We start from the raw sequence: 56254 nt of genomic DNA on the forward strand, positions 1-56254 counted from the left end.
CCGTCAGCGTCGTCTTGCCGTGGTCAACGTGACCAATCGTGCCAATGTTGACGTGCGGTTTCGTCCGTTCAAACTTTGCCTTTGCCATAAGCAGGGCTCCTTAATTCATCGTTGTCGTGGAACGGGCGGGACTTTCGCCCCGCCCCGCCGATCAGGCGTATTTCTTCTGGATCTCGTCCGAGATGTTCTGCGGCACGGCCTCGTAATGGTCGAACTGCATCGTGAACACCGCGCGGCCCGAAGACATCGAGCGCAGGTTGTTGATGTAGCCGAACATGTTGGCCAGCGGCACGAAGGCGTCGATGACATTGGCGTTGCCGCGCGAGTCCTGCCCGCGGACCATGCCGCGACGGCTGGTCAGGTCGCCGATGATCGAGCCGGTGTATTCTTCCGGCGTCACCACCTCGACCTTCATGATCGGTTCCAGCAGCTTCGCACCGGCCTTGCGCAGGCCTTCACGCATGGCAGCGCGCGAGGCGATCTCGAAAGCCAGGACCGAGGAGTCGACGTCGTGGAAGGCGCCGTCGATCAGCGCGACCTTGAAGTCGATCACCGGGAAGCCCGCCAGCGGACCCGAGTCCATGACCGACTTGATGCCCTTCTCGACGCCCGGGATGTATTCCTTCGGAACCGCACCGCCGACGATCTTGGATTCGAACGAGTAGCCCTCGCCCGGCTGGGTCGGATCGATCTGCAGCTTCACGCGCGCGAACTGGCCGGTACCGCCGGTCTGCTTCTTGTGCGTGTAGTCGATCTCGGCCGGCTGGCTGATCGTCTCGCGATAGGCCACCTGCGGGGCGCCGATGTTCGCCTCGACCTTGAACTCGCGCTTCATGCGGTCAACCAGGATGTCGAGGTGAAGTTCGCCCATGCCCTTCATGATGGTCTGGCCCGATTCCAGATCGGTTTCGACGCGGAAGGAGGGGTCTTCGGCGGACAGGCGCTGAAGGGCGAGGCCCATCTTCTCCTGGTCTGCCTTGGACTTCGGCTCCACGGCGATCTCGATCACGGGTTCGGGGAAGGTCATGGTTTCCAGAACCACCGGCTTGGCGGGATCGCACAGCGTGTCGCCCGTGGTGGTGTCCTTCAGACCCGCCAGCGCGATGATGTCGCCTGCAAAGGCCTCCTCGATCTCCTCGCGGTTGATCGAGTGCATCATCATCATCCGGCCGACGCGCTCGCGCTTGCCCTTGGTCGCGTTCAGCATCTGGTCGCCCTTCTTGAGCGCGCCGGAATAGATCCGCGTGAAGGTCAGCGAGCCCACGAAGGGATCGTTCATGATCTTGAACGCGAGGCCCGAGAAGGGCTGCGCGTCATCGGCGGTCCGCTCGATGTTGCGGGTCTCGCTCTCGTCGCCCGGCGCGAAGCCCATGTAGGCGGGCACGTCCAGCGGCGACGGCAGATAGTCGATGACGGCGTTCAGAAGCGGCTGCACGCCCTTGTTCTTGAACGAGGAGCCTGCGGTGACCGGGAAGAACGACAGCGACAGGGTGCCCTGGCGGATCAGCTTGCGCAGGGTCGCCTCGTCGGGCTCGTTGCCCTCCAGATAGGCTTCCATGGCAGCGTCGTCCTGCTCGACGGCCAGTTCGATCAGGTTCGAACGCCACTCGTCGGCCAGGTCCTTCAGCTCGTCGCGGATCGGCTGACGGACCCAGCTCGCGCCGAGGTCTTCGCCCTTGTAGACCCACTCTTCCATCTTCACGAGGTCGACGATGCCCTCCAGCTTGTCCTCGGCGCCGATCGGCAGGGCGATCGGGCACGGGGTGCCGCCGGTGCGGTCCTTGATCATCTTCACGCAGTTGAAGAAGTCCGCGCCGATCTTGTCCATCTTGTTGACGAACACGATCCGCGGAACCTTGTAGCGGTCGGCCTGGCGCCAGACGGTCTCGGTCTGCGGCTCGACGCCGGCATTGGCGTCCAGCAGGCAGATCGCGCCGTCCAGAACGGCCAGCGAGCGCTCCACCTCGATGGTGAAGTCCACGTGGCCCGGCGTGTCGATGATGTTGAAGCGGTACTTCGTGTCCGAAGTCCCTTCGGTGGTCGGGTCTTCCTGGCGCTGCCAGAACGTGGTGGTCGCGGCAGACGTGATCGTGATGCCGCGCTCCTGTTCCTGCTCCATCCAGTCCATGGTCGCGGCGCCGTCATGCACTTCGCCGATCTTGTGCGACTTGCCGGTGTAGTAAAGGATGCGCTCGGTCGTCGTCGTCTTGCCGGCATCGATGTGGGCCATGATGCCGAAGTTACGGTAACGCTGCAGCGGATATTCGCGTGCCATGGTCTGAATCCTTTTGCCTTACCAGCGGTAGTGACTGAACGCCTTGTTGGCGTCGGCCATCTTGTGCGTGTCTTCGCGCTTCTTGACAGCGGTGCCGCGGCCGTTCACGGCATCGGCCAGTTCGCCCGCAAGACGCTCTTCCATCGTATGTTCGTTGCGCTTGGCGGCGGCGGTGATCAGCCAGCGGATCGCCAGGGCCTCGCGGCGGGTCGGACGGACCTCGACCGGAACCTGGTAGGTGGCACCGCCGACGCGGCGCGAGCGCACTTCGACGGACGGCTTCACGTTATCCAGGGCTTCGTGGAAGACCTCGATCGGTTCGCGCTTCAGGCGGGACTGGACGCGGTCCAGGGCCGAATAGACGATGCGCTCGGCAACCGATTTCTTGCCGTCAACCATCAGGTTGTTCATGAATTTGGTCAGCACGCGATCGCCATACTTGGCGTCGGGCAGGACTTCGCGCTTTTCAGCGGCGTGACGACGGGACATTGATGCCTCTCCTTACTTCGGACGCTTCGCGCCGTATTTCGAACGACGCTGGCGACGATCCTTGACGCCCTGGGTATCCAGCACACCGCGCAGGATGTGGTAACGGACACCCGGAAGGTCTTTCACGCGGCCGCCGCGGATCAGCACGACGCTGTGTTCCTGCAGGTTGTGCTTTTCGCCCGGAATGTAGGAGATGACCTCGAAGCCGTTCGTCAGGCGGACCTTTGCCACCTTACGCATAGCGGAGTTCGGTTTCTTCGGCGTCGTGGTGTAGACGCGCGTGCAGACGCCGCGCTTCTGCGGACAGCCCTGAAGGTGCTGCGACTTCGAGCGCTGCACCTTGGGCTGCCGCGGTTTGCGGATCAGCTGTTGGATCGTAGGCATTCGGTTCCCCGTCTTGCTCTGTCAATACTCGCAACCGACCGGTTGCGCCGCTTCTCGACGGCATTTCACGCGAATCGCGAAATGCCAAACCCATCCGGCCCCGGTTTCCCAGGGTGGACGGGAAAATTCCAGAGGATCGGGGCGGTTAGAGGCCCGGATCATGACCACAGAAGGTTCTGGCCCCAAGCGGTTTCCCGCCGGGTGTGGGGCGTATATGGGGAATCGACTGGGGTGTCAACAAGACCGGCCCCCCGCCGCCCCGGACAGCCGGCCTGCCAGACCCTCCAGGATGTCGCGGCGCAGCGCGAAGCGACGGGCCAGTTGGCGGTCCAGGTCGCCTTCGCCGATCTCCCATGGGATACCCGGCCCCATGTCGCCCGAGTCGCTGTCGGCATGGATCGAGCGGATGAACATCAGCGGCCGCGTGACCGCCACGCCGGGCATCCACAGCGGCAGCCTGGTATGGTTGAAGTGAAGCGCCGTCTGCGGCTGGTCCGGGGGCAGGAAGATCGTCAGGGCCACGCCCATGTTGTGCGCGATCCGTGGGGTGAACTGAAGCCCCCCTGCCCCGGCGCGCAGCATCAGCCCCCGGGAATGGTCCAGCGACAGCCGGCGCTCGGGTTGCCACAGGCCCCGCACCGCCGCGAAGTCCCTGCGCGCCGAGGCGACATAGTCCACCGCCACGGCATCGTCGTCGTCATGGCGGAAATGGCCCACCACATCCGCCGCTGGTTCGACATGGGGTGCGATGGCCGTCCGGCAGGCTTCCAGGTGCCGATCCATCGGCGCGACCAGTTCCAGCCGCAGTTGCGGCGTCGCCGCCCCCAGATCCCGCAGGTGCGACAGATAGGGCTCGGGCAGGTCGGGGCCGGTCATGATCACCAGCGTGAAGTCGGGATCGGTCTGGGCCAGCCAGCCCGGCAGCGCCAGCGTGGTGAACCACAGCCATCGCCGGGCCAGCCGCTCGGGGTCGTAGAGAAAGGCGCGGCGTTCCTCGATGCTGGCGTGGTCCCTCTGGTAGCCACGCAGGCCGACGTAGGAGAACCGGCACAGGCCCAGCATCTGCACCCGCATCAGCGAACCTTGCCCAGTTTGGCCTCGCGCAGGATCGTGTAGATGCCCGCGGCGACCACCAGGGCCGATCCGGCCCAGGTCCACAGATCCGGCCATTCGCCAAACACGATCAGCCCCATGACGATCGCCACCAGCAGCGAGGTATAGCGGAACGGCGCCACGTAAGAAATCTCTCCCACCCGCATGGAAGCCACCGCGGTGACATAGCCGACCGTGAGGAAGGCCCCGCCCAGGACCAGCAGCAGCGCCTGCGACAGGCTGGGCATGACCCATCCCTGCCCCAGGCTGACGACAAGGCCGACCAGCGTGACCCCGGCGGCGGCGTAAAAGGCGATCGTCGCCGAACTGATGTCGCGGCCGAAGCCGCGTGTCGCAAGATCGCGCAGCGCGACCATGGCCATCGCGCCCATGGCGACCACCGCCCAAGGGCCGAACACGCTGCCGCCCGGCCGCAGGATCAGCAGAACGCCCAGGAAGCCCAGGATCACGGCGCTGATGCGGCGCCAGCCCAGCGTCTCGCCAAAGAACAATGCGGCGGCAACCATGACCACCAGCGGCAGGGCCTGCATGATCGCGGACAGATCGCCCATCGCCATGTTCTGCAAGGCATTGAGGAACAGGATGGTCGAGGCGACCTCGCCCACCATGCGCCAGGCCATCGGCCGCCGCGCGGCAGCGGGAATGCGCAGGCTCAGGCCGCCCAGCCTCGGCGCCACGGCGACGATGAAGGCCATGACGACCAGGCCACGCAGGGTGATCGCCTGGTAAAGCGGCAGGTCCTGGGCGACGAACTTCATCACCGTGTCGTTCAGCCCGAAGGCCACCATGCACAACGCCATGAGGCTTGCGCCCCGCAGGTTGTCGCCGGGCAGAGGCACCGCCGGACGGATGGACGCCGGTTTCATCCGGCGGATCGGCGACATGATGGGGGTACGCATGAAAACCTCGTCCTCTCTGCGGACAGAGGGTCATTCCGCCGGCGCTGTCAAGCTGGCCGGACATGAAAAGGCCCGGCGCAGGGCCGGGCCTTTCCGTGGTTCATGGTGCGGACGATCACTCGTCGCCGCGGCCTTCGGGCAGGTCGGCGACACGGTCGGATGCAACCTCTTCCATGGCCGGCGCGATCAGGGCCGCGGCGGCCTCGGCCTCGGCGCGGCGCGCCTCGATCACCTCGGCATCACGCTCGGTCGCGATGCGGCGGACGCGGGCGGTGGCGCCGCCGGTGCCGGCCGGGATCAGGCGGCCGACGATGACGTTCTCCTTCAGGCCAAGCAGCTTGTCGCGCTTGCCCTGGACGGCCGCCTCGGTCAGCACGCGGGTCGTTTCCTGGAACGATGCGGCCGAGATGAAGCTGCGGGTCTGCAGCGATGCCTTGGTGATGCCCAGCAGCACCGGCTCGCCCTGGGCCGGACGGCCCCCCTTGGCTTCGATCTTGGCGTTCTCTTCCTCGAACTCGTCGCGCTCGACATGCTCGCCCTTCAGCAGGGTGGTGTCCCCGCTGTCGGTGATCTCGATCTTCTGCAGCATCTGGCGGACGATCACCTCGATGTGCTTGTCGTTGATCTTCACGCCCTGCAGACGATAGACGTCCTGCACCTCGTCGATCAGGTAGTCCGCAAGCGCCTCGATCCCCATGATCCGCAGGATGTCGTGCGGGGCCGGGTTGCCGTCCATGATGTAGTCACCCTTCTGCACGAAGTCGCCTTCCTGCACCGGGATGTGCTTGCCTTTCGGCACCATGTACTCGACGGGCGCGGCACCGTCTTCCGACGGCTCGATGGTGATGCGGCGCTTGTTCTTGTAGTCCTTGCCGAAGCGGACATAGCCGTCGATCTCGGCAATGATCGCGTGGTCCTTGGGACGACGGGCCTCGAACAGTTCGGCCACGCGGGGCAGACCCCCGGTGATGTCCTTGGTCCGTGCGCCTTCCCGCGGAATACGCGCCACCACGTCGCCCGCGCGGATTTCCTGGCCGTCCTCGACCGACAGGATCGCGTCCACCGACATCGGATAGCTGATCGGGTTGCCCTGTTCGTTGCGGACCGGATCGCCGTTCTCATCCATGATGATGATCTCGGGCTTCAGGTCGTTGCCTTTCGGCGCGGAACGCCAATCGGTCACGATCTTCTGCGTCATGCCGGTCGCATCGTCCGTCTCGTCGCGGACCGAAATCCCCGAGAGAAGGTCGACGAACTTCGTGACGCCCGCCTTTTCGGCGATGATCGGCAGGGTATAGGGGTCCCATTCGAACAGCTTGGCGCCACGGATGACCCGTTCGCCTTCCTTCACGAACAGCTTCGAGCCGTAGAACAGCTTGTGGCTGGCGCGTTCCTGCCCCTGGTCGTCCAGGATCAGCAACTGCATGTTGCGCGACATCACGACCTGTTCGCCATTGGCGTTGGTCAGGATGTTCTCGTTGCGGAACTGGACCGTGCCCTCGTGGGACGCCGCCTGGAACGACTGCTGGCCGCCCTGCGCGATGCCGCCGATGTGGAAGGTCCGCATCGTCAGCTGCGTGCCGGGTTCGCCGATCGACTGGGCAGCGATGATGCCCACCGCCTCGCCGATGTTGACCAGCGTGCCGCGGGCCAGGTCGCGGCCATAGCACAGCGCGCAGATCCCGTCCTCGGATTCGCAGGTCAGGGCCGAGCGGATGCGCACGGTCTGCACGCCCGCCGCCTCGATGGCGTCGGCCTTGCGTTCGTCGATCACCTCGTTCGCGCGGACGATGATCTCGTCCTCGCCCGGAACCAGCACGTCTTCGGCAGCAGTCCGGCCCAGCACGCGTTCGGACAACGGGCTGATGACCTCGCCGTCGTTGACCGCCGCCGAAGCGGTGATCGCCTGCTCGGTTCCGCAATCATGCTCGCGGATGATGCAGTCCTGCGCCACGTCCACCAGACGACGGGTCAGATAGCCCGAGTTCGCCGTCTTCAGTGCCGTGTCCGACAGACCCTTCCGGGCGCCGTGGGTCGAGTTGAAGTATTCAAGAACGGTCAGGCCTTCCTTGAAGTTCGAGATGATCGGCGTCTCGATGATCTCGCCCGAGGGCTTGGCCATCAACCCGCGCATCCCGCCCAGCTGCTTCATCTGGTTGGTCGAACCCCGCGCACCGGAATGCGCCATCATGTAGACCGAGTTCGGCTCCATCTCGGCGCCGTTCGCGTCCTTCTTGGTGGCCGAGATGGTGGACATCATGGCCTCGGTCACGCGGTCGTTGCACTTCGACCAGGCGTCCACGACCTTGTTGTACTTCTCGCCCTGGGTGATCAGGCCGTCGAGATACTGCTGCTCGAACTCCTTCACCTGCTCCTGGACTTCCTCGACGATGGTCCACTTGTTGTCGGGCACCACCATGTCGTCCTTGCCGAAGCTGATGCCGGCGCGGAACGCCTCGCGGAAGCCGAGGCCCATGATCTGGTCGCAGAAGATCACCGATTCCTTCTGCCCGCAGTAGCGGTAGACGGTGTCGATGACGTGCTGCACGTCCTTCTTGCGCAGCAGGCGGTTGACCAGCTCGAACGGCGCCTTGGCGTTCATCGGCAGCAGCGCGCCCAGCCGGACGCGGCCCGGCGTGGTCTCGAACCGCTTGACGACCTCGTTGCCGTTCTCGTCGATCTGCTTGATGCGCGCGGTGATACGCGCGTGCAGATGCACCTCGCCTGCGGCAAGGGCGTGCTCGACCTCGTTCACGGTGGCGAAGGCCATGCCCTCGCCCTTCATGCCGTCGCGCTGCATCGACGTGTAATACAGGCCCAGAACCATGTCCTGCGACGGCACGATGATCGGCGCGCCGTTGGCGGGCGACAGCACGTTGTTCGTGGACATCATCAGGACGCGCGCTTCCAACTGAGCTTCCAGCGACAGCGGGACGTGCACGGCCATCTGGTCGCCGTCGAAGTCGGCGTTGAAGGCCGAGCAGACCAGCGGGTGCAGCTGGATCGCCTTGCCCTCGATCAGGATCGGCTCGAACGCCTGGATGCCCAGGCGGTGCAGCGTCGGCGCGCGGTTCAGCAGGACCGGATGCTCGCGGATCACCTCGTCCAGGATGTCCCAGACCTCGGGGCGTTCCTTCTCGACCAGCTTCTTGGCCTGCTTGACGGTGGACGACAGGCCCTTCGCCTCGAGCCGCGAATAGATGAACGGCTTGAACAGCTCCAGCGCCATCTTCTTGGGCAGGCCGCACTGGTGCAGCTTCAGTTCCGGTCCGGTCACGATGACCGACCGGCCCGAGAAGTCCACGCGCTTGCCCAGCAGGTTCTGGCGGAAGCGGCCCTGCTTGCCCTTCAGCATGTCGGACAGCGACTTCAGCGGGCGACGGTTGTTCCCGGTGATGACGCGGCCCCGACGGCCGTTGTCGAACAGCGCATCGACGGATTCCTGCAGCATCCGCTTTTCGTTGCGCACGATGATGTCGGGCGCGCGAAGCTCGATCAGGCGCTTCAGGCGGTTGTTGCGGTTGATGACGCGGCGGTACAGGTCGTTCAGATCCGACGTCGCGAACCGGCCGCCGTCCAGAGGAACCAGCGGACGCAGTTCCGGCGGGATGACCGGGATCACGGTCAGCACCATCCACTCGGGACGGTTGCCCGATTCCAGGAAGGACTCGACGATCTTCAGGCGCTTGATGATCTTCTTGGGCTTCAGCTCGCCCGTGGCTTCCTTCAGATCCTCGCGCAGCTGCTCGGCGGTGGCGGCCAGGTCGATGTTGGCCAGCATCGCGCGGATCGCCTCGGCCCCGATGTCCGCCTGGAAGGCGTCGGCGCCGAAGTTGTCCTGCGCGTCGAGGAATTCCTCCTCGGTCAGCAACTGGCCATAGGTCAGGTCGGTCAGGCCCGGCTCGATGACGACGTAGTTCTCGAAATAGAGAATCCGCTCAAGATCGCGCAGCGTCATGTCCAGCATCAGGCCGATGCGCGACGGCAGCGACTTCAGGAACCAGATATGCGCGACCGGCGCGGCCAGCTCGATATGGCCCATCCGCTCGCGGCGGACCTTCTGCAGGGTCACTTCCACGCCGCATTTCTCGCAGACCAGGCCGCGATACTTCATGCGCTTGTACTTGCCGCACAGGCATTCGTAGTCCTTGATCGGACCGAAGATGCGCGCGCAGAACAGACCGTCACGCTCGGGCTTGAACGTGCGGTAGTTGATCGTTTCCGGCTTCTTCACCTCGCCATAGGACCAGGCGAGGATTTCCTCGGGCGAGGCCAGCGAGATCTTGATTTCGTCGAACTGCCGCGGCGGGGCCAGCGGGTTCAGGGGATTGGTGGCGAGTTCCTGGTTCATTCTTTTTTCCTAATGAAAGGGCGCGGGGGAGAGACGGTGCGTGAAGATCACGCACCCTACGGCATGGTAGGGTGCGTGCTTGCACGCACCGTTACTCGTCCTCCTCCGCATCCAGGAGTTCCATGTTGAGGCCCAGACCCCGGACCTCCTTGACCAGCACGTTGAACGATTCCGGCACGCCGGCCTCGAAGTTGTCGTCGCCCTTGACGATGGACTCGTAGACCTTGGTCCGGCCCGCGACGTCGTCCGACTTGACCGTCAGCATCTCCTGCAAGGTATAGGCGGCGCCATAGGCTTCCAGCGCCCAGACCTCCATCTCACCCAGACGCTGGCCGCCGAACTGCGCCTTGCCGCCCAGCGGCTGCTGCGTGACAAGCGAGTACGGCCCGGTCGAACGTGCGTGCATCTTGTCATCGACAAGGTGGTGCAGTTTCAGGACATACTTCATGCCCACCGTCACCTTGCGCGAGAACTGCTCGCCCGTGCGGCCGTCGAAGACCACGGACTGACCCGAGGTGTCGAAGCCCGCCCGCCGCAACGCGTCGTTCACGTCCGCCTCTTTCGCGCCGTCGAAGACGGGCGTGGCAATCGGAACGCCGGTGCGCACCGTGTTGGCGTGTTCCACCAGCAGGTCGTCATCCATGCCGTCGAAGGTCTCGGCATACATGTCGTCGCCATAGCCGATGCGCATCGCCTCGCGGACCGGAGCCATGTCGCCGTTGCGGCGATAGTCCTCCAGCGCCTCGTCGATCTTGATGCCAAGACCGCGCGATGCCCAACCCATGTGGGTCTCCAGGATCTGGCCGACGTTCATGCGCGACGGCACGCCCAGCGGGTTCAGCACCAGGTCGACCGGGGTGCCGTCCGCCAGGAACGGCATGTCCTCGATCGGGACGACCTTGGACACGACGCCCTTGTTGCCGTGACGGCCGGCCATCTTGTCGCCCGCCTGAAGCTTGCGCTTCACGGCGACAAAGACCTTGACCATCTTCATCACGCCCGGCGGCAGGTCGTCGCCCTGACGGACCTTCTCGACCTTGTCCTCGAAGCGGGCCTCGAGGGCCTTCTTCTGGGCGTCATACTGATGGTTCAGCGCCTCGACTTCCTTGGCGGTGTCTTCCTCGCTGACGGCAAGCTGCCACCACTGGCCGCGCGACAGCGTGCCCAGCAGATCCTCGGTGATCTCGCTGTTGGCCTTGATCCCCTTCGGACCCTTCACGGCGGTCTTGCCCAGGATCAGCGACTTCAAGCGCGCATAGATGTTGCGGTCCAGGATCGCCTGTTCGTCGTCGCGGTCACGCGCCAGACGCTCGACTTCCTCGCGCTCGATCTGCAGGGCGCGTTCATCCTTGTCCACACCATGGCGGTTGAAGACGCGGACTTCCACGATGGTCCCGTAAGCCCCCGGCGGCAGGCGCAAGGACGTGTCGCGCACGTCGGACGCCTTTTCGCCGAAGATGGCGCGCAGCAGCTTTTCTTCCGGCGTCATCGGGCTTTCGCCCTTGGGGGTGATCTTGCCCACAAGGATGTCGCCCGGCCCGACCTCGGCGCCGATATAGACGATGCCGGCCTCGTCGAGGTTGCGCAGGGCTTCCTCGCCGACGTTCGGGATGTCGCGGGTGATCTCCTCAGGCCCCAGCTTCGTATCGCGGGCCGCGACCTCGTATTCATCGATATGGATCGAGGTGAACACGTCGTCGCGGTGGATCCGCTCGGAAATCAGGATCGAGTCCTCGTAGTTGTACCCGTTCCAGGGCATGAAGGCCACGACCACGTTGCGGCCGATGGCCAGTTCGCCCTGGTCGGTCGAGGGACCGTCCGCGATCACCTGACCGCCCACGACTTTCTCGCCCACCTTGACCAGCGGACGCTGGTTGATGGTCGAGGACTGGTTCGAGCGCTTGAACTTGCGCAGACGATAGATGTCCACGCCCGCATCGCCGGCACCCAGACCTTCGGTCGCGCGCACGACGATACGCTGCGCATCGACCTGGTCGATCACCCCGCCCCGGCGCGCCATGATGGCAGCCCCCGAGTCGCGCGCAACAGTCGCTTCCATGCCGGTGCCGACGAACGGCGCCTCGGCCCGCAGAAGCGGAACCGCCTGGCGCTGCATGTTCGAGCCCATCAGCGCGCGGTTGGCGTCGTCGTTTTCCAAGAACGGGATCAAGGCTGCTGCGACCGAAACCAGCTGCTTGGGCGACACGTCGATCAGGTCGATAGCATCGACTGGGTTCAGGGTGAAGTCGCCCGCCTGGCGGGTCGAGATCAGCTCGTCCACGAAGCGACCTTCGGCGTCCAGCGTCGCGTTGGCCTGAGCAACGGTGTGTCGCATTTCCTCGGTCGCGGACATGTAGACCACGTCGTCGGTCACGCGACCCTCCACAACCTTGCGGTAGGGGGTTTCGATGAAGCCGTACTTGTTCACGCGGGCGAAGGTCGCCAGCGAGTTGATCAGGCCGATGTTCTGGCCTTCCGGCGTCTCGATCGGGCACATCCGGCCGTAATGGGTCGGGTGAACGTCGCGCACCTCGAAGCCCGCACGCTCGCGCGTCAGACCGCCCGGCCCGAGGGCCGACAGGCGACGCTTGTGCGTCACTTCGGACAGCGGGTTGGTCTGGTCCATGAACTGCGACAGTTGGCTGCTGCCGAAGAATTCACGAACGGCAGCCGCCGCCGGCTTGGCGTTGATCAGGTCCTGCGGCATGACGGTGTCGATCTCGACGCCCGACATGCGTTCGCGGATGGCGCGTTCCATGCGCAGCAGGCCGACGCGATACTGGTTTTCCATCAACTCGCCGACCGAACGCACCCGGCGGTTGCCCAAGTGGTCGATGTCGTCGATCTCGCCCTTGCCGTCGCGCAGTTCCACCAGGCCGCGAACGCAGGCCACGATGTCTTCGGGGCGCAGCGTCCGCTGGGTGTCCGGCGCGTCCAGATCCAGGCGCATATTCATCTTGACCCGGCCCACGGCGGACAGGTCATAGCGTTCGCTGTCGAAGAACAGGCTGTTGAACAGCGTCTGCGCGGCTTCCACGGTGGGGGGCTCGCCCGGGCGCATGACGCGATAGATGTCCATCAGGGCACCCTCGCGGCTCATGTTCTTGTCGGCGGCCATCGTGTTGCGGATGTAGGGGCCGACGTTGACATGGTCGATGTCCAGCACCGGGATCTCGGTGATGTCGTTGTCCAGCAGGACCTTGAGCAGGCCGCCGTTCAATTCGCCATCGCGGTCGTATTCCGCCGTGATCTCGTCGCCCGCCTCGGCATAGATGAAGCCGGTGGTATCGTTGACGATGTCCTTGGCGACGAAGCGGCCGATGATGCGCTCGAACGGAACCAGCAGGTTCAGGGCCTCGCCCGATTCCTGAAGCTTCTTCACCAGGCGCGGCGTGACCTTGTCGCCGGCCTTGGTGATGACCTCGCCGGTGTCGGCATTGACCAGGTCATAGGACGGACGGGTGCCGCGCACGCGTTCGGGGAAGAAGCGCGTGACCCAGCCCTGCGACCGGCCCTCGCGGCGCAGGCTATAGTCCACGGTCTCGTAGAAGGCATCCACGATGCCTTCCTGGTCCATGCCCAGCGCATAAAGCAGCGTCGTCACCGGCAGCTTGCGGCGGCGGTCGATGCGCGCGAAGACCAGATCCTTGGCGTCGAACTCGAAGTCCAGCCACGATCCGCGATAGGGAATGATGCGGCAGGCGAACAGCAGCTTGCCCGAGGAATGGGTCTTGCCCCGGTCATGGTCGAAGAACACGCCGGGCGAGCGGTGCATCTGCGACACGACGACGCGCTCGGTCCCGTTCACGATGAACGTGCCGTTCTGGGTCATCAGGGGCATGTCGCCCATGAAGACGTCCTGTTCCTTGATGTCCTTGACCGACTTGGCGCCGGTGTTTTCATCGACATCGAACACGATCAGGCGCAGCGTGACCTTCAGCGGCGCGGCATAGGTCATGTCGCGCTGCTGGCACTCGTCCACGTCGTATTTCGGGCGTTCCAGCTCGTACTTGACGAATTCCAGCGTCGCGGTCTCGTTGAAGTCCTTGATCGGGAAGACCGACTGGAACACGCCCTGGATGCCTTCGCCGTCGTGATGGCCGGTGCCCTCACCCGAGTTCAGGAACAGGTCGTACGAGGATTTCTGAACCTCGATGAGGTTCGGCATCTCCAGCACTTCGCGGATGTTGCCGTAGTAGCGCCGGATACGCTTCTGGCCGACATAGGATTGCGCCATGAGGTCTTGTCACCTTTCGTCTTCGCGCGCGGTCCTGGTCGGGGCACCCAGGACACGGGCCTACGAATGCAGGGGTAAGGTCCCATTCATGCCGCCCGTCCCACCGCGCGGCTCCCGAACCTTGAACATGCCCTGAAGGATTGTCTGACCCAGACCGCCCTTCAAGACAGGTTCGGCAGGGACCGGAAAATCCGGACCCTGCCCCTTTTTCAACCAGCCTGGCGGCCGATTACTTCAGCTCGACCTTGGCGCCAGCCGCTTCGAGCTTCTTCTTCATTTCCTCGGCGTCGGCTTTGGAAGCGCCTTCCTTCACCTTGCCGCCGGCTTCGACCAGGTCCTTGGCTTCTTTCAGGCCCAGGCCGGTGATGCCGCGAACTTCCTTGATCACGTTGATCTTGTTGGCGCCGGCTTCGACCAGGACGACGTCGAATTCGGTCTTTTCCTCGGCGGCTTCAGCCGGGCCAGCGGCCGGGCCAGCCATCATGACGGCGCCGCCGGCGGCGGGCTCGATGCCGTACTTGTCCTTCAGGATCGTCTTCAGTTCCTGGGCTTCCAGCAGGGTCAGGCCCACGATTTGTTCGGCGAGTTGGTTCAGATCAGCCATTTTTCCGTTCTTTCAGTTAGGGTTCCAACGTCGGGTTTTCAACCACACGCGGGGATTGGTTGCTTACGCAGCCTCACGTTCCTCAAGGGTCGTGAGGATGCTCGCGATGTTCGAGGCAGGCGCGCCAATGGCACCGGCGATGCTGGAAGCAGGCGCACCGAGGCAGGACACGATCTGAGCGATAAGCTCTTCACGCGACGGCATCGAGGCGACGGCTTTCACACCGGCCGGGTCCAGGGCCGAGTCACCCATTGCACCGCCCAGGATCACGAAGCGTTCGTTGTCCTTGGCGTACTTGTCGGCGATCCGGGCAGCAGCCGTCGGATCTTCCGAATAGGTGATCACGGTCATGCCCGTCAGGTAGTCGGCGATGCTTGCGCAAGGCTTACCTTCCAGGGCGATCTTGGCGAGCTTGTTCTTGGCCACGCGAACCGAACCGCCGGCTTCGCGCATGCGCGAGCGGAGGTCCTGCATATGTGCAACCGTCATCCCCTCGTAGTGGGCAACCACCACGACGCCAGAGCTTTCAAAGATCTGGCCGAGTTCTTCGACCACCTGTTCTTTTTGTGCTCTATCCACGGTTTCACTCCAAGTTGGGGGTTTCCCCCCGGCTCTCACTTTCCCGCCCCGAAGGGCAGGTCGGGTCCGTCTAGGGCAAGATCACCCGAAGGAGTCCTTCGGAAAAATGCTTCCCCATCTCAGGAAGGACATTAAGCCGGTTTCCCGGCACCCTCCGTCTCGGACAGGACGGGGCGGCATTTCGCCCCGCCATTCCCGGCTTTCACCGGAAAATTCTCAGTTGGCCGTTGCCGAGGCCACGTCCACCGACACGCCCGGCCCCATGGTCGAGCTGATCGAGACCTTCTTCATGTAGGTCCCTTTCGCGCCCGAGGGCTTGGCACGGCTGACCGCGTCCACGAATGCGCGCAGGTTCAGGGCCAGCTTGTCGGCATCGAACGACACCTTGCCGATGCCGGCATGGACGACGCCCGCCTTCTCGGCCTTGAACTGGACCTCGCCGCCCTTGGCGGCTTCCACGGCGCCCTTCACGTCAACCGTCACGGTGCCGACCTTGGGGTTCGGCATCAGGTTGCGCGGGCCGAGGATCTTGCCCAGGCGGCCGACCAGCGGCATCATGTCCGGCGTCGCGATGCAACGGTCGAACTCGATCTTGCCGGACTGGATGGTCTCCATCAGGTCCTCGGCGCCGACGATATCCGCACCGGCGGCCTTGGCTTCGTCAGCCTTGGGACCGCGGGCGAAGACGGCGACGCGGACGTCCTTGCCGGTGCCGGCGGGCAGCGTCACGACGCCACGGACCATCTGGTCGGCGTGGCGCGGATCGACGCCCAGGTTCAGCGCGATCTCGACCGTCTCGTCGAACTTGGCGGACGCCGCGCCCTTCAGCAGGGTGATCGCGTCCTCGACGGTCAGGTTGGCCTTGCCTTCGAACTGCGCGCGGGCGGCGGCTTTTTTCTTGGAAATCTTCGCCATGGCTTAGCCTTTCACCTCGATACCGATCGACCGGGCAGAGCCGAGGATGATCTTCATGGCCTGATCGACGTCATTGGCCGACAGGTCCTTCATCTTGGCTTCCGCGATCTCGCGCACCTGCCTGACGGTCACGGAACCGGCGACCGTGCGGCCCGGCTTGTCCGAACCCTTGGCGCGGTTGCGCTTGCCGACCGGCTTCAGGCCTGCGGCCTTCTTCAGCAGGAAGGACGCGGGCGCGGTCTTCGTCTCGAAGCTGAACGACTTGTCGGCGTAATAGGTGATCACGACGGGAACGGGCGAACCCTGTTCCATTTCCTGCGTGCGAGCGTTGAACTCCTTGCAGAATGCCATGATGTTGATGCCGCGCTGACCCAGAGCCGGGCCGACGGGGGGCGACGGGTTGGCTTGACCCGCCTTGATTTGCAGCTTGAGGCTGCCGACAACTTTCTTGGCCATAGGGCCTTCTCCTTATCATCACGCCTGCGATGCAGGCCGACTTAGCGGTGCGGCTTCCAGCCTCCCGCAGACGATCACGAGGCCTTGGAAACCTGCGTGAATTCCAGTTCGACCGGCGTGGGCCGGCCGAAGATCGACACCGTGACCTTCAGGCGGGACGAGATCTCGTCCACCTCCTCGACCATGCCCGAGAAGCCGTCGAACGGCCCGTCGGTCACGTTGACCTTCTCGCCGATCTCGAAGCGGATCAGGTTGCGCGGGGCCACGGCCTCGCCCGTTCCGCTGCGGTTCAGCATCGCGTTCACTTCGTCGTCGCGCATGGGCATCGGCTTGCCATGCGCGCCGAGGAACCCGGTGACCCGGTTGATCGAGTTCACCAAGTGGTAGGTCCGGTCCGACATGTCCATGTGGACCAGCACATAGCCCGGCATGAAGCGGCGCTCTGACGTCACCTTCTTGCCGCGACGGATCTCGATCACTTCCTCGGTCGGGACCAGCACCTCGTCGATCTGTTCTTCCAGGCCCTTCTCGGCGACGGCCTGCCGGATCGCCTCGGCGACCTTCTTCTCGAAGTTCGACAGGACGCTGACCGAATACCAACGCTTTGCCATGTTCCGATCGACCCCTGTTCCGTCAAAAGGGAATCACCCCAGATGCCGGGCAATCCCATGAATTCCAATGCGTCCGCCAAAATTGAAATCGGCGCGCATGCGGATTCGATGCACGCCGCCTGTCGGACAGTCGGGGGCAAATACCCCCCTTTGACCCAAAATGCAAGCCCCGATCAGTTGCTGATCAGGCTCAGCCCCTCGGTGATGCCGAAGCGGATGGCAAGGTCCACCAGCGAAAAGAACACGCTGAACAGCGCGGCCAGGATCAGCACCATGATGGTGGTCGTGATCACCTCGCGGCGCGTCGGCCAGGAGATCTTGGCAGCCTCGGCGCGGACCTGGTTGATGAACTGGACGGGATTGGCCACGGCAGGCTCCTTGAACTTTGCAGCGCGGGATGTAGCGCGCCCGGCCTTGCAGTTCAAGCTTTACGCGCCAAAGGTCCCGGACCGGCATCCGACGTCTTGCGCGCCTGCCGGCATATTCCTAGGGATCGCCTCGCAACCGAAAGGGGAACTTGCCGTGCGACGCCTTGTCGAAATGGCCGGCCATCCGCGTCTCCGCGCGCTTGGCCCGTCCACAGCCGCCATTCCTGCGACCGAGGCGCTGCGGGCGGGCGCCGGCGCGATCATCGGCCTTGCCGCGGCGGCGGGCCTTGCCATCGTCATCGCGCCGGAATTTTGGTTGGGGATCTATCTGATCGCGCCCTTCGGGGCGACATCGGTGCTGATCTTCGCCGCCCCGAACAGCCCCCTGGCACAGCCCTGGCCCGCCATCGTCGGCAACACGATGTCGGCCCTGGTGGCGCTGCTGATCTGCCGTCTGACGACCAACCCGCTGATCGCGGTGCCGGCCTCGGTCGGGGTGGCGATCATGGCCATGGCGCTTTGCCGGGCGACGCATCCGCCGGGCGGGGCCGTGGCGATGACGGTGGCCATCGGCGCCGACAAGATCGCCCCGCTGGGCCTGGGCTTCGCCTTCCTGCCCGTCATGGTCGGGACCACCCTTCTGGTGGGGATCGCCGTGCTTTACGCCCATGCGACCGGGCGGCGCTATCCGTTCCGCCAGTTCGGCGAGCCGAACCCCAACGGCACCGCCGATCCCGCCCCGCCCGAGCGCCTCGGCCTGACCGAGGACGAGCTGTCGCGGATTCTCGTGCGCTACAACCAGTCCCTGAACCTCGGGGTCGAGGATCTGGCCCGCCTGCTTGCCGCGGCCGAGATGCAGGCCGCAAGCCACCGCACCAAGGCACAGACCACCCGCGACATCATGTCCCGCGACCTGGTGACGGTGGCGCCGGACACCCCCCTGCTGGAGGTCGCCGCGCTTTTCTCGCGCCACGGCTTCACTTCGCTGCCGGTCGTAGGGCCGGACGGCCGCTATCTGGGCGTGATCTTCCAGTTGCACCTGATCGCACGGACCCATGCCCAGTTTCGCCCCGACGGCAGGCTGTCGCGCGCGGGCGGCGACCTGCGCGCCGCCGATGTCATGGGAACCCGCCTGCCCACGGCCCGGCCCGATACGCCGATCGCCGCCCTGCTGCCGCAGCTTGCCTCAAGCGACACGGACGCGGTGCCCGTGCTGGAGGACGGTCGCATCGTCGGCATCGTCACGCGGACGGATCTGGTTGCGGCCCTGGCTCGCGAAAGCCTGCGACGTGACGACGATTGATGTGCGGAAGACTGGCAGGGGTTGGGGGACTCGAACCCACGACCCTCGGTTTTGGAGACCGATGCTCTACCAACTGAGCTAAACCCCTGCAGTGCGGCCCTGATAGGATTTGCGAAAGGTCGCGTCAAGCGGGGAAACGCAGGATCAGGCCTGCCTGATCGGCCGCGCCGCCCCGTCTTCGTCCAGGGCGACGAAGGTGAAGGTCGCCTCGGTCACCTGCTCGCCGCTGTCGCGGTCGCGCTCGCGGCGCCATGCCTCGACATGGATGCGCATGGAGGTGCGCCCGACATGGACCAGCTCGGCGTAAAGCGACACCTCGTCGCCGACCTTGACGGGACGGTGGAACTTCATTCCCTCGACCGCGATGGTGGCGCTGCGGCCCCGCGCGGTCAGGGCCGCGACCGATCCGGCGGCAAGGTCCATCTGGCTCATCAGCCAGCCGCCGAAGATGTCGCCCGCCGGGTTGGTGTCGGCCGGCATGGCGATGGTGCGGATCGTGGGGCTGGGGGGCGGCTGCGTGGCCGGCTGTGTCTGGCTCATGGCGTTCCCTTGCTGGACTGGTGCCGCCAATAGGTCACGCCCGCCGCCCTGCGGCAAGCCGTCAGAATCGCCAGGACGCCCGCGCGTTGACAAGCTCAAGTTCCAGATCGTAGCCGCTGAAGCCGGTCTCGTCCTCCAGCACGTCCTCGAACTCGTGGTAGGTGTATTCGATGCCGACGGTGAAGCGGTCCGTCACCTTCCAGTCGCCCCCGACGCCGAACATGGGGGCCGCTTCGGTCACGCCGTCGCCCGACAGGCGCGCGGCGCCGATCACCAGATAGGGCTGGTATCGCCCCAGATCGACACCCGCCTTGCCCTTGATGCGGATCAGGTCGGCATTGCCGCCCCGGAAGCGGTTGACGTCGGCCTCGGCACCCAGGACATGCGGGCCGAAATCATGGGTATAGCCCGCGTGAAGACCCCAGGTCTCGGTGCTGCCCGACTGGAACGTGCGGCCCCGGTAATCGAGGGCGTTCGTCATATGGCCCACCTGGACCCCCGCATGAAAACCGCCCCAGTCGGACCCGCCGGCCGCAAGGGATGGGACCGTGTCGCCTGCAAGGGCGGGTTGCGCCGCAAGGGCGCCAAGCAGAACAAGAAGGTGTTTCATAATGCATTCCAGAAGACTGGTCCGCCCTTAGCACGCCAGCGACAGCCGCCGACACGGCTTCGCACGCATCGGATGCGGCTGTGGCAGCCGCGCCACGGTCCCCGTCACGGGGTCGCGTCGTCGTCCACCAGAAACCCGCCCGACTGCCGCGCCCAGAGCCGCGCGTAAAGGCCGCCCTTGGCCAGCAGCTCGGCATGGCTGCCTTGCTCGATGATGCGGCCCGCATCCATCACGATCAGGCGGTCCATGGCGGCAATGGTGGACAGCCGGTGGGCGATGGCGATCACCGTCTTGCCCGCCATCAGCGCGTCAAGGCGCGACTGGATCGCGGCCTCGGCCTCGCTGTCCAGGGCACTCGTCGCCTCGTCCAGGATCAGGATCGGCGCGTCCTTCAGCGCCACCCGTGCGATGGCGATGCGCTGGCGCTGCCCGCCCGACAGCTTGACCCCGCGTTCGCCAACATGCGCATCCAGCCCCCGCCGCCCGCTGCTGTCGGAGAGATTCGGCACGAAGTCCTGCGCCTCGGCCATGCGCAGGGCGGCGGCGATCTGCTCCTCGGTCGCGTCGGGGCGGCCATAGGCGATGTTGTCGCGCACCGAGCGGTGCAGAAGCGAGCTGTCCTGCGTGACCACGCCGATGGCCGCGCGCAGGCTGTCCTGCGTGACGCGCGACACGTCCTGCCCGTCGATGGTGATGCGGCCCCCTTCGATATCGTGGAAGCGCAAGAGCAGGTTGATCAGCGTCGATTTGCCCGCGCCCGACCGGCCCACCAACCCGACCCGTTCGCCCGACGCGACATGCAGCGTCAGGTCGTCCAGGACGGCCATCGGACGCGCGCCCTCGACCCCGCGATAGCGGAAGGTGACGTTGTCGAAGCTGACCGCGCCCGGCCCCCGGACCAGCGGCCTGGCATCGGGGGCGTCGCGCACCTCTCGGGGCAGGGCAAGGCTGGCGATGCCGTCGCGAACCGTGCCGATATTCTCGAACAAGGCCGCGAATTCCCACATGATCCAATGGGCCATGTTGTTCAGCCGCAACGCCAGCGGCACGGCAACGGCAACCGCGCCCACCTCGATCAGGCCGCCCGACCACAGCCACAGCCCCGTCCCCGCGACCGAGGCGACCAAGGCCACGTTGATCGTGTTCAGGGCGATGTCCTGGATCGAGGACAGGCGCATCTGCGTATGGACCGTGCGCAGGAAGGCATCCATCCCCTCGCGCATCCAGCTTTCCTCGCGCGAGGAATGCGAGAACAGCTTGACGGTGGCGATGTTGGTATAGCTGTCAACGACCCGGCCGGTCATCTGCGCCCGCGCGTCCGCCTGCGCCTCGGCGACGCGGCCCAGGCGCGGGACGATCTGCCACAGCATCACGCCATAGGCCGCGGCCCAGGCCACGAAGGGCAAGGCCAGCCGCCAGTCCTGGCTGGCCGCCAGGATCAGCGCGCCCATGAAGTAGATCACCACGTAGCTGCCGACATCCATGGCCTTCATCGCGACCTCGCGCACGGCAAGCGCCGTCTGCATCAGCCGCTGGGCGATCCGGCCCGCGAACTCGTCCTGGAAATAGCCGACCGACTGGCGCAGCAGGTAACGATGCGCCCGCCACCGGATGCGCTGCGGGAAATTGCCCATCAGTCCCTGGTAAAGGACCAGCGACGCCACCAGGTGCAGCACGGGCAGCAGCACCAGCAGCACGGCGGCCATGAAGGCCAGCCGCCCGCCCTGGGCAGCCCAGAACTGGTCGCGCGGAACCTGCGACAACTGGTCGATCAGTTCCCCGAGCCAGCCGAACAGCACGACCTCGACGATCGCGATCAGCGCCGAGGTGACGGCCACCAGCACAAGCCAGGGGATCGCGCCCTGGCTGTAATACAGGACAAAGCGGACCAGCGACCGGGGCGGCATGTCCGGCGTCTCGGTCGGGTAAGGGTCGATGCGTCGTTCGAACCACGAGAACATGGTGTCACCGGAATGTCGTGAACGGGATCAGGCAGGGGTGCGCTTGCTGGACCTTCGGGCGGCGCCTGTCAAGGCCGCCCGCATCGTGCAGCGGCGCGGGAACGATGCGACAGGCCGCACGTTCAGCCGATGACGCAGCCTGCCAGCGAAAGGATACGCATCATGGCGATCAAGAACCTGAACGATCTCTACCTCGACCAGCTCAAGGACCTGTATTCGGCCTGCAAGCAATCCATGCCCATCGTGACCGAGATGGGCCGCGTCGCCAAGTCGCGCGAACTGTCCGAAGCGCTGATCGCCGGCAACCAGGGCATCGCCCGCGGCATGGAAACGCTGGCGCAGATCTGCAGCAGGCACGACACCGACCCCACGGGCGAACATTGCCGGGGCATGGAAGGCCTGGTCGCCGAGGCCCGCAAGCACGCCATCGAGACCGATTTCGGCGACGAGGACACCCAGGACGCGGCGATCATCACCCAGTACCAGCGCCTCACCCACTATGCGATCGCAGGCTATGGCTGCGTGCGGACCTTCGCCAACCGCCTGGGCCATGACGACGACGGCGCGGCGCTGCAGGAATGCCTCGACAGCACGCGCGAGGGAGACGAACACATGACCCGCATCGCCGAGGGCGGGGTGAACCAGGCGGCCGCGGACGGGCAGTGACATCGGGCGCGCCGCGGCAGGGGGCTGCGGCGCAAGCCTACAGGTGCCGCGTCTCGGGTGCCTCGTCCCACCAGGCGTCATGCGCCCCATCGGCATGAAACACCGGCGCGGCGATCAGTTCCGCCTCGGGCACATCATCAAGGGCCGGGATGAAGACCATCGTGAAGCGGCCTCCCATCTCCTCGATATTGCCGGTTGTCCAAAGCCGCGTCCCGCAGCGGCCGCAGAACTTGTGGTGCATGTCCACTCCGTCTGCCTCGGCCCTCGGCGTTTCGCCCAAGGCGTCCGCGCCCCGCAGGACGCGCAACCCGTCCGCATCGGGCAGGCGCATCTCCCAATAGCGCATCTTGCGGCAGAACCGGCAGTTGCAGCGCATGGTGCCGTCCGCCAGGTCGCCATCGGCCTCGAAGGCGACGGCGCCGCAGAAGCAGCTTCCACGATAGGTCTTCATGCCGCGTCCTCCGGCTTGTGGCACACGGCCTCGATGTTGTTGCCGTCGGGGTCGATGACAAAGGCGCCGTAGTAGTCCGGGTGGTACTGCGCCCGCAGCCCCGGCGCGCCGTTGTCCCGCCCCCCGGCTGCAAGCGCGGCCTTGTGGAAGGCGCGGACCGCCGCGCGATCCGGGGCGGCAAAGGCGACGTGGATCGGCTGCGCGCGCCCTGCGGCCGTCAGAGAGAAGACGGGGTGGACGGTGCCGAAGTGCAGCACCTGCCCGCCGCCCTGTTCCTTCAGCACACGGATGCCCAGCGGGGCCAGGGCGGCCTCGTAGAAACGTCGGGCCGCGCCGATGTCAGCGGCCGGGATGCCGATATGGTCGATCATGGCGGAAACCTCCTTGGATCGGCAGCATAGGCCGCCAACCCTGACAGATCATGTCAGCAAAGGTTTCCAGCCAAGGTCAGACGTTGCCGGCCGCCATCTCCCTCGCGATGTGATCCGCCTGCCGAATTGCTAGGGCCACGATGGTCAGCGTCGGGTTTTCCGCCGCCCCCGTGGTGAACTGGCTGCCGTCCGAGACGAACAGGTTGGCGATGTCGTGGCTTTGGCCGTGCTTGTTGACCACCCCGTCCTCGGGCCTGTCCGACATGCGGTTGGTTCCCAGGTTGTGCGTCGAGGGATAGGGCGGCGTCGGCAGGGTGCGCGTCGCGCCCACGGCCTTGTAGATCGCCTGCCCCCGTGCATAGGCGTGGTCGCGCATCGCGATGTCGTTCGGATGGTCGCTGAAGTTGACGTTGGCGACCTTCAGGCCGAACTTGTCGGCGGTGTCCGACAGGGTCACACGGTTGTCGGCCTGGGGCATGTCCTCGCCCACGATCCACATGCCCGCCATGTTCTCGTAGCTGTCGAGCGCTGTCGTGAACTCTCGCCCCCAGGCCCCGGGGTCCAGGAAGGCCGCCATGAAGGGCAGGCCCAGGGATAGCGTTTCCAGCTCGTAGCCGCCGACAAAGCCGCGCGACGGGTCGTGGCGGGCCTCGTCGCGGATGATGCCCGCCATGGTCGTGCCGCGCCACATCTTCACCGGCTGCTCGAAGGTCGCATAGACCGACCCGGTCGTGTGGCGCATGTAGTTGCGCCCCACCTGCCCCGAGCGGTTGGCAAGCCCGTCGGGGAACATGCTGCTGTGCGAGTTCAGCAGCAGGCGCGGGCTTTCAAAGCTGTTGCCCGCAACCGCGACGATGCGCGCCTTCTGCATCTGCAGGTTGCCGTCCTTGTCGAAATACTCGACGCCCGTGACCTTGCCGCTGTCGTCATGCAGGATGCGGGCGACATGGGCGTGGTCGCGGACTTCCAGGTTGCCGGTCGCCTCGCCGCGCGGGATGTCGGTATAGGCGCTGGACCATTTCGCGCCCCACTTGCAGCCCTGGAAGCAGAAGCCGGTCTGCTGGCAGGCCATGCGGTCGTCGTAGTCGGCGCTGTTGATCGCCATGTTGCCGGTGTGGACCTCCTTGTAGCCCACCGCCAGGGCGCCCTTCTCGAACACCTTGAAGTTGTTGTTGCCGGGCAGGCGTGCGCGGCCGCCGACGCCGGTGACGCCCAGCTTGGCCTCGGCCTTGTCGTACCAGGGCGCCATCTCGGCCCCGTCGATGGGCCAGTCCAGCAGGGATGCGCCTTCGACCGCGCCATAGTTCGTCAGCGCCTTCCATTCGTGGTCCTGGAAGCGCAGGGACGCGCCCGCCCAGTGGATGCTGGTGCCGCCCACGGCCTTGACGATCCAGGCGGGAAGGCCGGAAAAGTCCTTGGCCACCCGCCAGTCGCCGCTGGTGGTGCGCGGATCGACCCAGGCCAGCTGGCCGAAGCTGTCCCATTCGTCGTTGACGTAATCCTCGGGCATGTAGCGCCCGCCTGCCTCCAGCGCCACGACCTTAACGCCCTTCTGCGCCAGTTCGTTGGCCAGGACCCCGCCGCCCGCGCCAGTGCCCACGATGACGACCACGCTGTCGTCGGTCAGTTCGAATTTGGCTGCCTTTGCCATGATGGATGTCCTCCCCTACAGCCAGTCGATGTCGTCGAAGCCCCGGGCGATGTAGCCGCCCTGCGAGAAGGACTCGCCCTCGTATCCGAAGATCGGCCAGACCTCCTTCTGGTTATAAAGGCCCGTCACCAGCCCGCCGCGCACTGTCTGGAAGAACGGCGTGTCCTCGATGCCGCGCAGGATGGCGACGCGGTCGGCCTCCCACCCGGCGGCAAGGTAATTGTCGAAGCCCGCCTCTTTCGCGGCGGCATCCAGGGCGGCGATGCCCTCGGCCACCATCTGCTTCTGATCGTCCATGTCGTAGGACTTGACCGCCACCGCATAATGGCGGTCCCCCACGCGGTCGTGCGGATAGATGTCGCGCGCCATCTGCAGCAGCGTCGCCATCTCGTGTTCGCTGATCGCCGTGACCTCGACCGCCCAGGCGGCATCGGGCGCCGCGATGAAGCCCGGCCCGGCGACCGCCAGGGCGCCTGCCGCCACCGCGCGCGACAGCAGCGCGCGCCGGGTCAGCCCCTGCTTGCGTAGTTGGGACATTCTCTCCTCCCCTGTTGTCGTTGCGGCGCGGGGCCCTCCAACCCCGGCGCGGCACCGTTACTTGTAGCGGCCGCCCCGCTGGATCACCTCGATCTGGTATCCGTCGGGATCGGCGATAAAGAAGAACCGCGCGATCACTTCACCCGCCGGGGCGAAGTCGACCAGCTTGCGCGGGGCGTAGCCAAGATCGGTGATGCGCGCATGTTCGGCATCCACGTCATCCACGGTGAAGGCCACATGGCCATAGCCGTCGCCAAGCGCATAGGGTTCGGTCCGGCCCTTGTTGACGGTCAGTTCCAGCTCGACCTCGCTTTCGCCGCTGGACAGGTAGACCAGCGTGAAATCCGGGAAATCCAGCCGCTCGGCCACGGTCAGGCCGAAGCAGCGGTCATAGAATTCGACCGAGCGCGCCTCGTCCAGAACGCGGATCATCGAGTGGACATATTTCGCCATGCCAAGCCTCCGTAGCCTTTTCTTCTCCTCAGGCTAGGAAATCGCCGGCGGGCGCGGGTAGTATCGGATTACTACAGCCGAATTTATTCGCCCGTCTATTCGGCGGCGATCGCCTGGGGGACATGCTGGTCCTCGCCCAGGTGGATCGTGCAGGCGCAGCGCAAAAGCGAGGTGAAGTTCCGCGCCTCGCCATGCAGTTCCAGAACCTCGGCGTGAAGCTTGGAGATGAAGGCGGGGGTCGACACCCCCTCGCGCGCGGCGATGTCGTCCAGGATGTGCCAGAAGGCCCGCTCCAGCCGGATCGAGGTCGATTGCCCGTTCAGCCGCAGCCTGCGGGTGACGGTCTCGTAGCGTTCGGGGTGCTGCCCCGCAAAGATCTGGCACATCAGCTTGATCTCGTCAAAGTCCGGTCGCTCGATCCTGAAGCATATCGCGGCACCGGTCAACGTGACCTTTGCGCCATGGGAAAAGGGCCGCCTTGCGGGGCGGCCCTTTCGTCTGTGTTCCGGCAAGCCGCGGGGCTTACTTCAGGATCTTCGACACCACGCCGGCGCCGACGGTGCGGCCGCCTTCGCGGATGGCGAAGCGCAGCTTTTCCTCCATCGCGATCGGCGCGATCAGCTCGACCTCGAACTTCAGGTTGTCGCCCGGCATCACCATCTCGGTGCCCTCGGGCAGCTTCACCGTCCCGGTCACGTCCGTGGTCCGGAAGTAGAACTGCGGGCGGTAGTTCGCGAAGAACGGCGTGTGGCGGCCGCCTTCCTCCTTGGTCAGGATATAGGCCTCGGCCTCGAAATGCGTGTGCGGCTTGACCGAACCCGGCTTGCACAGCACCTGGCCGCGCTCCACGCCGTCGCGGTCCACGCCGCGCAGCAGCGCGCCGATGTTGTCGCCCGCTTCCCCGCGGTCCAGCAGCTTGCGGAACATCTCGACGCCCGTGCAGGTGGTCTTGCGGGTGTCGCGGATGCCCACGATCTCCAGTTCGTCGCCGACGTTCACCGCGCCGCGCTCGACGCGGCCGGTCACGACCGTGCCGCGGCCCGAGATCGAGAACACGTCCTCGATCGGCATCAGGAACGGCTGGTCGATGGCGCGCTCGGGCGTCGGGATGTAGTCGTCCACCGCCTTGATCAGCGCGCGGATCGAGTTCTCGCCGATCTCGGGATCACGGCCTTCCAGCGCCGCCAGCGCCGATCCCTTGACGATCGGAATGTCGTCGCCCGGATAGTCGTAGGAGGACAGAAGCTCGCGCACCTCCATCTCGACCAGTTCCAGCAGTTCCTCGTCATCGACCTGGTCGACCTTGTTGAGGTAGACGACCATGTAGGGGATGCCCACCTGGCGGCCCAGCAGGATGTGCTCGCGCGTCTGCGGCATCGGGCCGTCGGCGGCGTTCACCACCAGGATCGCGCCGTCCATCTGCGCGGCGCCGGTGATCATGTTCTTCACGTAGTCGGCGTGGCCCGGGCAGTCCACGTGCGCATAGTGGCGCGCTTCCGATTCGTATTCCACATGCGCCGTCGAGATGGTGATCCCGCGCGCGCGCTCTTCCGGGGCGCCGTCGATCTGGTCATAGGCCTTGAATTCACCGAAATACTTCGTGATCGCAGCCGTCAGCGTCGTCTTGCCGTGGTCAACGTGACCAATCGTGCCAATGTTGACGTGCGGTTTCGTCCGTTCAAACTTTGCCTTTGCCATCTACGGCCTCTCCTGATCGCGGGGCATGGCGAGACGGCCCCGAATTTGACGTGCGCCGCGATTTATAAGCCAACCTTGGAAAAATCAAGGGCACCCGCGCGCGCGTCACCGATCCGATTGCCCGGAGGAACCTTTGCGGGCACAGTTCCGTTCGGGGACGAAACTGGGCGGCCATGCCGTCCTGACACCTTTTGTCGGAGGACATATTCATGAGTCTGATGAAAACCCTGGGCCGCGTGGCGGCCGGCGTCATCCTTGCCAAGGGCATCGGCGCTGCCATGCAGCAGCGCCAGCAGGGCAAGCCGGGCGACCAGATCAGCAGCCGGAACCGTGGCAGCGGCGGCCTTCTGGGCGAACTGTTCGGCAACAACACGACGCCCGGCGCGGGCGGCAACCTGAACGACATGCTGGGGCAGGTGCTCGGCGGGGGCCGCGCCGGCAGCGGGTCGCGCTATGGCGGGCCGCATTCACCCGGGGCATCGGGCGGTCTTGGCGGGCTTCTGGACAGCCTGACCTCCAAGGCCCGCACCGGCGGCAGCGGCAGCGGCGGTCTTGGCGACCTTCTGGGCCAGCTCAGCGGCGGGTCCAAGACCCGCAGCGCGGGCGCGGGCGGTGGCCTTGGCGACCTGTTGGGCGGACTTCTGGGCGGCGCGGCGGCGGGTGGCGTGGCCGGACGCCTAGCCACCAAGGACTCTCAACCCACCAATGACGCAAGCTTTGGCGAGCTGTTCAACGATGCCGTGGTGACCAAGGGCGAGCCCGAGATCGCCCCCACCCCGGAACAGAATGCGGTCGCCGGCCTGATGCTGCGCGCCATGATCCAGGCCGCGAAATCGGACGGCAGCATCGACGAGACGGAAAAGCAGCGCCTGCTGGGCAAGCTGGGCGACGACCTGGATGATGACGAACGGCAGTTCATCCGCGACCAGATGGCCGCCCCCGTCGACCCCGAGGCCCTGGCCCGCGACGTGCCCGCCGGGCTGGAGTCGCAGGTCTACCTGATGTCGCTGCTGGCCATCGACCTGGATCACGAGGACGAGGTCCGCTACCTCGGACGGCTGGCGCAGGCGCTGAAGCTTGACCGCTCGGCCGTCGAGGAAATCCACAGCCAGGCAGGCGTGATCAATCCCTCTGCCTGATCCTGCGGGGCGGCCCCTTCGGGGGCCGCTATCGCAAATCCGTGATCGCCCTTCCGCCCGATTGATCCAGCATTTTGACTCTGCCACTCTTTTCCGGACAGTTCCGTCATCACAGCCAGTCCCGCTTCAGGAGCCAGCCATGCACCCCATCAAGGCGATCGCCCTTGCCGCAACCCTTGCCCTCCCGACCCTTGCAACCGCCCAGGACACCGAGGACTTCGTCGAGGCGCGGCACGGCTTCATGTCCCTGCTGGGCGTCAACATGGGCCAGTTGGCGGGCATGGCCAAGGGAGAGATCGCCTATGACGAGGCCGCCGCCTCCCTTGCCGCGTCCAACATCGTGGCGCTGACGCAATACGACGTGCGGCCGCTGTTCGTCGAAGGCACCTCGTCCGAGGACATGCGGGACTCCGAGGCCCTGCCCGCCATCTGGGAGAACCCCGAGGATTTCAGCGCCAAGTTCGCGGGCCTGCGGGACGCGGCGGCGGGCGCGCCGGATGCCGTCAAGGGCGGCCAGGACAATATCGGACCCGCGCTGCAAAAGCTGGGCGGCGCCTGCAAGGCTTGCCACGACGACTATCGCAAGGACGACTGATGGGCCCCGGCACGCGCCGCGAACGGATCTGGGACCCGGCGCTGCGGGCTTTCCACTGGTCCCTGGCCGCGCTGGTGGTGACGAACTGGCTGCTGGGCAAGTTCGGCCCCTCGGACATGACGCTGCATTTCTGGCTGGGCTACGCAATCATCGCCCTGTTGCTGTTCCGGTTGGTCTGGGGCTTTGTCGGCCCGGCCCCTGCGCGCTTCGCCCGGTTCCTCCAAGGGCCTCGCGCCGTGCTGGCCTATGCTCGCGAGATGATCCGCCCCCAGCCCAGCAACTGGCCGGGGCACAGCCCGGTCGGGGCGCTGGCGGTCGTGGCGATGCTGGCCGTCCTGGTCCTGCAGGTCACGACCGGGCTGTTCGCCGATCCCGACGACTACGTGAATGTCGGCCCGCTGGCGTCGCAGGTCAGTTCCTCAACCTCTCGCGACGCGCTGCGCTGGCATAACCGCGGGGCCGACCTGATCCTCATCCTGGTCATCTTGCACTGGGCGGCGATCCTCTTCTATCGCTTGTGGAAACGCGAGGACCTGGTGCGCCCCATGATCACCGGCTGGAAATGGGTGCGCCGGCGCTAGGGTGGAACCTGCGCCCCCGCGGCTTGTTGGACAGGGCAAGCAAGAAGGAAAAGCCATGTCCACCGACCAACCCTTTCGCAGCGGCGCGATCCGGGACCCGAACCTTCCCAAGCCGGACTTCCCCAGGCAGGAACAGCCCGCCCCCGGCCTCGCCTGCCGGATGGACCCCCTGCCCGACCATGGCGAGACAAGCTATCGCGGCACCGGCCGCCTGACGGGCAAGCGCGCGCTGATCACCGGGGGCGACAGCGGCATCGGCGCCGCCGCGGCCATCGCCTATGCCCGGGAAGGCGCCGATGTCGCGATCTGCTACCTGCCCGAGGAACAGGAGGACGCCGACAAGGTCATCGCCCTCGTCAAGGCCGAGGGCCGCAAGGCGATCGCCGTTCCCGGCGACCTGCGGAACGAGGGTTTCTGCACGTCGCTGGTGGCCCGGGCGGTCGAGGGGTTGGGGGGCTTGGACATCCTGGTCAACAATGCCGGCCGTCAGCAGTTCTGCGAAAAGCTGGAGGATCTGACGACCGCCGATTTCGACGCCACGATGAAGACCAATGTCTATGCGCCCTTCTGGGTGACGCGGGCCGCGCTGCCGCATCTGGGACCGGGCGCGTCGATCATCATCACCTCGTCGGTGCAGGCCTTTTCGCCGTCGGACATCCTGTTCGACTATGCCCAATCCAAGGCCGCCAACGTGGCCTTCGCGCAGTCGCTGGCCAAGCAGCTTGCCCCGCGCGGCATCCGTGTGAACGCCGTCTGCCCCGGCCCCTACTGGACCGCGCTGCAGATCTCGGGCGGGCAGCCGACCGGAAAGGCAGCCGAACACGGCAAGAACCAGCCTCTTGGCCGCCCCGGCCAGCCGGTGGAGCTTGCACCAATCTACGTGCTGCTGGCCTCGGACGAGGCGAGCTATATCACGGGCGAGTATTTCGGATCAGTCGGCGGCAGCGGATTGTAGGCAAGAAAAAAGAAAATTCTTGCCTCCGGCGGGGATATTTTAACCAAGCTGAAAGGGTTTGGGGCCCATGCTCGGTCCACGGTACAGGCGGGGACGCCGATGACCGTCCAAGGTGAAAGCCCCCTGCCCGCCGCATCATGCCGGCGCGGCAGGGGGCCGCTCTTTCATCTTGGCTTCAAGTATCCTGGGGAGACTGCCGCAGGGCGGCAGGCGGGGCGAAGCCCCGGGACGAAAAGGCGTCGAAGGGCACCAGCCCTTCGTCAGTTGAACTTGTTGTCGCGCGGGAAGCCGCGCGGGGCCATGCGCCCGGCGCTGGAACGCTTGCCCAGCCATTCGGTCAGGTCGGGTTCGGTCCGCGTGCGCCCGCCGCTTTCCTGCCAGCGCAATCCCTCGGCCAGGGTGATGAAGGCCGCGTCGGACAGCGTGTCCCCCGCCACCAACCCGCCGCCGCTGCCGTATTTCTGCAGGCGCACGCCCTTGCCGCGCGCCATCTCGGGCAGTTCGGCCAAGGGGAAGACCAGCATCTTGCGGTTCGTGCCGATCACTGCGACATGATCGCCGCTGACGGGACGGCACAGCAGAGCCTCGCCGTTCAGGACCTGCTTGCCGGTCTTGGTCTGTGCCAGGATGTCGCTTGCCTGCACGATGAAGCCATCACCGGCCTTCGATGCCACAAGGTACTTCTCGCCGTCGCGCCAGGGGAACATGGCGATCACCTCGGCCTCGTTCGGCAGGTCGATCATCAGGCGCAGCGGCTCTCCCATGCCGCGGCCGCCGGGCAGGTTGTTGGCAGGCAGCGTGTAGAAGCGGCCGTTGCTGGCAAAGATCATCAGCTTGTCGGTCGTCTCGGCATGGAGGGCCAGGCCGGGGCCGTCGCCGTCCTTGAACTTCACCTCGGCATCCAGCGGCTGGTGACCCTTCATGCCGCGAATCCAGCCCATCTTCGACAGGATCACGGTCAAGGGCTCCCGCTCGATCATCGATTCGAGGTCGATGGGCGCGATCTCCTGCGCCTCGGCGATCTGGGTGCGGCGCTGGCCCTCGGGCCTGGACTTGCCGAACAGGTTGCGCACTTCCTTCAACTGGTCGCTGATCCGCACCCACTGCACGCGTTCGTCGGCCAGCATCGCCTCCAGCCCCTGCCGTTCCTCCAGAAGGGCGTCGCGCTCGGCGCGAAGTTCGATCTCCTCCAGCTTGCGCAGGGCGCGCAGGCGCATGTTCAGGATCGCCTCGACCTGCACTTCGGTCAGGCCGAACTCGGCCATCATCACGGCCTTGGGCTCGTCCTCGTGGCGGATGATCTCGATCACGCGGTCGAGGTTCAGATAGGCAACCAGATAGCCTTCCAGCACCTCCAACCGGGCGGCGATCTTGTCGAGGCGATAGTTCGCGCGGCGCACCAGCACCTCGCGCCGGTGGTCCAGGAAGGCGCGCAGCACTTCCTTGAGCGAGCAGACCTTGGGCACGCGCCCGTCGATCAGCACGTTCATGTTCATGCTGAAGCGAACCTCAAGGTCGCTGACCCGGAACAGCGCGGCCATCAGCTGTTCGGGATCGACGGTGCGGGCCTTGGGCTCCAGGACGATGCGGATGTCCTCGGCGGATTCGTCGCGGACATCGGCCAGGATCGGGATGCGCTTGGACTGGATCAGCTCGGCCAGGCGTTCGATAAGCTTGGATTTCTGGACCTGATAGGGAATTTCGGTCACGACGACCTGCCACAAGCCCCGGCCCAGATTCTCCTGCATCCAGCGGGCCCGCACGCGGAAGGCGCCCCGGCCCGTGCGATAGGCATCGGCGATGGTGTCGCTGTTTTCCACGATCACGCCGCCGGTCGGGAAATCCGGCCCCTTGACCAAGGCAGCCAGCGTATCATCGCGCGCGTCCGGCGTCTTGATCAGGTGCAGGCAGGCGTCGATCACCTCGTGCAGGTTGTGCGGCGGGATGTTCGTGGCCATGCCGACCGCGATCCCGGACGCGCCATTGGCCAGCAGGTTCGGGAAGGCCGAGGGCAGGACCACAGGTTCCTGAAGCGTGCCGTCATAGTTCGGGCGGAAATCGACCGAATCCTCGGTCAGGCCGTCCATCAGGGCCTCGGACGCCTGAGCCAGCCGCGCTTCGGTGTATCGGGCGGCGGCCGGGTTGTCGCCGTCGATGTTGCCGAAGTTCCCCTGCCCGTCCACCAGCGGATAGCGCATGGCGAAATCCTGGGCCAGGCGCGCCATCGCGTCATAGATCGCGGCGTCCCCGTGGGGGTGATAGTTGCCCATCACGTCGCCGGTGATCTTGGCCGACTTGCGGAACGCCCCGTTCGGCGCCAGCCGCAACTCGCGCATCGCGTAAAGGATGCGGCGGTGAACCGGCTTCAGCCCGTCGCGCGCATCGGGCAGCGCCCGGTGCATGATGGTGGACAGGGCATAGGTCAGGTACCGCTCGCCGATGGCACGGCTGAGCGGTTCGGATTGGGTGTTGTCTTCGGGGTCAGCGGGGGGATCGGGGGGCAGACTGGACATGCCGCATCAGATAGGGTGCGGGGCGCGCGCGGTCCAGCGGGAATCGCGGAACGGCTGCACGGGCGTTGGCGTTGCAAGGCAACATAGGTTAACAAGATCCAGAAGGATCGATGGGGGGACATCGATGATCAGACTGGTCGCGCTGCTGCTGGCCACCCTGGCAGGGCTGTTCCTGGTGCTGTCGGTCTGGGGCGACGGCAACCTGCGCGCCGAACGCCGGCCTGCGCCGCAGCCTATCGCGCAGGATGCCGGCACGGCACTGCCGGACCTGTCGGCACCTCCGCCGCAGGAACAGGTCGCCCCCGCCGCCGTCGTGCAGGCCACGACGCAAACACCGCAGCAGGTCCAGCGATTTCCCGGACCGGCGCTGCGCCCATCTCCCGAACATGCGGGCGCTTCGGCTGCCAGGCAGGCCGTTCCCGATGGTCCGGTCCTTTACGTCACCGGCGACCGGGTGAACATGCGCGCGGGCCCGTCGACGGGTGATCGCGTCGTGGCCGCGCTCGGGCGCGGCACGGCGGTCCAGCCCCTTGGACCGACCGATGCCGAATGGGTCAACCTCCGCGACGGCAACGGCCGCGTCGGCTATGTCGCGGGCCGGTTCCTGTCGGCCACCGCTCCATGACGAAACGCGTCCTGATCACCGGCTGCTCCTCGGGGATCGGCCTTGATGCCGCGCGCCGGATGCAGTCGCTGGGCTGGCAGGTCGTCGCCACCTGCCGCAAGGACGCCGACATCTCTGCCCGCCGGGCCGAGGGGATGGAATGCCACCACCTGGAACTCTCCGACGAAGACAGCGTGGCGCAGTTGTCCGAGCGGGTGCTGGCGGGCGGCCCGCTGGACGGTCTTGTCAACAATGCCGCCTTCGCCCTGCCCGGCGCGGTCGAGGACATGCCGCGCGGCGCCCTGCGCGAAATCTTTGAAACCAACCTGTTCGGCACCCACGACCTGACCGTCCGCCTGATCCCGCACTTTCGCAAGGGCGGCGGGCGGATCGTCAACATCAGCTCGGTCCTGGGCCTGATCGGCATCCGTTGGCGCGGCCCCTATGTCGCGACCAAGTTCGCGCTGGAAGGGCTGACCGACGTGCTGCGGCTGGAGATGGCGGGCACCCCCGTCAAGGTCATCCTGATCGAGCCCGGACCCATCGCCAGCCGCATCCGCGTGAATGCGATCCCGCATTTCGAACGCTGGGTGAACTGGCATGACAGCGCCCGCGCCGATGAATACCGCGCCAGCCTGTTGAAACGGCTGTACGAGCCGTCGGGCAAGGACCGCTTCGAACTGCCGCCCTCGGCGGTCAGCGACCGCATCGTCCATGCGTTGACGGCGACACGGCCCCGCCCGCGCTATTACGTCACCACGCCCACATGGATGTCCGGCGCCGCGCGCCGGCTTCTGCCCACGCGCGCACTGGACTGGTTCGCGCGCCACGGCTAGGGTTCCGGCCAACGAAAGGCGGCATGATGACCGACAGTCCCCTGTTCTACGTGATCGCGCTGGCGATCCTGGCCGTTCTCGCGATCCTTGCCACCGGGATCGGCGGCTTTGCCAAGGGCGGCGACTGGAACCGGAAGCACGGCAACCGGATGATGCGCTGGCGGATCATCGCGCAGGCCGTCGCCGTCGCGCTGATCATGCTGTTCGTCTGGCTGGGGGGGCGCTGATGGTTGTCCTGAACCGCATCTATACCCGCACCGGCGACGGGGGCGATACTGCCCTGTCGGACGGTACCCGCGTCGCCAAGCATGACCCCCGGGTCGAAGCTTACGGCACCGTCGATGAACTGAACGCGACGCTGGGCCTGTGCCGGCTGCACGCGACGGGCGATCTGGCCGACCAGCTGTCCGTGATCCAGAACGACCTGTTCGACCTTGGCGCCGACCTGGCACGGCCGAACATGGCGGCGGACGATGGGGCGGGCTATCCGGTGCTGCGGATGATCGACGCGCAGGTGACGCGGCTCGAAGCCGAGATCGACGCCATGAATGCCGATCTGAATCCCCTGCGCAGCTTTATCCTGCCGGGGGGTTCCGTTCTGGCGGCGCACCTGCACCTGTCGCGCACCGTGGCCCGCCGGGCCGAACGCCGGGCAACGGATCTGGCGACCGGCGGGGACGTGAACGGGGCTGCCGTCCGGTATCTCAACCGCCTGTCCGACTGGCTGTTCGTCGCGGCGCGTGTCGCCAACAACGGGGGTGCGGACGACATCCTGTGGGTTCCGGGGGCCAGCCGCTAGGCCAGCGCCGTTCGTGCGTCGGCTGGCCCGACGCAAACGCAGCGTCGGGGGACGCTTTTGTCTTGTGTCACGCGCCGATCCGTCGGTAACACTGCCCCCGACAAGAAGATGTGAGGGGAGCGCTCCATGAAGATCCTTGTGCCCGTGAAGCGGGTGATTGACTACAACGTGAAGGCGCGGGTTCGGGCGGACGGGTCTGGCGTCGATCTGGCCAACGTGAAGATGTCGATGAACCCGTTCGACGAGATCGCGGTCGAGGAGGCGATCCGGCTGAAGGAGAAGGGCGCGGCGGACGAGGTCGTGGTGGTCTCCATCGGCGTGAAGCAGGCGCAGGAAACGTTGCGCACGGCCCTGGCGATGGGGGCTGACCGGGCGATCCTTGTGGTGGCGGCCGAGGACGTCGGCACCGACATCGAGCCCCTGGCGGTGGCCAAGATCCTCAAGGCCGTGGTGGATGCGGAAGCGCCCCGGCTGGTGATCGCGGGCAAGCAGGCCATCGACAACGACATGAACGCGACCGGCCAGATGCTGGCGGCGCTGCTGGGCTGGGGCCAGGCGACCTTTGCCTCCAAGCTCGAGATCGCGGATGACAGCGCAAAGGTCACCCGCGAGGTGGACGGCGGGTTGCAGACCATCAAGGTCCGGCTGCCGGCGATCGTGACGGCCGACCTGCGCCTGAACGAGCCGCGCTACGCGAGCCTGCCCAACATCATGAAGGCCAAGAAGAAGCCCCTGGAGGAGAAGACGGCCGCCGACTACGGCGTCGACGTCAGCCCGCGGCTCGAGGTGGTCTCGACCCGCGAGCCCGAGGGGCGCAGCGCGGGCATCAAGGTCGGCTCGGTCGATGAGCTGGTCTCGAAACTCAAGGAAGCGGGAGTGATCTGATGGCGGTTCTTCTTCTGGGGGAAGTCACGAGCGGGGTTCTGAACCGGGACGCCACGGCCAAGGCGGTGGCGGCGGTCGGAGCCTTGGGCGACGTGACGGTGCTGTGTGCGGGGGCGCACGCCCGCGAGGCCGCCGCCGAGGCGGCCACGATCCAGGGTGTCGCCAAGGTGCTGGTGGCCGAGGCGCCGGCTTACGGCCACCGCCTGGCCGAGCCCACCGCGGCGCTGCTGGCCGCGCTTGCGGGCGAGTACGAGCACATCGCCGCGCCGGCCACCACCGACGCCAAGAACGTGATGCCGCGCGTGGCGGCGCTTCTCGACGTGATGGTGATCCCCGAGGTCTCGAAGGTGATCGACGCCGCGACATTCGAGCGCCCGGTTTATGCCGGCAACGCCATCCAGACGGTGCGCTCGCGCGACGGCAAGAAGGTCATCACCCTGCGCACCGCGAGCTTCGAGGCGGCGGGCACGGGCGGCGCGGCCCCGGTCGGCGAGGCCACCTTGGCCGACGACCCGGGCCTGTCGTCCTGGCTGTCCGACGAGGTGGCGGCCTCCGACCGCCCCGAGCTGACCAGTGCGAAACGCGTGGTCTCGGGCGGCCGGGCGCTCGGCTCGAAGGAGCAGTTCGCGCTCATCGAGGCGCTTGCCGACAAGCTCGGCGCCGCGGTGGGCGCAAGCCGCGCGGCGGTGGACAGCGGCTATGCGCCGAACGACTGGCAGGTGGGCCAGACCGGCAAGGTGGTGGCGCCCGAGCTGTATGTCGCCGTGGGCATCTCCGGCGCCATCCAGCACCTCGCCGGCATGAAGGACAGCAAGGTCATCGTCGCCATCAACAAGGACGAGGAAGCCCCCATCTTCCAGATCGCCGACTACGGCCTGGTGGGCGATCTGTTCACCGTCGTGCCGGAATTGACGGGGAAGGTGTGAGTCCCTCACCTTGGTGCAAATATCCCGCAGGGGTCCGGGGACGCGAAGTCCCCGGCCTTTCACCGCCCCCACCAGGGGCGGTTTTGCATTGCAGCATCCCGATGCCCGCCCTATCGTCCCGCCAACAAGCAGCGAGGCTCAGATGACGGTTCAAACGGTTGGGATCATCGGCGCGGGCCAGATGGGCAACGGCATCGCCCATGTCTTTGCCTTGGCCGGATATGACGTCCTGCTGACCGACATCAGCCAAGAGGCGCTGGACAAGGCGCTTGCCCTGATCGACCGCAACCTGGAACGCCAGGTCAGCCGGGACAAGATCAGCGCGGACAGCAAGAAAGCTGCCATGGCCCGGATCAGGACCACGCTGCGGCTGGCCGACCTGGGCCAGACCGACCTGGTGATCGAGGCCGCGACCGAGCGCGAGACCGTCAAGCAGGCCATCTTCGAGGATCTGGTCCCGCATCTGAAGCCCTCGACGATCCTGACTTCGAACACCTCCTCGATCTCGATCACGCGGCTGGCCAGCCGCACCGACCGGCCGGAAAAGTTCATGGGCTTCCACTTCATGAACCCGGTTCCGGTCATGCAGCTGGTCGAGCTGATCCGCGGCATCGCCACCGACGAGGCGACCTACAGGACGCTTCACGAGGTGGTGGAAAAGCTGGGCAAGACCTCGGCCAGTGCCGAGGATTTCCCGGCCTTCATCGTCAACCGCATCCTCATGCCGATGATCAACGAGGCGGTCTATACGCTCTACGAGGGCGTGGGCAACGTGAAGTCCATCGACGAATCCATGAAGCTGGGCGCCAACCATCCGATGGGCCCGCTGGAACTGGCCGACTTCATCGGGCTGGACACCTGCCTGGCGATCATGAACGTGCTGCATGACGGGCTGGCGGACACCAAGTACCGCCCCTGCCCACTGCTGACCAAGTATGTCGAGGCCGGCTGGCTGGGCCGCAAGACGGGCCGGGGCTTCTACGACTATCGCGGCGAGACGCCGGTTCCGACACGATAGGCTGCCTTGCTGGTCGCATTCGGGCGCGACACCAGCGGCAATCCGTTCTTGATTGAGCGGATAAACAAAAATCACAGGAGGTTGACGATGAAGGCTTTCACGACAACGGCGGCCCTGCTGCTGACGGCCCTGCCCGCCCTGGCGGATGACGCGGCGACCTGCGGCACGGTTCGCTATTCCGATCCGGGCTGGACCGATATCACCGCGACAAACGGCGTGGCGGCCGTGGTGCTGGAGGCGCTGGGCTACACGCCCGACATCGCCACCCTGTCGGTGCCGGTGGGCTACGAGGCGCTGAAGAACGGCCAGACCGACGTGTTCCTGGGCAACTGGATGCCAGCGCAGCAGAAGTTCCGCGACGACCTGGACGCGGCGGGCACGATCCAGGAGCTTGCGCAGAACCTGGAAGGCGCCAAGTTCACGCTGGCCGTCAACAAGGCGGGCGCCGATGCGGGGGTCAAGGATTTTGCCGACCTCGACGCGCAAAAGGACGCCTTCGGCGGCAAGATCTACGGGATCGAGCCGGGCGCGCCCGCGAACCAGTCGATCCAGGCAATGATCGAGGCGGACGATTTCGGCCTGGGCGACTGGGAACTGGTCGAATCCGGCGAACAGGCGATGCTGGCCCAGGTCACGCGCAGCGGCGACAGCCCGGTCGTGTTCCTGGCCTGGGCGCCCCATCCAATGAACGAGGCGATCGAGATCACCTATCTGTCGGGCGGCGACAAGCAATTCGGCCCGGACTTCGGCGGGGCGACCGTGCACACGCTGGCGCGCAAGGAATGGGCCGCGGCCTGCCCCAATGCCGCCAAGCTGTTCAGCCAGCTGGTCTTCGACGTACCGATGGAAAACGTGCTGATGGGCAAGATCCTGGATGACGGCATGGACGCCCGCGACGCCGCGAAGGAGTGGCTGGCCGAGAACCCCGAGGCTGCGGACAAGTGGCTGGACGGCGTGACCACGCTGGACGGCCAGCCGGGCGCTGACGCGGTCAAGGCGGCGGTCGCAGGATAACATCTTGAAGCCGAATATCCTGATCCTGATGGTGGACCAGCTGTCGGGGGTCCTTTTCCCCGACGGCCCGGCCCCCTTCCTGCACACGCCGAACCTGCGACGCCTGGCCGAACGGTCCACGCGTTTCGCCAACACCTATACCGGCAGCCCGCTTTGCGCCCCGGCGCGGGCGTCGTTCATGTCGGGGCAGTTGCCGCGCCGCACGCGGGTCTATGACAACGCGGCCGAATTCGTGTCGGACATCCCGACCTATGCCCATCACCTGCGGCGCGGCGGATACCAGACCAGCCTGTCGGGCAAGATGCATTTCGTCGGCCCCGACCAGTTGCACGGGTTCGAGGAGCGGCTGACCACCGACATCTATCCCGCCGATTTCGGCTGGACCCCCGATTACCGCAAGCCGGGCGAGCGGATCGACTGGTGGTATCACAACCTCGGTTCCGTGACCGGCGCGGGCGTGGCGGAAATCACCAACCAGTACGAATACGACGACGAGGTCGCCTTCAACGCCTGCCGCAAGCTTTATGACCTGTCGCGCGGGCGTGACGACCGGCCTTGGTGCCTGACCGTCAGCTTCACGCACCCGCATGATCCCTTCGTCGCCCGGCGCAAGTACTGGGACCTCTACGATGGCATCCCGGAACTGGAGCCTCCGGCGGCGATCCCCTATGATGAAATGGACCCGCATTCCCGGCGGCTGATGGATGCCTGCGACTGGCGGGCCTTCGACATCACGGACGATCAGGTGCGCCGCGCCCGGCAAGGCTATTTCGCCAACATTTCCTATGTGGACGACAAGATCGGCGAGATCCTGGACGTGCTGGACCGCACCCGGCAAGAGGCGGTCATCCTGTTCCTGTCCGACCACGGCGAGATGCTGGGCGAACGCGGCATGTGGTTCAAGATGAACTTCTTCGAGGCCTCGGCCCGGGTGCCGCTGATGATCGCCGCCCCCGGCATGGCGCCGGGCCGCGTGGACCAGCCGGTCAGCACCATCGACGTTCTGCCGACGCTCTGCGATCTTGCGGGTCTGTCGCTGGAGGAGATCGCGCCCTGGACCGACGGCCATTCGCTGGCAAGGGGCGCCGCGCGGGGACCCGTGCCGATCGAATACGCGGCCGAGGGAAGCGTGGCGCCGATGGTCGCGCTGCGCGACGGGCGCTGGAAATACGTGGCCTGCCGCACCGATCCCGAGATGCTGTTCGACCTGGAAATCGACCCGGACGAGCGGGTGAACCTGGCAGGCGACCCCGATCATGCCGTCACGCTGGGCCATATGCGCGTCCTGGCGATGGAACGCTGGGATCTCGACGTCTATGACGACGAGGTCCGCCAGTCGCAGGCACGCCGCTGGATCGTCTACGAGGCTCTGCGCAACGGTGCCTATTATCCCTGGGATTACCAGCCGTTGCAGCAAGCGTCCGAGCGCTACATGCGCAATCACATGGACCTGAACGTGCTGGAGGAAAACCAGCGGTTCCCGCGCGGGGAATAGGTAGCAAAAGGAAAGGGCCGGTCATCCCGGCCCTTTTTCGTCACGCGCCCGTGTAGCTTTCGGGCTTCTGGTCGCGGTTCTGCATGAACTGGTCGAACTCGGCCTTGTCCTTGGCCTCGCGCAGCTTCTGCAGGAAGTCCACGAACTCGCGGTGCTCGTCCTCCAGGCGCTTCAGCGTTTCCTCGCGATACGCGTCAAAGGCGCTGTTGCCGGTCGAAGGGGCGTAGTAGCGGGCCTGCGCCCGGCGGTTGCTGCAACCAAACATGCGTTTGCTCCAGATCATGTATCCAAGAAGGGCAAGGCCAAGAGGCCAGAACACGACGAAACCCAGGATCATGGCGATGATCCAGGCAGCCTTGCCGCGCGCATCCAGCCAGTCGCGTGCGCGGGTCAGCGGGCCTTGGACGCGCGACGGCAGGGGATAGGCGGGCATGTGCGATGCGCTGTGCATCTGAAGGGTACCTCCATGTTAATGTTAATCACATTTACATAGATAGAGCACCGCGATGACCCGTCAAGCGGGACGGCAAAATTATTCGCCGATCAGCCCCAGCCCGCGCAGATAGATGATCGCGCCGCTTTCCAGCATCTCGGCCGGCCCGACAGGGCTGCGGCCACCGGGCTTCCCGCGCGAGAAAAGCTCGACCACGCCGTGGCTCAGCGCCCAGATGTGGTTGGCGACCATCCGGGCGGGCGGGCGGCGGTCGGGGGGCAGGCGTTCGGCCAGCGTCTCGGCCGCGTCGATCAGCACCCGCTGCGCCCGTTCCGAGGCTGCCGACAGGTCCGCGTTTCCGGCAATCGACACGCCGGATTCGAACATCGCCATGTAGTGGCCGGGCCGCTGCGCCGCGAAGTCCAGGTAAGCCTGCCCCATGCGCATGAAGGCGGTCAGCGGGCGGGGCTGCCCGCTATCGAAGGCGCGTTCCAGCCGTTCGGCGAAATCGAGGAAACCCTGGCGCGCGACTTCCTCCAGCAGGTCGTCGCGGCCCTTGAAATGGCGATAGGGTGCGGCAGGCGACACCCCTGCCCTGCGCGCGGCCTCTGTCAGGGTGAAGGCCAGGGGGCCGGTTTCCTGGATCAGCGCGGCGGTGGCATCGACCAGGGCCTGGCGCAGGTTGCCGTGGTGATAGGTCTTGCGGTCCGGCACCTACATGCCTTCGCCGAAGTAATCCCCCACCAACGCCTCGAGGGCGTCGGCCAGGGCCGCGGCGTCTGGCCCGCTGGTCGTGACGGTGATCTGGCTGCCGCGCGGCGCGGTCAGCATCAGAAGGCCCATGATCGAATCGCCGGACACGCACATGCCGTCCTTCTCGACCTGGGCCTGCGCATCGAAGCGTTCCACCAGATCGACGAACTTGGCACTGGCCCGCGCGTGCAGGCCCTTTTCGTTGATGATGGCCAGTTGGCGCGTGATCGGGCCGTTCATCCGAACCGCGATCCGGAGTTCAGCGCAGCCTCGACCGGGACGTTGTAGGAGTTGATGTATTTGCGGCCCGCCTCCTTGGCGAAGGCCACGGCATCGGGCACCGGCAGATGGCGCGACTTGGCCAGCTTGACCAGCATCGGCAGGTTGGCACCATACAGGATGGTGCGGTCCCGCATGGCGCAGGCGGGCAGCGACAGGTTCGAGGGCGACCCCCCGAACAGGTCGGTCACCACCACCACACCATTGCCGTCATCGACGGAGTTGGCCGCCGCCTGAATCTCGGCCGTCTTGGCGGCGCGGTCGTGATCGTCCTCGATCGCGACGGCTGCGATGCCGCTTTGCGGACCCACCACATGCTCGACCGCCGAGAGATATTCCCGAGCCAGGCCACCATGCGCCACGATCACGATTCCAATCAACGCGTTCCACCACGTTCAATAGCACGCACCCGGCCCGCCTCCTGGCCGATGCCGGATGCATCGCCCAAGGCCGACGGCGCCGGTGCGCGACGCTCGAGTTCCCTGTGCCTTATTGACACCGGCCAGCCTGCCTTCGCAAGCGCAAGGCCCACCTTTTCAGCCAAAGTGACGGAACGATGTTGCCCGCCGGTACACCCGAAACCAACCGCAAGATGAGATTTCCCCTCCTCGACATAGGCCGGAAGGAGAAACTGGATCATGCCGCACACGCGATCCAAGAATTCCGCATAACGCGAATCGCCCGCCACATGATCCTGCACGGCAGGGTCGCGGCCCGTCAGGGGACGCAGGACGGGTTCCCAATGCGGATTGGTCAGGAAGCGGCAGTCGAACATCATGTCGATGCCGCGCGGCACGCCGCGCTTGTAGCTGAAGGAATGCAGCGACACGCTGAGCCTGCGGTTCGGCCGGATGTCGAACCACCGCGTCAGTTCCGCCTTCAGGTCATGCGGCGACAGATCCGAGGTGTCGACCAGGACATCCGCCCGCGCGCGGATGGGCGACAACAGATCCAGTTCCGCCACCACGCCCGCCGCCGGCGCGCTGTCCGGTGCCAGGGGATGACGCCGCCGCGTCTCGTTGTAGCGCCGTTCAAGCACCTCGGGCGCGCAGTCCAGGAACAGCACCTCGGGGGCATAGCGGGGATCGCGGGTCAGCTTGTCGATCAGTTCGATGACATTGCTGGCCGAGAAATCGCGGTTGCGCACGTCCAGGCCAAGCGCCAGCGGCTCGGGGCGGCTCGGGCCGTCCAGCAGGCGGGGGATCAGCGACAAGGGCAGATTGTCGATCGCCTCGAAGCCCAGATCCTCAAGCACGTTGATGGCCGTGGAGCGACCCGCACCCGAGGGGCCGGTGACAAGCACAAGCCGCTGCACCCCTTCGTCGGGGGCGGGCGCCGGGGGGACAACGGCGGTGGGATCGTCAGCCACGCGGGCCCTTTCTCCTGCCAGAACAAGGAACCAGATCGTCCGTCATGCGACACGACCGCCCAGCAAAAGCTGCCGCAGCGCAGCATAAAGATGCGGCTGATAAGGCCCGGTGACAAGGGGCAAGGCCACCCCCAGGACATCATAGCTTTGCGAGTGTGGCAGGCGATCCCCAGGCCCGGCCCCCAGATCGACGACCCGCGCAAGGGCAACCGGCCCCGACGAGGCCGCATGAAGAATGCCGATGCCCCGCGCCTCGATCCGGTCAAGCAGCGCCGGGGGACATGTGGCGACGATACGGTCGCCGTCCCGGTGCAGGTCGGTCCGGTCGTCCGCAACAAGGACAGCTCCCACAGCCATCAACTGCAAGGCAAGCGACGACTTTCCCGAACCCGACGGCCCAAGGATCAGCAGGCCGGCGCCCTGCAGCGCCACGGTTGTTGCATAAACCTGCATTGCGAATCACGTCTCTGCGCTAAACACGGAAATCCAAGCCGATCCTTAGGCCCTTTTCGACCACCAAGAGCCATGTTTGCGATAACATCTTCTGTTTCCGCTAACTGTTCGCGCCAACTTCTTTTTTGCTCTTCGGCCCATGTTATAGCCGCCGCATACTTGTGACGAAAGTGTCGCAACCCACGCCACCGAGGAGCGTCAAAACATGGCCATGCGCGTAAATCCGAACTGCAAGCTTGAAGATCAGGGGATCGAAGGCCTCGGTCGGGTTTATTACAACCTGCTTGAACCGGCCCTGATGACCGAGGCGGTCTCTCGCGGGGAAGGCAAGCTGGGCCTGGGCGGCACCTTCCTGGTCTCGACCGGCGCGCATACCGGCCGTTCGCCCAAGGACAAGTTCGTGGTCCGTAGCCCCGAGGTCGAGAACACGATCTGGTGGGACAACAACAAGCCGATGTCGCCCGAGGCCTTCGATCTCCTCCATGCCGACATGCTGGAGCACATGAAGGGCCGCGACTACTTCGTGCAGGATCTGTTCGGCGGCGCCGATGCCGACAACCGCCTGGACGTGCGCGTGGTGACGGAACTGGCTTGGCACGGGCTGTTCATCCGCCACCTGCTGCGCCGCCCCGAGGCCAGCGAGCTGGAAAGCTTCACGCCGGAATTCACCATCATCAACTGCCCCGGCTTCAAGGCCGACCCGGCCCGCCACGGCTGCCGCAGCGAGACGGTGATCGCGCTGAACTTCGACAAGAAGCTGATCCTGATCGGCAACACCGCCTATGCGGGCGAGAACAAGAAGTCGGTCTTCACGCTGCTGAACTACCTGCTGCCGGAAAAGGGCATCATGCCGATGCACTGCTCGGCCAACCACGCCATCGGCAATCCCGACGACAGCGCCGTCTTCTTCGGCCTGTCGGGCACCGGCAAGACCACCCTGTCGGCCGACCCCTCGCGCGTGCTGATCGGCGACGACGAACACGGCTGGTCGGACACCGGCATCTTCAACTTCGAGGGCGGCTGCTACGCCAAGACCATCAACCTGTCGGCCCAGGCCGAGCCGGAGATCCACGCCACCTGTTCCCGCTTCGGCACCGTGATCGAGAACATGGTCTTCGACGAGGACACGCTGGAGCTGGACTTCGAGGACAACTCGATCACCGACAACATGCGCTGCGCCTATCCGCTCGACGCGATCAGCAACGCATCGGACACCAGCCTGGGCGGGCATCCGAAGAACATCATCATGCTGACCTGCGACGCTTACGGCGTGCTGCCGCCGATTGCCCGGCTGACGCCCGCGCAGGCCATGTATCACTTCCTGTCGGGCTTCACCTCGAAGACGCCGGGCACCGAGGTCGGCGTGGTCGAGCCGGTCCCGACCTTCTCGACCTGCTTCGGCGCCCCCTTCATGCCCCGCCGCCCCGAGGTTTACGGCAAGCTGCTGCAGGAAAAGATCGCCAAGCACGGCGCAAGCTGCTGGCTGGTCAACACCGGCTGGACCGGCGGCGCCTTCGGCACAGGCAAGCGAATGCCCATCGCCGCGACCCGTGCCCTGCTGGCTGCCGCGCTGGATGGCAGCCTGAACGACGTGCAGTTCCGCAAGGACCCGAACTTCGGCTTCGAGGTTCCGGTGTCCGTGCCGGGGGTCGAGGACAGGCTTCTGGACCCGCGCCAGACCTGGGCCGACCCGGCCGCCTATGACAAGCAGGCCGCCAAGCTGGTGCAGATGTTCAGCGACAACTTCGCGCAATATCTGGAAGCCATCGACGACGAGGTGCGCGCGGCGGCCATTGGCTGAAGCCGCCGAAAATGAACGCAAAAGGCCGCACGATCCGCGCGGCCTTTCTTTTGTGGAAAGCGGGGCTCAGCCGATCCGGCCGCCGCCCTGCCTGGTGATCGCCACGACGGCCGGGCGCACCGGCATCGCGTCGTCGAAGTCCGGCCAACGGGTAGACAGGTCCTCGTAATAGGATGGGCGGCCGTGGCCTTCCCAGTCGTCACCGCCATCGCCCGGATGCTGCACGGCCACGAAGAAGGTGGTCATGTCCTCGGTGATGCAAGGGCCGCACATCTCGCCGCCGACGGGCACGCGATAGAACAACCGCGAGGTGCCGCGCGCCGAACCTTCGGTATCCACGGCCCAGAGCCCGTCCGTGCGCCCCGTGTCCCCCATCGAGTTGCCGTCGGTCGAGACCCACAGCCGCCCGTCGCTGTCCACGGCGGCGTTGTCGGGCATCCCGAACCAGCCGTTCACCGTCGTCTCGGTCGAGAAGGTGGCGCCCACCTCGGCGATCTTCGGGTCGCCGCACTTCACCAGGATTTCCCAGGTGCCGGTTGTCGCCGTGAAGTCGCCGTCCTGCTCGATGATCTCGATGATGTGGCCAAAGGCGTTTTCCACGCGCGGGTTGGCGGCGTTGGCTTCCTCGCGCTTGGTGTTGTTGGTCAGCATCACATAGGCGCGGCCCGTGACCGGGTTCGGCTGGATGTCCTCGGGGCGGTCCATCGGGGTGGCTTCCAGCAGGTCGGCGGCGCGGCGGGTCTCGATCAGCACGTCGGCCTGGCTGGCAAAGCCGTTGGCTTCGGTCAGGGGACCCTCGCCGTGGACCAGCGGCAACCACTCGACGCGGCCATCGTCATGGAAGCGCGCGACATACAGCGTGCCCTCGTCCAGCAGGTCCATGTTGGCGGCGCGGTCGTCGGGGTTGTAGGTGCCCGCCGTCACGAACTTGTAGACGTAATCGAAGCGCTCGTCGTCGCCCAGGTAGAAGACCACGCGGCCGTCCTTCGCGACGACGCTTTCCGCGCCCTCGTGCTTGAAGCGGCCCAGCGCGGTGCGCTTCTTCGGGGTCGAGGCCGGGTCCATCACGTCCACCTCGACGATCCAGCCGAAGCGGTTGGCCTCGTTCGAGTCTTTCGAGATGTCGAAACGCTCGTGGTACTTGCCCCAGGCATAGGTCGCCTCGGGGATGCCCAGGCGTTCGTAATTGGCGGCCTCGGGGTGATCGGCGGGCAGTTCGCCCATGAAGTAGCCGTGGATGTTCTCCTCGGCCATGATGTAGGTGCCCCAAGGCGTCACGCCGCCCGCGCAGTTGTTGATGGTGCCGAAGACCTTCGTGCCCGACGGATCGGCCACCGTTTGCAGGCGCGCATGGCCCGCCGCCGGTCCCGACACCGCCATCTCGGTCTTGGCAGTGATGCGGCGGTTCAGCGCGCCGTCCAGCACCGGCTGCCATTTTCCGTCAACCTTGCGGATCTCGATGACCGTGCCGCCATGGGCCGCCATCTCGATGTTCACGCGGGTTTCGTCGGCCTCGGTCACCTCGATTTCGCCATCCTTGATGGTGACGATGCCGGGGAACATCAGGTGTTCGTTGGTGTATTCGTGGTTCACGACCAGCAGGCCCCGGTCGGCGGCACCGTCCAGCGGGATAAAGCCCACGAAGTCGTTGTTGTAGCCGAACTGGCGTTCCTGCGCGGCCTCGGACTGGTTTGCTGGGTCGAAGTCGGGCGCGTCGGCAAAGACCTTGTCGCCCCAACGCAGCAGAACGTCGGCGTCGTAACCCTCGGCGACGTGGTGGTTGGCATCCACGCCAGCAGTGACTTCGGGAAAGTTGAAGGCCGAGGCCGAGGACGCCTGCGCGTCGCCCGCCGACAGCAGCGCGATGGGGCTGACCGTGGCCGAGATAGCCGTGACCGCCATGGACCCCTTCAGGAACCCGCGACGCGAGAAGCGGGCGGCGATGATTTCGCCCATCGTCCGGTTCCCGGTCGGGTTCAGGCCGGGGCCGTCGGCTTCCTCCAGCTTGCTGGTGCGGAAGATGTTGGGGGTTTGCTGGTCACGCATCGCGCTCTCCTGGCTGGTCGTGGGGGCCGTTCAAGGCCTGTCGGGCAGCGATTAGGCGCAGGGTGCGACAGTGATGCGACTGGATTGTGAAGGTTTTTCAAAACCGATGACGCTCAGGGAAACGCCCGCCATGGGGCGGGCGTTCGCTTGCTTGGTCAAACGCCAAGGCACCAGCGCATCACGGCCTTTTGGGCGTGCAGCCGGTTCTCGGCCTCGTCCCAGATCACCGAATGGGGGCCGTCCATGACGGCGCTTGTCACCTCGTCCTCGCGGTGGGCGGGAAGGCAATGCATGAACAGGCTGTCCGGCTTGGCGCGGGCCATCAGCGCCTCGTTCACCTGGTAGCCGCGCAACTGGTTGTGGCGGCGTTCCTTGGCGGACTGGGGATCGTGCATGGAAACCCAAGTGTCGGCGATGACCAGGTCGGCGCCGTCCACGGCCTTCATCGGGTCGCGCTCGATGGCTATGGCCACGCCCTGGGCACGGGCGAAGTCCAGCGCCTCGCGCTCGGGGTCAAGCGGCGGGGGACCCGTGAAGGTGAAGTCGTATCCGAACTGCCCCGCCCCGTGGATCACGCTGGCGCAGACATTGTTGCCGTCGCCCACCCAGACCACCTTGCGGCCCGCGATGGGGCCGCGATGTTCCTCGAAGGTCATCACGTCGGCCATGATCTGGCAGGGATGGGTGCGGTTCGTCAGGCCGTTGATGACGGGCACGGTGGCGTGTTCCGCCATCTCCAGCAGGGTCGCCTCCTCGAAGGTGCGGATCATGATGAGGTCCACATAGCGCGACAGCACGCGGGCGGTGTCGGCAATCGTCTCGCCATGGCCCAGTTGCATCTCGGACCCCGACAGGACCATGGTGTGCCCGCCCATCTGGCGCACGCCCACGTCGAAGCTGACGCGGGTGCGGGTCGAGGGCTTTTCGAAGATCAGCGCGACCATGCGGCCCGCCAGCGGCTGGTCGTCATCGGGCGTGCCCTTGGGACGGCCGTTGCGGGCGGTCTTCATGGCATGGGCCTGGTCGATGATCGACCGCAGTTCCGCCTTGTCGGTGGTGTGAATGTCCAGAAAATGCTTCATCTTCACGTCTTTCGCGATTTGGGCAAGGAAGCCCGCTTGGACTGCCGGGGTCAACCCCCCGGCGTGATCGGCACGAAAGATGCAGCTATCGTCGGCGCGTCAGCGGGCGGCAGGGATGGGTCCCGCCGCCGGCGATGTGTCTGGATGCAAGCTCACGCAAGACTTGCCGCCGCCCTGTCGAGCCGCGCCACCGCCTCGGCGATCTCCTCGTCGGTGATGTTGAGCGGCGGCAGCAGGCGCAGGGTGTTGTCGGCGGCGGGCACCGTCAGCAGGTGCTGGGCATAGCCCGCCTTGACCAGGTCGGCCGGCGCGGCCTTGCATTTCAGGCCCAGCATCAGGCCCTGTCCGCGCACGCATTCGAAGACGTCCGGGTGCGCCGCGACCAGGCCTTCCAGCTTCTGGCGGAACAGGGCGGCCTTGCGGTTGACCTCGGCCAGGAAGGCGTCGTCGGCGACGATCTCCATCACGCGGGCGCCGACCGCGCAGGCCAGCGGGTTGCCGCCATAGGTGGAGCCGTGCGTGCCCGCGACCATCCCGGCGGCGGCCTTTTCGGTGGCAAGGACCGCGCCCAGCGGGAAGCCCCCGCCAATGCCCTTGGCCACCATCATGATGTCGGGCGTGATGCCCGCGTATTCATGCGCGAACAGCCGACCCGTCCGACCCATGCCGCACTGGACCTCATCCAGCACCAGCAGCGCGCCATGCTTGTCGCAAAGCGCCCGGATCTGCTGCAGGTCGGCGTCGGACAGCGGGCGGATGCCCCCCTCGCCCTGCACGGGCTCGATCATCACGGCCGCCGTCCTGTCAGTGATCGCGGCCTCCAGCGCATCCAGATCGCCCCAGGGAAGCTGGCGGAAGCCGGGCATCAGGGGCCCGAAGCCCTTGACCATCTTTTCCGACCCGGCCGCCGCGATGGCGCCGGTGGAGCGGCCGTGGAAGGCGCCCTCGAAGGTGAGGATCTCGGTCCGGTCCTGGCCCTGGTCATGCCAGTACTTGCGGACCATCTTGATCGCCAGTTCGGCCGCCTCGGTGCCGGAATTGGTGATGAAGACCGTGTCGGCAAAGGTGTGTTCCACCAGCAGGTCGGCCAGCCGTTCCTGCTGCGGAATCTGGTACAGGTTCGAGACATGCCAGATCCGGCCCGCCTGTTCGGTCAGGGCGGCGACTAGGTCGGGGTTCGCGTGGCCCAGCACGTTCACCGCGATGCCCGACCCCAGATCCAGGTATCGGCTGCCGTCCGTGGCGATGGCCCAGGCCCCCTCGCCCTTCTCGAAGGCAATGGGCGCGCGATTGTAGGTCGGCAGGACGTGCGAAATCATAGGGGACTCCCCGATTGGCAGGACGGATGGTGGAAGGCAGGCGGGATCGGACGGTGACGAGACGTCAACGTCGGGGACGGGCGGCGGTGGTGGTGGCGGTCCAGGCGATCATGCCCCCGGCCATAGCGCCGATTTGGCCCCCGCGCAATCACGCTTTCATCCGATAGCCGGTTTTCAGCCAGCGCCACGCCAGCCACAGCACGGCCGCGACACAGCCCGCGCAGATCAGCAAGCCGCGCCAGACGGGCGCGTCGCTGACCCCCGTGACGCCATAGCGCGCGCCGTCGATCAGGTAGAAGACCGGGTTCCAGTGCGACAGGGTGCGGAAGGGTTCCGGCAGGGCATCGACCGAATAGAAGGTGCCGGACAGGAAGGACAGCGGCGTGATGACGAAGTTGGTGATCGCCGCCATCTGGTCGAACTTCTGCGCCAGGATGCCGGCCAGGATGCCCAGCCCCCCAAGCAGAAGCGCCGCCAGAGCCACGAACGCCAGGGTCCATCCAGGATGGGAGATTCCCTGCCCCGTCACCAGGATCATGCCGGTGCCGATCACCGTGCCCACCAACCCGGCGCGCACGACCGATCCGGCCAGATAGCCCGCCAGCAGCTCGCCCGCAGACAGGGGCGGCATCAGCGTGTCGACGATGTTGCCCTGCACCTTGGCCGCCGTGATCGAGCTTGATGTGTTGGCGAAGGCGTTCTGGATCACCGTCATCATCAGGATGCCCGGCCCCAGGAAGACCAGGTAGGGCAAGCCCATCACCGCGCCGCGCCCCTGCCCCAGGGCCAGCGCGAAGATCAGCACGAACAGCGCGGCCGTCATCAGGGGCGCGAAGATCGTCTGCTGCCAGACGGCCATGAAGCGCATCACCTCCCGCAGGGCCAGGGTTTGCAGGCCCAGCCAGTTGACGCGGCCGAAGCGGCGCACGCCCATGGCATGAAGGTCCGGCGTGGCGGGGCCCTGGGGGCGGATCGTGGGGGGCATCTCGCGGTCCTTGAATTTCTGCGGATCGGCGGCTAAATCTCGGCATCCCGTTTCTGACGGGGGCAATCGCAGGTTTCAAGATGGGGCGGCTGACGGTTCCGCCCGGAAAGGCAGCCATGTCCTGGACGGACGAACGCGTCGAGACGCTGAAGCGCATGTGGGCCGAAGGCCAGTCGGCAAGCGCCATCGCCAAGGAACTGGGCGGCGTGACCCGCAACGCGGTCATCGGCAAGGTCCACCGCCTTGGCCTGTCCAACCGCAACGACGAGCCCGAGCCCGTCCCCGCGCCTGCTCCCGAACCCGTTGCGGAAAAGGTCGTCGACCGCAAGCCCGCCCCGGCCCCCCAGCCCATTCGCCCCGAACCCCAGCCCGAGGTTGCCGCAGCAGCAGCCGACCCTGCCCCGGAAGAACCCGTGTCCCAGCCTGTCTTCACCCCCGTCCCCCGCCGCCCCATCGTGCCCGCGGGCCAGCCCCTGCCGCCGCAGCCTTCCGCCAACGAGATCAGCCCGGAAACGCTGGCCTCGGTCCGCGAGGTGGAAAAGCGCGCCCGCAAGCTGACCCTGATGGAGCTGACCGAGCGCACCTGCAAATGGCCGATCGGCGATCCCGCGACCGAGAAGTTCTGGTTCTGCGGCCTGCCCAGCCAGCCCGGCAAGCCTTATTGCGAGGCCCATGTCAGCGTGGCCTTCCAGCCGATGAGCTCGCGCCGCGACCGCCGGCGGTAATCGCCTGAACCCGTGCCCGGCCTAGAAGCCCGGCACGCGGCCTTCCACCCAGGCGCGCAGGATCGCCTGGGCGATCGCGCCCTTGCGCGCCGGCATGATCCTGTCGTGCTGCCCGGCCAAGGCTAGCGCGACCTCGGCCTTGCTGGCCCACAGGGCATCCTCCAGTTCCTTTGGGTCGATGGCGATGTCGCGCGTCTCGGCCCGCGCCACGCAGCCGATCATCAGCGAGGCCGGGAACGGCCAGGGTTGAGAGGTCAGGTAGCGCACGGTGCCCACCCGCACCGACGATTCCTCGTGAACCTCGCGCCGCACGGCTTCCTCGACCGTCTCGCCGGGTTCCACGAAACCCGCCAGCAGCGAATACATCCGGTCGTCCCAGCCGGGCTGGCGTCCCAGCAGGACATTGTCGCCATCCAGCACCAGCATGATGACCACGGGATCGGTGCGGGGAAAATGCTGCCGCCCGCAGGCCGGGCAGTCAAACCGCCAGCCCGCATAGGCCACGCGGTTGCGCGCGCCGCAGTTGGAACAAAAGCCGTGGCTGCGCCGCCATTCGAAGATGCCCTTGGCCGGGGCCGCGATCCCCGCGTCGCGATGATCCAGGTGCGACAGGACGGCGCGCAGGTCGCTGAAGCCGCGGGTCCCGGGCAGGCCGAACAGCGCCGCGGCATCGCCGTCCGGCGGCATCGAATCCGCAAGCTCGACGGCGAAATGCGCGGTGCCGCCTTCATCCAGGCCCAGGAACAGCGACGTCGCGGCCGTGCCGGCGACCATCGGGTCGCCCGTCGCCAGCCAGACCAGCCTCGGCCCCGCATCCGTCGCGTCGAACAGCGGCTTGCCCTGCCAGAACGGCAGCACCCGGCTGGCGGGATCGTCAAGAAGGGCGGCCATGGCGCCGGCGTCGCCGCGCAGCCGGTCCGCGCGATCCAGGTAGCTGCCGGCAAAGGTGACTTCGGATTCGTCGATCATGCCCGCGACGCTGCACCGTCCTGCGCGCGGCGGCAAGCCCCGGCACTTTCCATCGCCCCCCAAGGCGGATACACAGGCGCCCGACCAAAAGGACGCGATCATGGCCCGCCATCTCATCACCTCTGCCCTGCCCTACATCAACGGCATCAAGCACCTGGGCAACCTCGTGGGCTCGCAACTGCCCGCCGATCTCTATGCCCGCTTCCTGCGGGCGCGGGGACACGAGGTGATGTTCATCTGCGCCACCGACGAACACGGCACCCCGGCCGAACTCGCCGCCGCCAAGACGGGCGAGCCCGTGGCCGACTATTGCGCGCGGATGCATGGCGAGCAGTCGGCGCTGGCACGGGGCTTCGGCCTCTCCTTCGACCATTACGGCCGGTCTTCCAGCGACCGCAACCGGGTGCTGACCCAGCATTTCGCAGGGCGTCTGGCCGACAACGGCTATATCGCCGAGGTCAGCGAGAAGCAGGTCTATTCCGTCGATGACGGCCGCTTCCTGCCCGACCGCTATATCGAGGGCACCTGCCCCAACTGCGGTTACGACAAGGCGCGCGGCGACCAGTGCGAGAACTGCACCAAGCAGCTTGACCCGACCGACCTGATCGACCCGCGCAGCGCGATTTCCGGCAGCACCAACCTTGAGGTGCGGGAAACCAAGCACCTGTATCTGCGCCAGTCCGCGTTGAAGGACCAGATCAGCGACTGGATCGACAGCAAGCGTGACTGGCCGATCCTGACCACCTCGATCGCACGGAAATGGCTGGACGACGGCGACGGGCTGCAGGACCGGGGCATCACCCGCGACCTCAACTGGGGCGTGCCGGTGAAGCGCGGCGACCAACCCTGGCCGGGGATGGAGGGCAAGGTCTTCTATGTCTGGTTCGACGCGCCCATCGAATACATCGCCGCGACCGCCGAATGGGCCGATGCCAACGGCAAGACCGACGCCGACTGGCGCCGCTGGTGGCGCAACGATGAAGGGGCGGACGACGTGACCTATACCCAGTTCATGGGCAAGGACAACGTGCCCTTCCACACCCTGTCCTTCCCCGCGACCCTGATCGGCTCGGGCGAGCCGTGGCGGATGGTCGATTACATCAAGTCCTTCAACTACCTGACCTATGACGGCGGGCAGTTCTCGACCAGCCAGGGCCGTGGCGTCTTCATGGACCACGCGCTGGAGATCCTGCCCGCCGACTACTGGCGCTGGTGGCTTTTGTCCCACGCCCCCGAATCCGGCGACAGCGAGTTCACCTGGGAGAACTTCCAGCAGTCGGTGAACAAGGATCTGGCCGACGTGCTGGGCAACTTCGTCAGCCGCATCACCAAGTTCTGCCGGTCCAAGTTCGGCGAGACTGTCCCCGACGGCGGCAGCCACGGCCCCGAGGAAGAGGCGCTGATCGATGCGCTGACCACCCGCATCCGCGCCTATGAAGGCTTCATGGCCGCGATGGAGGTGCGCAAGTCCGCGTCCGAACTGCGCGCCATCTGGGTTCTGGGCAACGAATACCTGCAATCCGCCGCCCCCTGGTCCACGTTCAAGACCGATCCCCAGAAGGCCGCCATGCAGGTTCGCCTGGGCCTGAACCTGATCCGCCTTTATGCGGTCCTGTCGGCACCTTTCATCCCCTTCTCGGCGCGCACGATGTTGGAGGCGATGGGGACCGCGGACGACGGCTGGCCCGACGACGTGACGGCGGCGCTGAATGCCCTGCCCGCGGGCCACGCCTTCACCGTGCCCGAGGTGCTGTTCGCCAAGATTACCAACGAAAGCCGCGCCGAATGGGAAGACCGCTTCAAGGGCGTTCGCCAGTAACCCTTTCGCAAGCCTTGCCGGGCGGTGGACATTCCCGCCCGGTCTGCCTTTAGTTGCCGCGAACGCCGTCAACCGAAAGGTCCGCCATGACGCATTGCATCCTTCTGGGCGCCCCCATGGACGAGGGCCAGCGCCGGCCCGGCTGTCTCATGGGGCCCGCCGCCTACCGCGTCGCCGGTCTGGCCCAGACCCTTGTCGCGCTGAACCACACGGTCGAGGACCGGGGCGACGTGCTGCCCGGACCCGCGCCCGCCGTCACCTGCGTCAATCCCGCCGTCCACCACCTGCCCGAGATGGTCGCCTGGACCGACGCCCTGCGCGAGGCCGTAGCCGATGCCCTGCCCGACGGCCTGCCCATCGTCATGGGCGGCGACCATGCCCTGGCGCTTGGCACCGTGGCAGGCGCCGCCGTCCATTCCCGCCGCCAGGGCCGCCCCCTGTTCGTGATCTGGCTGGACGCCCACAGCGACATCCACACGGTCGAGACCACGACCTCGGGCAACCTGCACGGCACGCCCATGGCCTATGCGCTGGGCCTGGGGGGCTTCGATCCCTTTCCGCCCTTTCCCCATCCGGTTCCGGGCCAGAACATCTGCATGTTCGGCATCCGCAGCGTCGATCCGGCCGAACATGCCGCCCTGCAGGCCATCGACATCACCGTGAACGACATGCGGGTCCTGGACGAACAGGGCATCGTCGCGCCCTTGCGCGCCTTCCTGGACCGGGTGCAGGCCGCGAACGGGATGCTGCATGTCTCGCTGGACGTGGACTTCCTCGACCCCTCCATCGCCCCAGCCGTCGGCACCACCGTCCCGGGCGGCGCCACCTTCCGCGAGGCGCACCTGGTCATGGAACTTCTGCACGAATCGGGGCTGGTGACATCGCTGGACCTCGTGGAACTGAACCCGTTCCTGGACGACCGGGGCCGCACGGCCAAGCTGATGGTCGATCTGGTCGGCAGCCTGATGGGCCGCAAGGTCTTCGACCGCCCGACCCGCAGCTTCTGAAAGCCTTGCCAATCCCCGCCCCGCCGATTAGCGACACGCATGGCGCGGGCGTGGCGGAATGGTAGACGCATGGGACTTAAACTCCCTGGAGCTTCGCTCGTGCGGGTTCAAGTCCCGCCGCCCGCACCAGCTTTCCGGACCGGAAACGCAGACGGCCAGCCCCGGGGGACTGGCCGTTTCTGTTTGGACCGTGGTGCCGGTGAAGGGACTCGAACCCCCGACCCCATCATTACGAATGATATGCCCCTATGTTTCGGGGCGTATCAGATAAGATCAGAGCGGAACAGTAACCTACTGATTTTCTGAATTTCTGCATTCCTCTTGTATCCCGT

General features: G+C 66.2%; 55 protein-coding genes and 2 tRNA genes. 20 read left to right on the forward strand and 37 right to left on the reverse strand.

Annotated features, from left to right (window positions below):
- From J0F76_RS08805 to secE, 14 genes are all read right to left on the reverse strand, one after another.
- On the reverse strand, positions 1-88 hold an 88-nt coding region (locus tag J0F76_RS08805), incomplete at its 3' end, for a GTP-binding protein (RefSeq protein ID WP_199260480.1).
- Positions 89-151: 63 nt separating this feature from the next.
- Positions 152-2275: an elongation factor G gene (fusA, locus tag J0F76_RS08810; RefSeq protein ID WP_207468119.1), complete on the reverse strand. Its 2124-nt coding sequence runs from the start codon at positions 2273-2275 to the stop codon at positions 152-154.
- 18 nt (positions 2276-2293) lie between these two features.
- Positions 2294-2764, reverse strand: a complete 471-nt coding sequence (rpsG, locus tag J0F76_RS08815) for a 30S ribosomal protein S7 (RefSeq protein WP_207468126.1) — start codon at positions 2762-2764, stop codon at positions 2294-2296.
- Positions 2765-2776: 12 nt separating this feature from the next.
- On the reverse strand, positions 2777-3148 hold the full coding sequence (gene rpsL, locus J0F76_RS08820; RefSeq protein WP_022705687.1) for a 30S ribosomal protein S12: 372 nt from the start codon (positions 3146-3148) through the stop codon (positions 2777-2779).
- Positions 3149-3382: 234 nt separating this feature from the next.
- The gene (locus J0F76_RS08825) at positions 3383-4222 is read right to left on the reverse strand and encodes a glycosyltransferase (RefSeq protein WP_207468129.1); all 840 of its coding nucleotides are present in this window, start codon (positions 4220-4222) and stop codon (positions 3383-3385) included.
- The gene (locus tag J0F76_RS08830) at positions 4222-5160 is read right to left on the reverse strand and encodes a DMT family transporter (RefSeq protein ID WP_207468131.1); all 939 of its coding nucleotides are present in this window, start codon (positions 5158-5160) and stop codon (positions 4222-4224) included. Before J0F76_RS08830 ends, J0F76_RS08825 begins: the two co-directional genes overlap by 1 nt.
- A gap of 115 nt (positions 5161-5275) precedes the next feature.
- Positions 5276-9511, reverse strand: coding sequence for a DNA-directed RNA polymerase subunit beta' (rpoC, locus tag J0F76_RS08835; RefSeq protein WP_207468134.1), 4236 nt, complete (start codon positions 9509-9511; stop codon positions 5276-5278).
- 91 nt (positions 9512-9602) lie between these two features.
- Entirely contained in the window at positions 9603-13748 is a 4146-nt protein-coding gene (gene rpoB / locus J0F76_RS08840) for a DNA-directed RNA polymerase subunit beta (protein WP_207468142.1), read from the reverse strand.
- A gap of 229 nt (positions 13749-13977) precedes the next feature.
- The gene (rplL, locus tag J0F76_RS08845; RefSeq protein WP_207468144.1) at positions 13978-14352 is read right to left on the reverse strand and encodes a 50S ribosomal protein L7/L12; all 375 of its coding nucleotides are present in this window, start codon (positions 14350-14352) and stop codon (positions 13978-13980) included.
- 63 nt (positions 14353-14415) lie between these two features.
- Positions 14416-14931, reverse strand: coding sequence for a 50S ribosomal protein L10 (gene rplJ, locus J0F76_RS08850; RefSeq protein ID WP_207468146.1), 516 nt, complete (start codon positions 14929-14931; stop codon positions 14416-14418).
- 216 nt (positions 14932-15147) lie between these two features.
- Complete coding sequence (gene rplA / locus J0F76_RS08855; RefSeq protein WP_207468149.1) at positions 15148-15846, reverse strand: 50S ribosomal protein L1; 699 nt, start codon at positions 15844-15846, stop codon at positions 15148-15150.
- Between the two features lie 3 nt (positions 15847-15849).
- Positions 15850-16302, reverse strand: coding sequence for a 50S ribosomal protein L11 (gene rplK, locus J0F76_RS08860; RefSeq protein ID WP_207468151.1), 453 nt, complete (start codon positions 16300-16302; stop codon positions 15850-15852).
- A 74-nt stretch (positions 16303-16376) separates the two neighbouring features.
- Positions 16377-16913 (reverse strand): transcription termination/antitermination protein NusG, encoded by a 537-nt coding sequence (gene nusG / locus J0F76_RS08865; RefSeq protein WP_207468154.1) that lies wholly within the window; start codon positions 16911-16913, stop codon positions 16377-16379.
- Positions 16914-17086: 173 nt separating this feature from the next.
- Entirely contained in the window at positions 17087-17281 is a 195-nt protein-coding gene (gene secE, locus J0F76_RS08870) for a preprotein translocase subunit SecE (RefSeq protein WP_207468156.1), read from the reverse strand.
- Positions 17282-17453: 172 nt separating this feature from the next.
- On the opposite strand from secE, the gene J0F76_RS08875 reads away from it, so the two are divergent.
- Positions 17454-18584, forward strand: a complete 1131-nt coding sequence (locus tag J0F76_RS08875; RefSeq protein ID WP_207468241.1) for an HPP family protein — start codon at positions 17454-17456, stop codon at positions 18582-18584.
- Positions 18585-18596: 12 nt separating this feature from the next.
- On the opposite strand, the gene J0F76_RS08880 is transcribed toward J0F76_RS08875, so the two are convergent.
- From J0F76_RS08880 to J0F76_RS08895, 4 genes are all read right to left on the reverse strand, one after another.
- Positions 18597-18672: transfer RNA gene (locus J0F76_RS08880), tRNA-Trp, on the reverse strand.
- A 56-nt stretch (positions 18673-18728) separates the two neighbouring features.
- Entirely contained in the window at positions 18729-19124 is a 396-nt protein-coding gene (locus J0F76_RS08885) for an acyl-CoA thioesterase (protein ID WP_207468158.1), read from the reverse strand.
- Between the two features lie 61 nt (positions 19125-19185).
- Positions 19186-19734 (reverse strand): outer membrane protein, encoded by a 549-nt coding sequence (locus tag J0F76_RS08890; RefSeq protein WP_207468160.1) that lies wholly within the window; start codon positions 19732-19734, stop codon positions 19186-19188.
- A 104-nt stretch (positions 19735-19838) separates the two neighbouring features.
- A complete protein-coding gene (locus J0F76_RS08895; RefSeq protein ID WP_207468162.1) occupies positions 19839-21695 on the reverse strand; it encodes an ABC transporter ATP-binding protein in 1857 nt (618 codons plus the stop codon).
- A gap of 162 nt (positions 21696-21857) precedes the next feature.
- On the opposite strand from J0F76_RS08895, the gene J0F76_RS08900 reads away from it, so the two are divergent.
- On the forward strand, positions 21858-22361 hold the full coding sequence (locus J0F76_RS08900; protein WP_207468164.1) for a ferritin-like domain-containing protein: 504 nt from the start codon (positions 21858-21860) through the stop codon (positions 22359-22361).
- 37 nt (positions 22362-22398) lie between these two features.
- Here the strand turns inward: J0F76_RS08900 and J0F76_RS08905 are convergent, their stop codons facing one another.
- The 7 genes from J0F76_RS08905 to tuf all read right to left on the reverse strand — a co-directional run bounded on the left by J0F76_RS08905 (position 22399) and on the right by tuf (position 27522).
- Positions 22399-22812 carry a GFA family protein gene (locus J0F76_RS08905; protein WP_207468166.1) on the reverse strand — a complete coding sequence of 138 codons (414 nt, stop codon included), beginning with the start codon at positions 22810-22812 and terminating at the stop codon, positions 22399-22401.
- Positions 22809-23183 carry a VOC family protein gene (locus tag J0F76_RS08910; protein WP_207468168.1) on the reverse strand — a complete coding sequence of 125 codons (375 nt, stop codon included), beginning with the start codon at positions 23181-23183 and terminating at the stop codon, positions 22809-22811. Before J0F76_RS08910 ends, J0F76_RS08905 begins: the two co-directional genes overlap by 4 nt.
- Before the next feature lie 76 nt (positions 23184-23259).
- Entirely contained in the window at positions 23260-24834 is a 1575-nt protein-coding gene (locus tag J0F76_RS08915; protein ID WP_207468170.1) for a GMC family oxidoreductase, read from the reverse strand.
- 15 nt (positions 24835-24849) lie between these two features.
- Positions 24850-25371, reverse strand: coding sequence for a Twin-arginine translocation pathway signal (locus J0F76_RS08920; RefSeq protein ID WP_207468172.1), 522 nt, complete (start codon positions 25369-25371; stop codon positions 24850-24852).
- 57 nt (positions 25372-25428) lie between these two features.
- A complete protein-coding gene (locus J0F76_RS08925) occupies positions 25429-25824 on the reverse strand; it encodes a VOC family protein (RefSeq protein ID WP_207468174.1) in 396 nt (131 codons plus the stop codon).
- Positions 25825-25919: 95 nt separating this feature from the next.
- Positions 25920-26210, reverse strand: coding sequence for a ribbon-helix-helix domain-containing protein (locus J0F76_RS08930; protein WP_207468243.1), 291 nt, complete (start codon positions 26208-26210; stop codon positions 25920-25922).
- A gap of 136 nt (positions 26211-26346) precedes the next feature.
- Complete coding sequence (gene tuf, locus J0F76_RS08935) at positions 26347-27522, reverse strand: elongation factor Tu (RefSeq protein WP_207468176.1); 1176 nt, start codon at positions 27520-27522, stop codon at positions 26347-26349.
- Positions 27523-27731: 209 nt separating this feature from the next.
- On the opposite strand from tuf, the gene J0F76_RS08940 reads away from it, so the two are divergent.
- The 4 genes from J0F76_RS08940 (at position 27732) to J0F76_RS08955 (ending at position 30792) form a co-directional block, all read left to right on the forward strand.
- Positions 27732-28661, forward strand: coding sequence for a tellurite resistance TerB family protein (locus tag J0F76_RS08940; protein WP_207468179.1), 930 nt, complete (start codon positions 27732-27734; stop codon positions 28659-28661).
- A gap of 139 nt (positions 28662-28800) precedes the next feature.
- Positions 28801-29256, forward strand: a complete 456-nt coding sequence (locus J0F76_RS08945) for a c-type cytochrome (protein WP_242690097.1) — start codon at positions 28801-28803, stop codon at positions 29254-29256.
- A complete protein-coding gene (locus tag J0F76_RS08950) occupies positions 29256-29837 on the forward strand; it encodes a cytochrome b/b6 domain-containing protein (RefSeq protein WP_207468182.1) in 582 nt (193 codons plus the stop codon). The genes J0F76_RS08945 and J0F76_RS08950 overlap by 1 nt, the downstream gene beginning before the upstream one ends.
- Positions 29838-29892: 55 nt before the next feature.
- Positions 29893-30792, forward strand: coding sequence for an SDR family oxidoreductase (locus tag J0F76_RS08955; RefSeq protein ID WP_207468184.1), 900 nt, complete (start codon positions 29893-29895; stop codon positions 30790-30792).
- A gap of 260 nt (positions 30793-31052) precedes the next feature.
- On the opposite strand, the gene parC is transcribed toward J0F76_RS08955, so the two are convergent.
- A complete protein-coding gene (gene parC / locus J0F76_RS08960) occupies positions 31053-33305 on the reverse strand; it encodes a DNA topoisomerase IV subunit A (RefSeq protein WP_207468186.1) in 2253 nt (750 codons plus the stop codon).
- A gap of 124 nt (positions 33306-33429) precedes the next feature.
- Here parC and J0F76_RS08965 point away from each other — a divergent pair, with 124 nt between their 5' ends.
- From J0F76_RS08965 to betC, 9 genes are all read left to right on the forward strand, one after another.
- The gene (locus J0F76_RS08965) at positions 33430-33930 is read left to right on the forward strand and encodes an SH3 domain-containing protein (protein WP_207468188.1); all 501 of its coding nucleotides are present in this window, start codon (positions 33430-33432) and stop codon (positions 33928-33930) included.
- Positions 33927-34745 (forward strand): SDR family NAD(P)-dependent oxidoreductase, encoded by an 819-nt coding sequence (locus J0F76_RS08970; protein ID WP_207468190.1) that lies wholly within the window; start codon positions 33927-33929, stop codon positions 34743-34745. The genes J0F76_RS08965 and J0F76_RS08970 overlap by 4 nt, the downstream gene beginning before the upstream one ends.
- 26 nt (positions 34746-34771) lie before the next feature.
- The gene (locus tag J0F76_RS08975; protein WP_207468192.1) at positions 34772-34972 is read left to right on the forward strand and encodes a twin transmembrane helix small protein; all 201 of its coding nucleotides are present in this window, start codon (positions 34772-34774) and stop codon (positions 34970-34972) included.
- Positions 34972-35544 (forward strand): cob(I)yrinic acid a,c-diamide adenosyltransferase, encoded by a 573-nt coding sequence (locus J0F76_RS08980; protein ID WP_207468194.1) that lies wholly within the window; start codon positions 34972-34974, stop codon positions 35542-35544. Before J0F76_RS08975 ends, J0F76_RS08980 begins: the two co-directional genes overlap by 1 nt.
- Positions 35545-35670: 126 nt before the next feature.
- Complete coding sequence (locus tag J0F76_RS08985; protein WP_207468197.1) at positions 35671-36429, forward strand: electron transfer flavoprotein subunit beta/FixA family protein; 759 nt, start codon at positions 35671-35673, stop codon at positions 36427-36429.
- Positions 36429-37355, forward strand: coding sequence for an electron transfer flavoprotein subunit alpha/FixB family protein (locus J0F76_RS08990; protein ID WP_207468199.1), 927 nt, complete (start codon positions 36429-36431; stop codon positions 37353-37355). Before J0F76_RS08985 ends, J0F76_RS08990 begins: the two co-directional genes overlap by 1 nt.
- A gap of 142 nt (positions 37356-37497) precedes the next feature.
- On the forward strand, positions 37498-38373 hold the full coding sequence (locus tag J0F76_RS08995) for a 3-hydroxybutyryl-CoA dehydrogenase (protein ID WP_207468201.1): 876 nt from the start codon (positions 37498-37500) through the stop codon (positions 38371-38373).
- An 87-nt stretch (positions 38374-38460) separates the two neighbouring features.
- Complete coding sequence (gene choX / locus J0F76_RS09000) at positions 38461-39387, forward strand: choline ABC transporter substrate-binding protein (RefSeq protein WP_207468203.1); 927 nt, start codon at positions 38461-38463, stop codon at positions 39385-39387.
- Between the two features lies 1 nt (position 39388).
- Positions 39389-40882, forward strand: coding sequence for a choline-sulfatase (gene betC / locus J0F76_RS09005; protein WP_207468247.1), 1494 nt, complete (start codon positions 39389-39391; stop codon positions 40880-40882).
- 40 nt (positions 40883-40922) lie between these two features.
- Here betC and J0F76_RS09010 read toward each other — a convergent pair whose 3' ends face one another.
- The 6 genes from J0F76_RS09010 to J0F76_RS09035 all read right to left on the reverse strand — a co-directional run bounded on the left by J0F76_RS09010 (position 40923) and on the right by J0F76_RS09035 (position 44169).
- On the reverse strand, positions 40923-41315 hold the full coding sequence (locus tag J0F76_RS09010; RefSeq protein WP_242690098.1) for a DUF2852 domain-containing protein: 393 nt from the start codon (positions 41313-41315) through the stop codon (positions 40923-40925).
- A 99-nt stretch (positions 41316-41414) separates the two neighbouring features.
- A complete protein-coding gene (locus J0F76_RS09015; RefSeq protein WP_207468207.1) occupies positions 41415-42029 on the reverse strand; it encodes a WHG domain-containing protein in 615 nt (204 codons plus the stop codon).
- The gene (locus J0F76_RS09020; protein WP_207468209.1) at positions 42030-42308 is read right to left on the reverse strand and encodes an HPr family phosphocarrier protein; all 279 of its coding nucleotides are present in this window, start codon (positions 42306-42308) and stop codon (positions 42030-42032) included.
- Complete coding sequence (locus J0F76_RS09025) at positions 42305-42727, reverse strand: PTS sugar transporter subunit IIA (RefSeq protein ID WP_207468211.1); 423 nt, start codon at positions 42725-42727, stop codon at positions 42305-42307. Before J0F76_RS09025 ends, J0F76_RS09020 begins: the two co-directional genes overlap by 4 nt.
- Positions 42724-43716, reverse strand: a complete 993-nt coding sequence (gene rapZ, locus J0F76_RS09030; RefSeq protein WP_341351576.1) for an RNase adapter RapZ — start codon at positions 43714-43716, stop codon at positions 42724-42726. The genes J0F76_RS09025 and rapZ overlap by 4 nt, the downstream gene beginning before the upstream one ends.
- A 42-nt stretch (positions 43717-43758) precedes the next feature.
- Positions 43759-44169 (reverse strand): HPr kinase/phosphorylase, encoded by a 411-nt coding sequence (locus J0F76_RS09035; RefSeq protein WP_207468213.1) that lies wholly within the window; start codon positions 44167-44169, stop codon positions 43759-43761.
- Between the two features lie 205 nt (positions 44170-44374).
- Between J0F76_RS09035 and J0F76_RS09040 the strand changes: the two genes are divergently transcribed.
- The gene (locus J0F76_RS09040; protein ID WP_207468215.1) at positions 44375-45970 is read left to right on the forward strand and encodes a phosphoenolpyruvate carboxykinase; all 1596 of its coding nucleotides are present in this window, start codon (positions 44375-44377) and stop codon (positions 45968-45970) included.
- 66 nt (positions 45971-46036) lie between these two features.
- Here the strand turns inward: J0F76_RS09040 and J0F76_RS09045 are convergent, their stop codons facing one another.
- The 4 genes from J0F76_RS09045 to J0F76_RS09060 all read right to left on the reverse strand — a co-directional run bounded on the left by J0F76_RS09045 (position 46037) and on the right by J0F76_RS09060 (position 51402).
- Positions 46037-48016, reverse strand: a complete 1980-nt coding sequence (locus J0F76_RS09045; RefSeq protein ID WP_207468217.1) for a PhoX family protein — start codon at positions 48014-48016, stop codon at positions 46037-46039.
- A 155-nt stretch (positions 48017-48171) separates the two neighbouring features.
- Positions 48172-49098 carry an ornithine carbamoyltransferase gene (gene argF / locus J0F76_RS09050; RefSeq protein ID WP_207468219.1) on the reverse strand — a complete coding sequence of 309 codons (927 nt, stop codon included), beginning with the start codon at positions 49096-49098 and terminating at the stop codon, positions 48172-48174.
- A 152-nt stretch (positions 49099-49250) separates the two neighbouring features.
- Complete coding sequence (locus J0F76_RS09055) at positions 49251-50417, reverse strand: aspartate aminotransferase family protein (protein WP_207468221.1); 1167 nt, start codon at positions 50415-50417, stop codon at positions 49251-49253.
- Between the two features lie 148 nt (positions 50418-50565).
- Positions 50566-51402: an ABC transporter permease gene (locus tag J0F76_RS09060; RefSeq protein ID WP_242690099.1), complete on the reverse strand. Its 837-nt coding sequence runs from the start codon at positions 51400-51402 to the stop codon at positions 50566-50568.
- Positions 51403-51518: 116 nt separating this feature from the next.
- Here J0F76_RS09060 and J0F76_RS09065 point away from each other — a divergent pair, with 116 nt between their 5' ends.
- Positions 51519-52127, forward strand: coding sequence for a GcrA family cell cycle regulator (locus J0F76_RS09065; protein WP_207468223.1), 609 nt, complete (start codon positions 51519-51521; stop codon positions 52125-52127).
- A gap of 21 nt (positions 52128-52148) precedes the next feature.
- On the opposite strand, the gene nudC is transcribed toward J0F76_RS09065, so the two are convergent.
- Positions 52149-53096 (reverse strand): NAD(+) diphosphatase, encoded by a 948-nt coding sequence (gene nudC, locus J0F76_RS09070; protein WP_207468225.1) that lies wholly within the window; start codon positions 53094-53096, stop codon positions 52149-52151.
- A gap of 100 nt (positions 53097-53196) precedes the next feature.
- Between nudC and metG the strand changes: the two genes are divergently transcribed.
- The 3 genes from metG (at position 53197) to J0F76_RS09085 (ending at position 56051) form a co-directional block, all read left to right on the forward strand.
- Entirely contained in the window at positions 53197-54915 is a 1719-nt protein-coding gene (gene metG, locus J0F76_RS09075) for a methionine--tRNA ligase (RefSeq protein ID WP_207468228.1), read from the forward strand.
- 86 nt (positions 54916-55001) lie between these two features.
- A complete protein-coding gene (rocF, locus tag J0F76_RS09080) occupies positions 55002-55922 on the forward strand; it encodes an arginase (protein ID WP_207468230.1) in 921 nt (306 codons plus the stop codon).
- Between the two features lie 44 nt (positions 55923-55966).
- Positions 55967-56051 (forward strand) — tRNA-Leu (locus J0F76_RS09085).
- The last annotated feature ends 203 nt before the right edge of the window (positions 56052-56254 follow it).

Origin of the sequence: Paracoccus fontiphilus, from assembly GCF_017356265.1 — a bacterium.
Taxonomy (GTDB): Bacteria; Pseudomonadota; Alphaproteobacteria; order Rhodobacterales; family Rhodobacteraceae; genus Paracoccus; species Paracoccus fontiphilus.

What these genes read in the sequence shown, in the direction of transcription:
- J0F76_RS08875 (WP_207468241.1), top strand. Translation starts at nt 17,454, where the DNA reads ATGGCCGGCCATCCGCGTCTCCGCGCGCTTGGCCCGTCCACAGCCGCC.
- fusA (WP_207468119.1), bottom strand. Translation starts at nt 2,275, where the DNA reads ATGGCACGCGAATATCCGCTGCAGCGTTACCGTAACTTCGGCATCATG.
- J0F76_RS08830 (WP_207468131.1), bottom strand. Translation starts at nt 5,160, where the DNA reads ATGCGTACCCCCATCATGTCGCCGATCCGCCGGATGAAACCGGCGTCC.
- rpoC (WP_207468134.1), bottom strand. Translation starts at nt 9,511, where the DNA reads ATGAACCAGGAACTCGCCACCAATCCCCTGAACCCGCTGGCCCCGCCG.
- rocF (WP_207468230.1), top strand. Translation starts at nt 55,002, where the DNA reads ATGACGCATTGCATCCTTCTGGGCGCCCCCATGGACGAGGGCCAGCGC.
- J0F76_RS08975 (WP_207468192.1), top strand. Translation starts at nt 34,772, where the DNA reads ATGACCGACAGTCCCCTGTTCTACGTGATCGCGCTGGCGATCCTGGCC.
- J0F76_RS08905 (WP_207468166.1), bottom strand. Translation starts at nt 22,812, where the DNA reads ATGAAGACCTATCGTGGAAGCTGCTTCTGCGGCGCCGTCGCCTTCGAG.
- J0F76_RS08825 (WP_207468129.1), bottom strand. Translation starts at nt 4,222, where the DNA reads ATGCGGGTGCAGATGCTGGGCCTGTGCCGGTTCTCCTACGTCGGCCTG.
- J0F76_RS08885 (WP_207468158.1), bottom strand. Translation starts at nt 19,124, where the DNA reads ATGAGCCAGACACAGCCGGCCACGCAGCCGCCCCCCAGCCCCACGATC.
- J0F76_RS08950 (WP_207468182.1), top strand. Translation starts at nt 29,256, where the DNA reads ATGGGCCCCGGCACGCGCCGCGAACGGATCTGGGACCCGGCGCTGCGG.
- J0F76_RS09060 (WP_242690099.1), bottom strand. Translation starts at nt 51,402, where the DNA reads ATGCCCCCCACGATCCGCCCCCAGGGCCCCGCCACGCCGGACCTTCAT.
- nudC (WP_207468225.1), bottom strand. Translation starts at nt 53,096, where the DNA reads ATGATCGACGAATCCGAAGTCACCTTTGCCGGCAGCTACCTGGATCGC.
- J0F76_RS08965 (WP_207468188.1), top strand. Translation starts at nt 33,430, where the DNA reads ATGATCAGACTGGTCGCGCTGCTGCTGGCCACCCTGGCAGGGCTGTTC.
- J0F76_RS08990 (WP_207468199.1), top strand. Translation starts at nt 36,429, where the DNA reads ATGGCGGTTCTTCTTCTGGGGGAAGTCACGAGCGGGGTTCTGAACCGG.
- J0F76_RS08920 (WP_207468172.1), bottom strand. Translation starts at nt 25,371, where the DNA reads ATGTCCCAACTACGCAAGCAGGGGCTGACCCGGCGCGCGCTGCTGTCG.
- J0F76_RS08945 (WP_242690097.1), top strand. Translation starts at nt 28,801, where the DNA reads ATGCACCCCATCAAGGCGATCGCCCTTGCCGCAACCCTTGCCCTCCCG.
- J0F76_RS08940 (WP_207468179.1), top strand. Translation starts at nt 27,732, where the DNA reads ATGAGTCTGATGAAAACCCTGGGCCGCGTGGCGGCCGGCGTCATCCTT.
- choX (WP_207468203.1), top strand. Translation starts at nt 38,461, where the DNA reads ATGAAGGCTTTCACGACAACGGCGGCCCTGCTGCTGACGGCCCTGCCC.
- J0F76_RS08910 (WP_207468168.1), bottom strand. Translation starts at nt 23,183, where the DNA reads ATGATCGACCATATCGGCATCCCGGCCGCTGACATCGGCGCGGCCCGA.
- rpoB (WP_207468142.1), bottom strand. Translation starts at nt 13,748, where the DNA reads ATGGCGCAATCCTATGTCGGCCAGAAGCGTATCCGGCGCTACTACGGC.
- parC (WP_207468186.1), bottom strand. Translation starts at nt 33,305, where the DNA reads ATGTCCAGTCTGCCCCCCGATCCCCCCGCTGACCCCGAAGACAACACC.
- J0F76_RS08915 (WP_207468170.1), bottom strand. Translation starts at nt 24,834, where the DNA reads ATGGCAAAGGCAGCCAAATTCGAACTGACCGACGACAGCGTGGTCGTC.
- nusG (WP_207468154.1), bottom strand. Translation starts at nt 16,913, where the DNA reads ATGGCAAAGCGTTGGTATTCGGTCAGCGTCCTGTCGAACTTCGAGAAG.
- J0F76_RS08955 (WP_207468184.1), top strand. Translation starts at nt 29,893, where the DNA reads ATGTCCACCGACCAACCCTTTCGCAGCGGCGCGATCCGGGACCCGAAC.
- metG (WP_207468228.1), top strand. Translation starts at nt 53,197, where the DNA reads ATGGCCCGCCATCTCATCACCTCTGCCCTGCCCTACATCAACGGCATC.
- J0F76_RS08890 (WP_207468160.1), bottom strand. Translation starts at nt 19,734, where the DNA reads ATGAAACACCTTCTTGTTCTGCTTGGCGCCCTTGCGGCGCAACCCGCC.
- J0F76_RS08970 (WP_207468190.1), top strand. Translation starts at nt 33,927, where the DNA reads ATGACGAAACGCGTCCTGATCACCGGCTGCTCCTCGGGGATCGGCCTT.
- rpsG (WP_207468126.1), bottom strand. Translation starts at nt 2,764, where the DNA reads ATGTCCCGTCGTCACGCCGCTGAAAAGCGCGAAGTCCTGCCCGACGCC.
- J0F76_RS09040 (WP_207468215.1), top strand. Translation starts at nt 44,375, where the DNA reads ATGGCCATGCGCGTAAATCCGAACTGCAAGCTTGAAGATCAGGGGATC.
- rplL (WP_207468144.1), bottom strand. Translation starts at nt 14,352, where the DNA reads ATGGCTGATCTGAACCAACTCGCCGAACAAATCGTGGGCCTGACCCTG.
- J0F76_RS08900 (WP_207468164.1), top strand. Translation starts at nt 21,858, where the DNA reads ATGGCGATCAAGAACCTGAACGATCTCTACCTCGACCAGCTCAAGGAC.
- J0F76_RS09020 (WP_207468209.1), bottom strand. Translation starts at nt 42,308, where the DNA reads ATGAACGGCCCGATCACGCGCCAACTGGCCATCATCAACGAAAAGGGC.
- J0F76_RS08925 (WP_207468174.1), bottom strand. Translation starts at nt 25,824, where the DNA reads ATGGCGAAATATGTCCACTCGATGATCCGCGTTCTGGACGAGGCGCGC.
- J0F76_RS09035 (WP_207468213.1), bottom strand. Translation starts at nt 44,169, where the DNA reads ATGCAGGTTTATGCAACAACCGTGGCGCTGCAGGGCGCCGGCCTGCTG.
- tuf (WP_207468176.1), bottom strand. Translation starts at nt 27,522, where the DNA reads ATGGCAAAGGCAAAGTTTGAACGGACGAAACCGCACGTCAACATTGGC.
- J0F76_RS09010 (WP_242690098.1), bottom strand. Translation starts at nt 41,315, where the DNA reads ATGCCCGCCTATCCCCTGCCGTCGCGCGTCCAAGGCCCGCTGACCCGC.
- rplA (WP_207468149.1), bottom strand. Translation starts at nt 15,846, where the DNA reads ATGGCGAAGATTTCCAAGAAAAAAGCCGCCGCCCGCGCGCAGTTCGAA.
- J0F76_RS09045 (WP_207468217.1), bottom strand. Translation starts at nt 48,016, where the DNA reads ATGCGTGACCAGCAAACCCCCAACATCTTCCGCACCAGCAAGCTGGAG.
- argF (WP_207468219.1), bottom strand. Translation starts at nt 49,098, where the DNA reads ATGAAGCATTTTCTGGACATTCACACCACCGACAAGGCGGAACTGCGG.
- rplK (WP_207468151.1), bottom strand. Translation starts at nt 16,302, where the DNA reads ATGGCCAAGAAAGTTGTCGGCAGCCTCAAGCTGCAAATCAAGGCGGGT.
- J0F76_RS08895 (WP_207468162.1), bottom strand. Translation starts at nt 21,695, where the DNA reads ATGTTCTCGTGGTTCGAACGACGCATCGACCCTTACCCGACCGAGACG.
- J0F76_RS09065 (WP_207468223.1), top strand. Translation starts at nt 51,519, where the DNA reads ATGTCCTGGACGGACGAACGCGTCGAGACGCTGAAGCGCATGTGGGCC.
- J0F76_RS08980 (WP_207468194.1), top strand. Translation starts at nt 34,972, where the DNA reads ATGGTTGTCCTGAACCGCATCTATACCCGCACCGGCGACGGGGGCGAT.
- J0F76_RS08995 (WP_207468201.1), top strand. Translation starts at nt 37,498, where the DNA reads ATGACGGTTCAAACGGTTGGGATCATCGGCGCGGGCCAGATGGGCAAC.
- J0F76_RS08930 (WP_207468243.1), bottom strand. Translation starts at nt 26,210, where the DNA reads ATGTGCCAGATCTTTGCGGGGCAGCACCCCGAACGCTACGAGACCGTC.
- rpsL (WP_022705687.1), bottom strand. Translation starts at nt 3,148, where the DNA reads ATGCCTACGATCCAACAGCTGATCCGCAAACCGCGGCAGCCCAAGGTG.
- J0F76_RS09055 (WP_207468221.1), bottom strand. Translation starts at nt 50,417, where the DNA reads ATGATTTCGCACGTCCTGCCGACCTACAATCGCGCGCCCATTGCCTTC.
- J0F76_RS08985 (WP_207468197.1), top strand. Translation starts at nt 35,671, where the DNA reads ATGAAGATCCTTGTGCCCGTGAAGCGGGTGATTGACTACAACGTGAAG.